Raw genomic sequence first — 57,671 nt, 5'->3', positions numbered from 1 at the left:
CAAGACCGCAGGAGCACAGGTCTATGCCGGCACACTGAACGGCTCGGGCACCCTCACCTACCGCGCGAGCGAAGTCGGGCGAGCTACCGTACTAGCTCGTATCATCCGCCTCGTGCAGGAAGCGCAGTCCAGCCGAGCTCCGATACAGAGACTCGTGGATCGTATCGCCCGCATCTTCGTCCCCGTGATCGTCCTCATCGCGCTCCTTACCTGGGCTCTGTGGGCTATCCTCCTACCCGAGGGTGGAGCGACGCAGGGACTCGTAGCCGCCGTCACCGTACTGATCATCGCCTGCCCCTGTGCTCTAGGCCTCGCCACCCCGACAGCTCTCATGGTGGGTATCGGACGGGGAGCTAGTCAGGGGATCCTCATCCGCAATGCTGAGAGCCTAGAGGCCGCACAGCACATAGACACCATCGTACTAGACAAGACGGGGACGATCACCGAGGGGCACCCCACCGTACGAGCTATCCACTGGCTCTCGGGGAGCAGTCGGGTAGATCACCTGAGGCTCTCTAGGCTGGAGCAGCTCTCCGCCCATCCCCTCGCCTCGGCCATCGTGCAGGAGCTCGGGGTCACGCTCAATCCACTACAGGTCTCTGCCTTCGCCGAGGTCGCTGGCAGGGGGCTGCAGGGGACGATCGGGGGCGTCGTCTATCGGGTCGGTAGCCGAGCCTTCATCGAGAGTGCAGGGATCAGCCTAAGCTCCGAGGCTCAGAGTGCCCTCGAGCAGAGTGAGCAGGCTGGAGCTACCTGTAGCCTCTATGCCAGCGAGACCGAGGTGCTGGCCGTACTGGCTATCAGTGACACCCTCCGCCCTACCTCGGCAGGGGCGATCGCCCGTCTGAGATCCAGAGGGATCGAGGTAGTGATGCTCACGGGGGACGGAGCACGAGCCGCCGAGGCCGTCGCAGACCAAGTCGGGGGGATTAGCTACATCGCAGGAGTCCTGCCCGAGGGCAAGGCGGAGCACATCCGTCGTCTACAGTCCGAGGGCAAGCGGGTAGCGATGGTGGGAGATGGGATTAACGACGCTGCCGCCCTCGCCCTCGCTGACCTCAGTATCGCTATGGGTCAGGGGAGTGATCTAGCGATGGAGACGGCTATGGTGACCATACGCTCCTCTAGCCTAGAGGCCGTAGGGGAGCTCCTCGACCTAGCCCATAGGACACTAGGGACGATACGTCAGAACCTCTTCTGGGCCTGTATCTACAACCTCGCCGCTATCCCCATCGCAGCAGGTGTGCTCTACCCCTTCACGGGCTATCTGATGAACCCTATGCTCGCAGGCGGACTGATGATGCTCAGTAGCCTAAGCGTGGTGGGCAACAGCATCCTGAGCTTCCAGCGAGGACAGCACTAAGGATACCAAGATACTCCCCGACGATACCCCACCCCACGGCACGCATGAGCCCTAGGGTGGGGTATCTCGTCCTCAGGCCGTACGCACCCCTCCCCTAGGGGGTATCGACCTCCTATATTATATACGTATCTTTGTGCCAAAGATTCATCAGTAGTAAAACATGTGTACAGTGAACAAAGTCGCACTCATCACGGGGATCACGGGTCAGGATGGCTCGTTCCTCGCTGAATTCCTACTAGAGAAGGGCTATGAGGTGCATGGGATCATTCGCCGCTCTTCGTCCTTCAATACCGGTCGTATCGAGCACCTCTACTTCGACGAGTGGGTACGCGATATGAAGCAGCAGCGCTCCATCAACCTTCACTATGGGGATATGACGGACTCTAGTTCGCTGATCCGCATCATCCAGATGACACAGCCCGATGAGATCTACAACCTAGCAGCACAGAGCCACGTCAAGGTCTCCTTCGATGTACCCGAGTACACCGCCGAGTCAGATGCTACGGGGACACTTAGGCTCCTAGAGGCAGTACGTATCCTAGGTCTGGAGCGCAAGACGAGGATCTATCAGGCCTCCACCTCCGAGCTCTTCGGGCTCGTACAAGAGACCCCCCAGCGGGAGACGACCCCCTTCTATCCTCGCTCACCGTATGGTGTAGCGAAGCTCTACGGCTACTGGATCACGAAGAACTACCGAGAGAGCTACGGGATGTTCGCTGTCAATGGCATCCTCTTCAACCACGAGAGTGAGCGCCGAGGCGAAACCTTCGTCACGAGGAAGATCACCCTCGCTGCTGCCCGTATCGCAGCAGGACAGCAGGACAAGCTCTACCTAGGGAACCTCGATGCCCTACGTGACTGGGGCTACGCACGTGACTACGTAGAGTGTATGTGGCTGATGCTCCAGCATGAGCAGCCCGAGGACTTTGTGATCGCCACCGGGGAGCAGCACTCTGTCCGTGAGTTCACCGAGCGTGCCTTCGCACATGTGGGCATAGAGCTTCGCTGGCAGGGTGAGGGCGTCCAGGAGCAGGGGATAGACCAGGCTACGGGCCGTGTGCTGGTAGAGGTCGATCCCAAGTACTTCCGCCCCGCAGAGGTCGAGACCCTGCTAGGTGACCCCACGAAGGCCAAGACCCTGCTGGGATGGAATCCGCAGAAGACGAGCTTCGAGGAGCTCGTACGTCTCATGGTCGAGCACGACGTGCAGTATGTAGCCACTCATAGGGAGGGACGACTCTAATGGCTAAGATCACACCAGAGACTAAGATCTATGTCGCAGGACATAGGGGACTCGTAGGGTCGGCGATCTGGGCTAACCTCCAGAAGCGTGGCTTTACGAATCTCGTTGGACGTAGCCACAGTGAGCTAGACCTAACGGATGCCGTAGCCGTCCGTCAGTTCTTCGATGAGGAGCGTCCCGAGGCCGTGATCCTAGCCGCAGCACATGTGGGCGGGATACTTGCCAACAATACCTATCGGGCAGACTTCATCTACGACAACCTCCAGATCCAGCAGAATGTCATTGGCGAGGCCTTCAGACACGATGTGCGTGATCTCCTTTTCCTCGGCAGTACGTGTATCTACCCTCGTGAGGCGCACCAACCCATACGTGAGGAGGAGCTCCTCACCGCACCACTGGAGTACACGAACGAGCCCTATGCCATAGCGAAGATCGCAGGACTCAAGCTCTGTGAGAGCCTCAACCTCCAGTACGGCACGAACTATCTGGCCGTGATGCCCACCAACCTCTACGGCTACAACGACAACTTCCACCTAGAGAATAGCCACGTCCTACCAGCTATGATCCGCAAGATCTACCTAGCAGGACGCCTCGGCGAGCACGATACAGAGGCCGTCCTCCGCGACCTCACGAAGCGCCCCGTCACGGGCTACCGTGAGGGGATGAGCGAGAGGGAGCTAGCAGAGCTCCTTGCGCCCTTCGGCATATACGCCGGACGAGTGAAGCTATGGGGCTCGGGCAGTCCCCTCAGAGAGTTCCTCTGGAGTGAGGATATGGCAGATGCCTCGGTGCATATCCTGCTGAATGTAGACTTCCTAGACCTCTGTCCCGAGGGCAAGGAGATACGCAACTGCCACGTCAATATCGGCACGGGCAAGGAGCTGACGATCCGTGCCCTAGCTGAGCTCATAGCGGAGGTGACCGACTACCAGGGAGTGATCGAGTGGGACAGCACCAAGCCCGATGGCACCATGCGCAAGCTCACCTGTGTAGAGAAGCTCCACAGCCTAGGCTGGCACCACACTGTAGAGATCGAGGACGGCATACAGCGCCTCTACTCTTGGTATCTACAGCACTAGGAGCGGGACACCCACATATATAAAGAAGACAACGAAGACGGCATGTCGCCCCGAGCGAAGACCATCAAGCGCATCCTACTAGGGATACTCATCGCCCCCTTTGCGCTCCTGCTACTGCTCTCTATCCTCCTCTACGTCCCCCCTGTGCAGCGCTTCGTCGTCGCACAAGTGACGAAGATCCTATCGGAGCGGACGGGGATGACAGTGCACGTCGGGCGCCTACACCTAGGCTTCCCCCTAGACCTACACGTCGGGGATGTGGAGGTGATCAAGGCTCCTGGGGATACGCTCCTGACCCTAGGGTCGCTGTCCCTATCACCCAGCCTACGCCCGCTCTTCGACAAGCACCTCGAGGTACCCCGCATTCACCTGCAGAATGCCACCATTAACTATACCGACAGCACCGGTCTTAGTCGCCTCAGGGCTCGCCTACCCGAGGCGGCAGTAGAGCAGCTCTTCGTAGACCTCGATCGGGAACATGTGGAGCTACGACGTCTCATGGCTCGAGGGGGCTATGTCCACTACTACAGCGCTGACACGACGAAGAAGGAGAAGGACTCCGACACCATTCGCTGGCTGATACGTGCCGGGGAGATAGATCTAGCACAGACTCGGGTAGAGGTAGAGATGCCCCTAGACTCCCTCTTCGTGACAGCACAGGTCACGAGCCTCAAGGCCACACGAGGGGAGGCCGACCTAGAGCGCATGCACTTCCGTCTAGCTCATGCCCGTCTGGAGGGTCGTGAGCTCAGCTATGCCGTGGATCACGGGATCTCCGTAGAGCCCGTCTTCGACTACCAGCATATCCTAGCCTCTGATATACGCCTAGAGGCCGAGGACATCGACTCCGAGGGGATGCTCCTATCCCTTCGTCTCCGGCAGGGACAGCTCCGAGAGCAGTCGGGGCTGAAGCTCGTTCACCTCTCGGGGCTCTACCGCATGGACAGCACACGTATCGAGCTAGAGGGACTGGATCTGACGACCGATGCCTCCTTCATCCGTGGCGACATGATCCTCCCCTGGAGCATCATGCAGGGCGATAGCTTGGCACACTTCCTCCTCTCAGCTGAGGCCTCGATAGGGACAAAGGATATCCTGACCTTCACGGGCAAGGAGCTGGAGGAACTAGACCAAGGTGGTGTCTTCCGTGGCAAGCTAGCTCACAGACAGCTCATCGCCCCGATCTCACTCCGGGTCGGGTGTATGGGTAGCCTCTCGGAGCTACGGCTGAATGAGGCCAAGCTACGTTGGCCCGATGTGCTCTCCCTATCCATGCAGGGCAAGCTCTACGCACTCACCGATGCCCGTGCACGAGCAGGCAAGCTCTACCTAGATGGTAAGCTCGGCAAGAAGGCAAGTCTCCTACTAGCCCTCGTCGCTCCTGACCTAGCCAAGGAATATCGCCTACCAGCAGACCTTACCCTACGGGGCAATGTAGACCTGCGCCGAGGGAGCTACATCTCCGACCTTAGTGCCACGGAGGGCACAGGCTCCGTCTCCCTAAAGGGACGCTTCCACGAGGCCACCAAGAGCTACGAGGCGACCCTACGTGTCGCAGGGCTGGATGTCCGCCACTTCATGCCCCTAGACTCGATCGGGGTGGTGAGTACCGACATAGTGGTACGAGGGCAGGGCTTCGACCCACTTAGCCCCCATACGCGTGTGAGCCTCTCGGGACGACTTCACGAGGCTAGCTGGGGGAGTCTACAGCTACACGGCCTTACCCTCGATGGGAGCCTTGACAAGGGCTACCTAGGGGTATCTCTCAATAGTGAGAACCCAGGGGCTAACCTCTCCCTACAGCTCGATGGTATCCTCTCTCGCAAGGGGATCACGACGGCTGTCGGTATCGACCTCATTGACCTAGATCTACACCGTCTCGGGCTAAGCGAGACTCCGATGGCGGCTAAGCTGCGCCTAGAGGGAGAGCTACGCTCCGACCTACAGGACACGCACAGCTTCGTCGCCAGTGTCGATAGCATGCACTTCACCCTCGGCGAGGAGGTCATCGCCCCACCACGTGCCGACCTCGAGGTCACGACGACCCCGCAGGCGATCCTCGGTACACTCAGCTCGGGAGACATGCGCTCACGTCTCTCCATCTCCTCTGGGCTTAGCTCCCTACAACGTGTCGTGACGAAGCTCTCCAGCGAGGCTCTCAGTGAATGGACACTCATCTCCTCGGGGAAGTCGCCCAAAGGTCACCTAGGCAATCTCCTCGGCCAGCTACCAGAGGCTAAGCTTACCCTCATGATGGGCAAGAACAATCCCCTACGCTACTACCTCGCCGAGCAGAGTGTCGCCTTCGGCTCCCTAACCGCTGACCTCAACACCTCCCCTTCACAGGGTATCACGGGGCACGTCCGTGTATCAGACCTCAGAGTCGATACCCTACGAGTGAACAGCACCGAGCTAAGCCTCACCACCCTACACCACCCCACGGCACGGGGGGATAGCATGAGCCTACAGCTCTCTGCGGGAATACATAAGTCTCGCTTCCGCAACCAAGAGGGCTTCGATATCAAGGCTGACCTCAGCACCTCCCTCCACGAGGGTGCACTGGGTCTGCTATGGCAGGACGAACGAGGACAAGCCATGCACGAGCTACACATACAGGGCTCATGGGAGGGTGAGTCCTATCGCTTGCACTTCGACAGAGGGCATGCACGTATCGCCTATGCCGACTTCGCCCTCAACGAGGAGAACGAACTGCGTCTACGTAAGCGGGACAACTTCCTCCTCGGGACGCTCGCCCTGACAAGCAAGGCACATGGGGATATTACCCTGCAGGCAGCCGAGCAGGAGAGCGGTGTGCAGGCCATAGACCTCAACATCAGTAATCTCCACCTAGAGGACTACCGTAGCCTAGGCCTGCCGGACGTCGCAGGCAATATCTTCGCTGGTGTCCACTACGAGCGCAGGGGAGGCCTTAGCGCCCAGCCCACGATCTCGGGGGATCTCTCCCTCACGGGCTTCCGCTACGAGGACAAGAAGCTCGGGCACTTCTCCGCCTCGCTCTTCTATGAGCCCCGAGACAACTCCTCGCACTACATCACCGCAGACATCGGCTACAACGGGCAGTCCGCTATGACGATCGATGGGATATACCGCCCGCAGCAGCGTGTCTCCCCCCTCTCGGGGACACTGTCCCTCAATGCCTTCCCACTCGAGCTAGCCAATCCCTTCATCCTCGCCAGTGGGGCATCTCTTGAGGGGACTGCCGGTGGTACAGTGAGCCTCTCTGGACAGCTAACGGCACCTATCCTCTCGGGACGCCTAGCGCTATCCCAGGCGATACTGAACCTCGACACCTACGGGACGCATCTACGCCTAGACAGCATCCCCTTGAGGATGGAGCAGTCAAACCTCTTCTTCGACCACTATGCCATACGTCCCTCCGCAGACCCGACGAAGGCGATCTATATCGACGGAAGTATCACCCGCAGCACCACCCCACAGGCACGTGCTGAGCTACGAGTCACCTCGGACGAGCTCACCCTACTCAATGAGCCCCACCCGACACGTGAGGATCAGCTCCTCTATGGACGTATCATCGCCTCGACCAACATGCGGGTATCGGGGCTGATGACCAGCCTACGAGTCCGTGGGAGCCTCAACATCCTGAGCGGGACGAACTGCACCTATGTCCTACGAGAAGACCCCCTACAGAGTAGCGAGCGTATGGGTGAGCTCGTCGAGTTCAAGGACTTCTCGGACACCCTCTTCATCAATCGCTCCGAGGTCGCTCCCCCCTCGCTCGGAGGGCTGGATGTCGGCCTCACGATCAATGTCGATCCCTCTGTACGTATCGGTGCCGACCTCACGACCGATGGGCAGGACTACGTCCATGCGCAGGGGGGGGGACGACTCAACTTCACCTACCCTCCCTATGGCGAGATGAGCCTCGTCGGACGCTACGAGATGAGCGGTGGGGGCGAGCTTAGCTACACCCTACCTGTGGTGGGCAACAAGCAGTTCGCCATCGACCCGACGAGTACGCTAGCATGGAATGGTTCGGTGACCAACCCCTACCTCAACTTCACCGCTACGCAGAAGGTCAAGGCCTCCGTCCCCACCTCGGACGGCAAGAGTACCCAGCGAGTGAACTTCAACGTCAGCATACGCATCAAGGACTATGTCGATAAGATGAACCTCAGCTTCGCTATCTCCTCCCCCGACAACCTCTCGATGCAGAATACCATATCCACCATGTCTGCCGAGGAGCAGGGCAAGCAGGCCATCGCCCTCATGGCCACGGGTATGTACCTCTCCAACACCTCGGGTGCAGGCAACCTAAGTCTGAACTCTGCCCTCTCGAGCCTCCTACAGTCTCAGATCAACCAGACCGCTGGCAAGCTCCTACAGGGCACTGACCTCAGCATCGGTATGGACCACTACGACGGCTCCTCGGGCGAGGCGGCACACACGGACTATACCTACAGCTTCAGTCGTCGCTTCTACAACGACCGCATCCGCATCGTCGTCGGCGGTAAGGTGCAGAGTGGTGCTAACCGAGGGAACCAAGGGCAGAACTTCCTCGACAACGTCTCCATCCAGTACCAGGTGGACAAGTCCGGGGAGCAGTACTTCAGCCTCTACCACAAGCGTGTGACCGACAATATCCTCGAGGGGGAATACTCCGAGACCGGTGTGGGGTACGTACTCAGACGCAAGATGAATAGCCTGCTCGACGTCTTCAACTTCCTCAAGAAGAAGCCCAAGCTCTCCCCTCAGAAGGTCATCGCCCAGCCCTGGCGTCTCGGAGGGGGCACCAAGAGCACAGCAGGTAGTGCTACCCGTGGTGGCGCTACCCCCCTTTCCCCTAAGAAGTAGCGACGCCACGTGGTCGCAACCCTATGATAAGCCCTATGCGCTTCCTCCTCTTCCCCACAGTCCCCCCCCAGAGCCCGATGGCAAGCCTCCCTACCCCCAGCTCCCAGCGAAGGGGACGGCGGCCGACTTGGCTCCATCCTCTACTCCCCTTGGTCGTCCTACTCATCGTCCTATCAGGGTGCTCCCTGCATCGCTTCCAAGGTCCCGATGACCAGCTCTATATAGGGATCAAGGACATCAAGGTAACAGACACCATCAAGGGGAGCTATGCAGATAATGCAGTGGCCAAGGCCGAAGAGAAGCTCCAGTATGCCCCCAATAGTGCTATCTTCGGCAGTAGCTCGCTACGCTGGCCCTTCCCCCTAGTGCGCCCCTACCTATACAGTAGCCTAGCGGACAAGAAGACCCTACTAGCCAATATCCTACGTCGCTTCACCTCCAAGCCTGTCTGGATGCGTGAGGTCAGCCCCAGCCTACGAGCCAAAGTTGCCCAGCAGACCCTACGGGAGCAGGGCTATATGAGTGCGAGTGTCCGCTCCACCATCCACCCCCTACCCTCGGACTCCCTACAGGCTCGGGTCAGCTATCAGATGACCCTAGGGCCGCTCTACCTGCTGGATACCGTGAGCTACTTCCCCCGGGTGTACATGAGCAAGGGGCGCTACTTCGACCACGGTGCCGAGAGCGAGCTCCAGCCGGGTACACCCTTCTCCCTAGAGATCCTAGAGCGGGATCGTGAGGCCATCAGTAGATACCTCCGCCAGTTCGGCTACTACTACCTCAAGCCCGACTACATCCGTTACCAAGCCGACACCCTACAGACCCCACAGCGGGTAGCTCTACGTACGGTCATCTCCGAGAGTGCTCCTATGGATGCTCTGAGGCAGTGGAAGATCGGGCGTATCCAGCTACGCCTCCTGAGGAGCTCAGACGAAGGGGCGACGACCCTAGCTAACGATAGCCTCCCCCTAAGTGATAGCATTATGCTCTACTATAGGGACAAGACCCTCGTACGCCCTGCGGTCCTCAGGACACGTATTCGGATGAAGGAAGGGGAGATCTACCGCCACAAGGACGAGGAGCGGACGCTCAGTGCCTTGACCAACCTCGGTGCCTTCTCCTCGGTGGAGTTCTACTTCGCCAAGCGAGAGACGGACGACAGCACCCGCACCGATAGCCTCATCACAGTACTCCCGAGTGACAGCCTAGGCGATACCCCGCATCCCGAGTTCACGATGCAGGCAGCCGATACCCTCGGGACGCTAGACCTCACGATCCTCCTTCGCCCCGACAAGCCGTGGAATGCTTACCTCGGGGCTGCCTTCATGAAGAAGTCCAATAACTACATCGGCCCTGGGCTCTCCGCCTCTATCGAGCGAAGCAACCTATTCGGCGGAGGGGAGCGTCTCTCGGCGAATGTCTACGGCTCCTATGAGTGGCAGACGGGGCGTAGTCCTCTGGAGGGGAACTCCATATCTATCAATAGTTACCAGTTCGGGGGGGACCTCGGGATTACCTTCCCCTTCATCCTCGCTCCTGGCTGGACGAATAGCTACTACAAGTACCCGACCTCCACGAGCTTCAAGGTCGGGATGCAGGCTATCAATCACGCCCGCTTCTATACCCTACGCTCGCTCTCCTTCACGATGGACTATAGCTTCCAGCCCTCCTCGAGATGGACGCACCGTATCACCCCGCTTAGTCTGAACTACACCCAGCTGACCCGCACCACCGCAGCCTTCGACAAGCTCCTCGTGGACAATCCAGCGCTTGGGCTCAGCCTTCGTAACCAGTTCATCCCCAAGGTCGGCTACTACTTCACCTACACACGACAGCGAGAGGAGAGCCCACACTTCTTCCAGCTCTTCGGCGAGGTCAGTGAGGCAGGCAACCTATCGAATGGGCTCATGACGGCCTTCGGGCGACGCTACACCGAGACGAAGACGATGCTTGGGGTGCCCTTCGCCCAGTTCGTCAAGGCAGCCTTTGACCTACGTTACTCCTGGCGGATCGACCGCAACCAGACCCTCGCCACACGCTTCGCCACTGGGGCGATCTATTCCTTCGGTAATGTCACTACTGCTCCCTATATCGAGCAGTTCTTCGTCGGCGGTGCGAATAGCATACGAGCCTTCACGGTGCGCAGTATCGGACCTGGGCGTTTCAAGACGCAGCAGGAGAGCGCCTACTCCTTCATGGATCGTGTCGGCGAGATGAAGCTAGAGGCCAACGTAGAGTATCGTGGTCGCCTCTTCGGGGACTGCTATGGAGCGGTCTTCCTCGATGCGGGCAACGTCTGGCTCCTACGTCGGGATAGCTCCCGTGTCGGAGCCTCGCTCCCCGAGCTCTCCTCCATAGCTGACTTCGCTCGGCAGATAGCTGTAGGGACGGGAGTAGGTATGCGCTATGACCTCTCCTTCCTGGTGGTACGCTTCGACGTCGGTGTGGGGCTACACCTCCCCTACGAGACCTCTCGCAAGGGGTGGTATAATATCCCCCGCTTCCGAGATGCCCTAGGCTTCCACCTCGCCATCGGCTACCCCTTCTAAGCCCCTCGATGAGGAGAGTGGACAGCACTCCTCTGATATAAAAGAAGCTACCCCATGAGACGGCCTAGGCTGTCTCATGGGGTAGCTTCTTAGGGTTAGTTTGTATCCTAAGGGGGCTATTGCTCGAGGGGGCTATTGTTTGCGCTGGAGCTCAAGGATCCAGGTAGGCTTGTCGGGCACGGGGCGGTACTCAAACTTCATGTAGTCCTTTCTCTGCTCCACGAGGATCCAAGTGGAGGCATACAGAGGCCAAGGGCGATGCCTTGGCCAAGGCTCTTTTTCTGAAACCTCAAGGCTCATCTGCCGGCGGTCTACTTTGTAGATGCTTTTCTGAGCATGTGTCAGTTTCCATTGCGCATTATTGAAGCCGACATCTAACAGACTATCTGTGTAGAAGTTGAGGCGTACCCGCAAGAGATCCTCCTTATCACCACCCTGGGGATAACACGTCCCCTCCCACTGAGTCTGCTGTAGGCTTTCTGTCGAAAGGTTTAGACGAGGTTCCTCCGACTTGCTACACGAGAGGACGAAGATCACAGACAGTATCCCTAGGAGGATACGGGTAATCAGAGCTTTCATATGCTTTTACTGTTAGTTATAGATGGATATGCGACGGTTGAAAAGCTAGAGCAGTCAGGTCACGTCCCCGTCTCATACGTCCCCGATCCACCCCTCCGTATCTATGGAAGGAGAGCCCACTGGGAGGAGGCTGATGACGTCCGGAGCCAAGGGGATCTTGACCGCTACATCACAAAGGTAGAGATTATTTTCTGTCTACCCAATGCCCTATTTACCTAGCTCTAGCCCCCTCCTAGACATCAATTACTATCCACCTAGAGATGAGGCAGGAGCGACAGAGGCGAGACACGTGCTGTACGTGTCTCGCCTCTGTCGTATGCTAGGGGGGGTGAGAGCCTTTTCCCTAGTTGTGGTAGGGATCTGTCCTTTGCCCCGACCTATCGCCGTCCTCTCTAGTGGCTAGGGGTGAGGGATAAGGTCAAAGCCCGTGTAGGGACGTAGCGCCTCGGGGATGCGGATCCCCTCGGGTGTCTGGTTATTCTCCAACAGAGCCGCCACGATGCGGGGTAGAGCTAGTGCACTACCGTTGAGGGTGTGGGCTAGCTGTACGCCCTCCTGATCGCGGTAGCGTAGGCGCAGGCGGTTGGCCTGATAGCTCTCGAAGTTGGACACGGAGCTGACCTCGAGCCAACGCTGCTGGGCAGCAGAGAAGACCTCGAAGTCGTAGGTCAGTGCGCTGGTGAAGCTCATGTCACCACCGCTGAGGCGAAGGATGCGCCAGGGGAGCTCAAGCTTCGTCACGAGGGTCTCTACATAGGCGACCATCTCGTCCAGACGCTGATAGCTACGCTCGGGCTTGTCGATGCAGACGATCTCGACCTTGTCGAACTGGTGTAGGCGGTTGAGTCCACGTACGTCCTTGCCATAGGAGCCAGCCTCACGACGGAAGCAAGCCGAGTAAGCGGTATTGCGCACGGGAAGGTCCTTCTCATCGAGGATCACATCCCGATAGAGGTTGGTCACGGGCACCTCTGCCGTAGGGATGAGGTAAAGGTTGTCCAGACCGACGTGGTACATCTGCCCCTCCTTGTCGGGGAGCTGTCCTGTGCCGTAGCCCGAGTCCTCATTGACCACATAGGGGGGCTGTACCTCTAGGTAACCCGCCGCACGGGCGTTGTCGAGGAAGAAGTTGATGAGGGCACGCTGGAGTCGTGCGCCGTAGCCCTTGTAGACGGGGAAGCCCGCACCGGTGATCTTCACTCCGAGCTCGAAGTCGATGAGGTCATAGCTCTTGGCGAGCTCCCAGTGTGGGGCAGCATCCGCAGGGAGGTCGGGCATAGCTCCCCCCGTCTTGACGCAGACGTTGTCCTCGGCTGTCGAGCCCTCGGGGACGATCTCGTTGGGGAGGTTAGGGATGAGGAGGAGGATCTCACGGATCTTGGCCTCAGCCTCGGCCTTACGCTCCTCGAGGCTCTTGCTTCGGCTCTTGAGCTCGGCGACCTCGGCACGGATGGCCTCTGCCTGCTCCTTGAGGCCCTGCTTCATCAGGGCACCGATCTCCTTAGCGATAGCGTTCTGCTTCGCTAGGGCTGCATCCAGCTCCTGCTGTGCACGGCGGCGTACTTCATCTAGGTTCAGTACCTCGGTGATGTACTCACGTGCCTCGAAGTGCTTCTTCTGTAGCCGACGTAGGACGTCCTCGGTCTGTTCTTTGATTTGCTTTAGGGTAAGCATATGAGATGATATGTATGGAGTAACATAAATAGGGAGAGAGGTCGCTCCAAGGAATAAATCCCTAGAAGCAACCTCTCTGAGATGTGTCCGCCCCGACTGTATGCCCCTCTTTGGTAGGGGGCTAGGTCAGGATGGGGACGGGTATCGTTGTGGTCGTTCTCCGAGCTTCCCTTGTCTCGCTTAGGCCTCAGCCTGAATCGAGACGTAGGAGCGGTCGTTGCGCTTGCGCGTGAAGACGACCGTACCATCGATCAGGGCATAGAGGGTATGATCCTTGCCGATACCGACCCCTACACCTGGGTGATGCTGCGTACCACGCTGGCGGACGATGATATTCCCAGCCTTAGCGTGCTGACCACCGAAGAGCTTTACCCCAAGTCGCTTGCTTTCTGATTCGCGTCCGTTCTTGGAGCTACCTACACCTTTTTTATGTGCCATTGTCTTTGTCTAAACTAATGCGGTGATACAATTCTAGTTATGCGATGACCTCCTTCACGAGGACTTCGCTGAACTGCTGGCGGTGGCCATTGAGCTTGCGGTAGCCCTTACGACGCTTCTTGTGGAAGACGAGCACCTTGTCGCCCTTGACCAGAGGAGAGAGGATCTCACACACGACCTTGGCACCAGCTACAGTAGGGGTACCTACAGTCACGGCACCATCCTTATCGACGAGGAGTACCTTGTCAAACTCTACTGCTGCGCCACTCTCAGCGCCCTTGACGTGATGGATAAACAGGCGACGACCTTGCTCTACATTGAACTGCTGTCCCTGAATGTCTACGATGACGTACATTACGTATCTATAACTATTAAAAAGTTAGCCCCGTAGGGTGTCGTTGCCTTAGGCTACGCACTTGATCCACAGACCCTACATAGGAAAATCGCACAAAGGTACAAAAAATATCCGTACTCTCCCTCCACGTGTCTGCCCGCTCGGGGAGAGCCCTGTCGGGGCTATTCCTTCTTTCTCAATATCAGATTGATCACGAACAAGATGACGACAGCCCCGATCGCCCCGGTGAGGATAGAGCCGACCCATCCTCCCCCAAGGGAGACCCCCAGCACTCGTTCCAAGAGCCAAGAGCCAACACCACCACCGAGGATCCCCACGATGATATTCCCGATCAGACCTAGTCCACTACCCTTGTAGATAGTCCCACCTAGCCATCCAGCGATGGCTCCAACGATAAGCGTTGCGATGATACCCATAGATTTCAACATTAAGTTAGTGTCCAAAGGTAAGCATTATTCACAAAAGGCACAGACGGGCATTCCCCTCTCCCTCGGGGCTCATCCCCCCAGGGGCGATGATCGGGAGACGCTCGGCGGGGAACCAAGTCGAGGCCACCCTCAGGGCGACTCTATGCCCTGGCGCTTTGGGGGTGCTTGCTTATACCTATGGGTATGTCCTAGCCTCCCCGAGCGTCAAGACGTCCTCCCCTAGGAAGCCCTCCTACGAGAGGCGCTATCGGGGATATACTTAGAGCGATGTTGTGTACACGCGTGTACACACTTGTGTACCCACGTGTACACTAATGTATACACGCGTGTATACTCCTCCCTCCTAGATAGCGGGGGTATCGGCGACGTACCTAGAGCTCGTCACAGAGTACACAGACGGCTCGTAGCCCCCCCCACGAGCACTCTATCTGGGGTGATAAAGTACCTGAGTGGAGGGCGCTACGAGCCGTCTCTCTAAGCCCTAGGGGCAAGGGGGGAGGCTAACGCCAAGGAAGGGCGACGGTGCTCTTCGGCGGGATCAGTAGAGCGATGTCGGGCCGAAGGCGGTGCACCTCCTCCCAGTAGGCTGTGAGGGCAGCTGCTCCGCCTGCCTTTAGCCGCTCGGATAGGTTCGCAAAGAGTTGGTCGGGCTTGATCCCAAGATGCTCCAGAAGCCGATCTCCTGCTAGTCGGTCTTTCTTTGCACCCCCATCCTGAACGACGAAGACTCTACGGGGCTCATCAGACGTATTCTCTACCAGGAAGAGACCATCCGCCCGACGAGGCCAATCCTTTTTCTCAAACCTAATCGTTACTTCTGTCGTCTTATTAGGTCTTATCTCACCTCGCTTACCAATAGTCCCGTACTCATTGGGGGTAGTGAACGACATCGTAGGGGAGCCAAAGCGCAGAGAAGAGGAAACTGCGACTCCAGAATGATTGACCACACAGATCTTGAGGCTGTACGTCCCAAAGCCTGTAGACTCTGTCCAGAAGGGCCAGATCTGAATACACCCGCTAAGTAAGACGATTCCCAGGAGGGTCAAAACAGCCGATATGCCCCACCACGAACCCAGGATGTGTCTACTTCCTGACGAATTCACCCATCTTGACATACTTATTCTTGAAATTAAAGAAGTGAGAGTTACGATAGTAAGGCATATAGCCATGGTCACTAGTGGTGGCACCATTGTGGAGGAGACGGAGCGGGCTCCGTGGACGGGGGCTGGCTTAGTTCACTCGGGGTAGCTAGAACTGGAAGCGAGGAAGGCTAAGGCCAACAAGGAGCGAAGGGCATCGGTACAGAGCATTGGACTGCTGTACGCTAGGGCGTTTCCCTTGGAGCAAATATAGACATTGTTAGATAAAGTAACCCAACCAATGGCATAGGCGCATTCCTAGGGAGGGAGACCATAGGAGGTGAGGGAAGGGGGTACAGCTCAGCGTCTCTCCTCCCCACCCCAAAAAGGAGAGGGGGTACACCCTAGACGAAGCTAGGATGTACCCCCTCTAATTCAGTGGGGACTCTGGCGACCGAGGCGACGGGACTAGTGGCTAAGGCTGAGTGGAGGCCAGTCGCTAGGAAGGGTGACACTGCGCTCGGGCAAGGCAAGTGGACGGCGCTGGATCCGACCCGTGGTAGGATGGATCGTGATCTGCTCCTGCGATACCGAGTACTGCCCCTGCCCCTTGTCCGAGGGCTGATAGAGGGTAGCCTCTAGGAGATAGGGGGCGAGTGTCCCCAGTAGGAGCGTATGCCCCTCGTCACTATGCATTAGGAAGGTCGTGTAGTCGATGAGCTTGCCTGCGGGGGTGAAGGTCGCTAGCACAGCCTTGTTGTAGGGGAGCTTCCCCCGGCTAGGTACATCGCACGAGAGGTAGAAGTGTAGGACAACGTATCGCTCCGTCACCACCCGCCTACCATAGGAGAAGCGAAGGGACTCACCACAGGGGAGACTCTTCAGGATAGGCTTGAGCTGAGCGAGATTAGGGACATAGACGAAGGAGGCTTCTTGATCAGAGCTGTGGAAGAAAGTCTTGTCATCTATGCGTAGAGCCTCCTGCACGGGGAAGGCTTCCGAGAACTTCTTGAAGTCCACGCCCTGTGCCTTTACACCTACTTGTGCTAGGAAGATGAGGGCCAGGAGAGATAGGATAAGCTTGCGGTTCATCGTAGAGCGGTATTAAAGTGATTGTATCACCCCTGCCTGATCGCCCGTTAGCGATACTTCCTTAGGCTCTAGGTCATGGAGCTTCTCTCGCTGTATCTTCCCCTCCTTGGTGATACGGAGGCGTTCGTGCCGTACAGCGTACCGGCCGACATTGGCCTCCAGAGGGTGGTAAGCCGTTAGGTGTAGGCTATAGGGGAAGAGTGTCCCCTGGATGATCGTCTGCGAAGGGATCTCCGCATGATCCACGAGCATCCCTCGCTGATCATAGACGGCGATCACCGACACCCGCCTGATGGGCGATGTACACATCGGAGGTAACTCACACGAGAGGGAGAAGTGCAAGACACGATAGGCCCCATAGTTCCACTGCCGTCCGTAGGCCATCCTAGGCTCATCATCACTCTGTAGGAGTCGTGCCATCTTCCGAACGGAGGGGATCTGAGGCAGGGCAGCGAAGAGCGAGTCTCGGCTCTGACTGTAGGCGAAGTCTTCGTTCGTAATGGTATTCTTGGTTAGGGAGGGGAAGCCTCGGAAGAAGGCCTCCGGGTCTGCTGTCTGTCCCCAGCTAAGAGTAGCGGATAGGGACAGCAGGAGTGGAAAAAGTATTCGCTTCATTGCTAAAAAGATTAGGAATATTCGGTCTGATTTGGCTTGTGTTCCCTAGTGGCTAGCTACAGAGCTAGGTTTGCCCACGGGGCGTCTCTGGCTAGGACGGCCTAGAATAAAGGGAAGTCCTACGGGAGTGTGGTAGAGGCAAGGGGATGCCTACTGCTACTAGGGGATGGGATAGTGATCATTCTACACTTGTCTCTAGGTCGGAGGGGGGGGAGAGGGGGCAGAGCCTCGGCGCCGTCATGTAGTACCCTAGGGCTCCACTGTAGGCTACATCACTTCACCCCTACGGGAGCAAATGTAGATTATTTCTATACATAAACAAAGGGGGTACACCCTAGCCGAAGCTAGGATGTACCCCCTTACCTGGATGGGATACTAGCGAGGGAGGCTGAGACCTCCGCTCGGACTAGAGGTTAGGATTGACGCTCTTCCAGTCTGCTACGGCAGGGATGACGCCCATCGAGATGACCTCGTCACGCATCTTCACTAGGTGCTCGTAGCTCTTCTTCAGAGCAGCCTTCTCGGCTTCACTGCCCTTGATCTCGTGGCTGTAGTGTACACCGTCCTTGTCGATCACGGTCTCCATCCCCATGACGACATGGTCAAGCCCTGGGATAGCGACATAGCAACCAGCTGGCCAACGGAAGGGAGCACCGCCCATAGCAGCACGGATCATCTCGATAGAGACATAGGCAGGGCTCTGGAAGGAGGAGCGACCACGGAGCTTGATGATGTTAGCACCACCCTTGGTGACACGCTCCTTGATCTCTGCCCACTTGTCTTCGGGGAGCTTATCGGTACCGATCAGCGAGGTCAGCGGAGTCCCAGCTACCGTAGCACCGCTGGAGAAGACAGCCATAGCCTCGCCATGACCGCCGTAGGTACGAGCACCTACGACCTCGCTCTGAGCGACACCGAAGTGCTTGGCTAGCTCGCTCTGCAGACGAGTAGAGTCGAGAGCCGCGAGCGTAGTGACCTGCTCTGGGCGAAGACCCGAGTGGATGAGGGTCACAAGCCCCGTGATGTCTGCGGGGTTGAAGATGATGACCACGTGACGTACGTCTGGGCAGTAGGCCTTGATGTCCTTGCCTAGCTGGGCAGCGATCTCGGCGTTGCCCTTGAGGAGGTCTTCGCGTGTCATCCCCTCCTTGCGTGGAGCACCACCCGAGGAGACTACATACTTAGCACCCGTGAGGGCCTCCTTGATGCAGGAGGTGAAGGTGAGGTTGAGACCCTCGAAGCCACAGTGACGGATTTCCTCAGCGACTCCCTCTAGGCCAGAGGCGAAGGGGTCGTAGAGACAGATGTTGGGGGTAAGGCTCATCATGGCAGCCGTCTGCACCATGTTGGATCCGATCATGCCGGCAGCACCGACGATCGTTAGCTTGTCTTGTGTGAGGAAGCTCATAATTGATTGAAGTGTATAATGAATTAGGGTTGAGTTCTCTTCTCTTCAACAAATGTACGCTTTTTTCTCTTGTTCCGTCCCGGGGCAAAGAGCTCGGTGAAGGAGTTGAAGCGACGCTGGAACATAAAGCCTAGTCCCTGTGTCGTGAGCGACTGGCGCAGGTACTGGTACATATTGTTGTAGTGGTTGTATCCCTTCAGGCGGAGTGTCCCAGCGGCATTGAGCTTATACTCTAGGTCAAACTCCCCGATGTACTTCCCCTGTAGGAAGGGGTTGTCATGGTAGCCGACATTACCGTTGATGATGAGGCGGTCACCGAGCCAGCTCCCAGAGAAGAGGAGCTCAATATCCGTATCTTCGAAGGCGGTCGTGCTCGTACGTATATTCGTCCCCAGCTGGATGTCCTTGGAGAAGTTGCCTAGGACGTGGGTCAGCTGCTCGGAGAGCGTGGAGGCAGCCAGCGAAGCCCAGCCGTCGGAGACCCCTCGGGTATTCCGTCTATTCTCGGGTGTGTAGAACTTGCCGATGGTCATCAGATAGAGCACCTGCCTATTGCGCTCATCCTCGGTATTGAGGAGCGACTGCACCCGCCGGTCCACCTCGGGCTCAGCCCCAGGGAGCTCTAGCCCGAGACGTATATCGGGCTTGGTGATCACGCCCCCGAGGTGTAGGGTACAGTTCACGGGCATATGGGTGCGCTTGGCCTCGGAGGAGAGCCCAGCATCGAGGTCAGCGATATTAGCCGTCAGGCCATAGGTAGCCTTGAGATCAATGGTGGCCTGCATGGGGTCACCACGGAAGTCCAGTCGCCCACCCTCCACGAGGGTAAAGCGTCGGCGGGTGAGCTGCTCGAAGTTGAAGACATAAGACCCCTCCCTTAGGGTAAGTCCCCCATAGGTCGTGACAGGGCCGGTGTGAGGTACTTCGATGGTGAGGTCGCCTTCGCAGCGAGCCTTCACCTCGTTGGGGATATTACTGGAGCCGAGGCGAAGGGCTATCCGTGCCTCAGGTGTCACGCGGAAGGCCATACGCATCGTCAGCTCCGTCTCCCCCTCCTCGGTCGCAGGAGCGGAGGGGGCGGTACGTAGTGTATCTTGTAGCGCCGAGGGGCGGAGGGGCTTGAAGACGACGAGACGATCCTCCTTGCGCACATCGGTCTTGTTGAAGTCTAGGTTCAGGTCTGTCCCCTCTGCACTGCGCATATTCACCTCCAGCAGGAGCCGAGGTAGGCGTCCACGGAGCTTCGCCCAGCCCGTGCCGTAGGCTGTCCCATAGAAGGGGAGCTGCTGCTTGCTCTTGGTCTGTAGGACCTTCATCTGCACCATATCCCGAGCCTCGAGGTCGAGGTCAAAGTGATCGAAGAAGCGGTGACGGATCACTCCACGAGCCACTCCCGTGTGCCCCTCGTCATCCCGTACGGGGATATCATCCAGCTGGATCGAGGTCGGGGTAAAGGTCAGACGATGGTCGAAGTAGTAGCTCGTACCCAAGAGGCGTACCCCGAGGCACCCCTCCTCCACATCCGCAGTCCCCTCCACGGTCACCCCATCCTCGAAGACCCCGAAGAGGCGCATATGCCCCGTAGCCCTCCCCTGCACTCGGTCAAAGAGGGTATCCATGAAGCGCCCCACGAAGTCGGCTCGCAGGCGAGTAGCGTCAAAGCTCAGATCCAGCCCCGCTCCACCCGCAGGACGGATATAGCCCCCGACATCAGCCATCCCGCCCTCAGGCTGGGTGACGTGTCCACGGAGCATAATGCGTCCATCCCGACTATCGAAGGTCAGACCAGCACGGAGCATCCCGACATCGACCCCCTTGACGAAGAAGGCTGGCGAGGAGACATCCGCCGTAGCGACGATGGCTCCACTACGCAGGCTTGCCTTGGCACGCCCCGTGAGCTCCGTGTCGAGCATATCGAAGCCTACCCCTGCGGACCTAAGGATATAGAGGAGATTGATCTTCTTGAGTGCGACATCGAGGTGCTCGTTGGGCTGGCTACTCAGTGCCCCGTCGATGCTGATGCGACGCTCGGCGCTAGAGAGGTCCAGCCCTCGCACCTGTACCTCCCCCTGCTGCAGACGTACCTGCGCTGGGGCGATCGTCCAGTCCTCGCCACTGATACGTACGAGCGAGGGCGAGAGGTCGAGGGTCGTCCGTAGTGCCCCCCTTGTCCCCATCACGGGGACACGCTCTAGGCGGGTGCCGATGCCGATGAAGCCGTTGGCCACACCATGCTGGTCACGGCCTAGGCTGATCCGGGTATAGATACTATCGGTCTGTAGGTCACTATAGACCCCGAAGCCCTTTACCTCCGTCCCCTTCGCTAGGCGAATATCGGAGGTGAGCTGTAGCCTACGGTCAGCAAAGGTCACATGCAGTCCCGAGAGCTGATGATCCCCGAAGCGTAGCTCTGGAGCCTCGGCATAGAGCGTCAACTCATGGTTGCCCCCGGTATAGAGGGCACGCAGGGAGCCACCCTGCTCGAGCCGCACGGGTAGATGTAGGTACTCAGCCCATTCCTCGGGGACCTCCTTGACCTTCACCTCTAGCTCATAGGTGGAGCGTGCGGGAGCTAGGAGGGGACGCTTCAGGCTCTCCTCCCTCTGGAGTGCGGGGAGGTAGTGGCGGAGCGTCTGCTTCAGGTCGGGCAGGATCTGGCTGATGGTGTAGTGCCCACTGAGCTGAGCCGTGAGGTAGGGCGAGGCGATATGTATGAGTCGCCCAGACTCGGGGGTGCCGATGATCTGGAGCTGGAGGTCATGTAGGCTCAGCGTCTGGCGTGGGGTCTCTAGGCTCAGCGTCTGTAGGACGAGCATCCCATGCCCACGGTCTACATTGAGCTCATCGAAGTTGGCCGAGCCCGTCGCTCGGATGGGGTACTTCCCGAGCAGACGACTAAGCCCGAGATCCGCTGGGCGTAGGTCGGCCGATAGGGAGAGGTCCATATCCCGTACTGCCCGCCCGTCGAAGGAGGCAGCACCATGGACGCTCAGGCTGGCATTGGGATCACCGAGGGTGAGCTGGAGCTCATGTCTATGGGGCGATACGGGATGAAGGGCTAGACTAAGGTCTCGGTAGGTGTAGCCCTGATAGGTCAGCTGGGGGCTAGTGATGGCGGCCTCGACCTGCCAGTCCTCTAGTCGATCCGTCGGACGCTGAGCCTCTAGTCGGATCGTCGCCCCGAGACGCTCTAGGGGGATCCTACCCCCAAGTAGCGGGCTGAGGAGGAAGTTCTCTGTGCTGAGGTCGGCACGTACCCGTCGGAGGCTCCCGTCCATGAGCTGGGCCTCTAGGTCATGCTGCCACTTCCCCTGATCTGAGCTGAGTGTACCCCGGGCCTTGATCATCCCAGAGACGCTGTAGTCCAGATGCCCACTGTAGGAGAGCGACCCTAGGCGCTTCACAGAGTCGAGTGCAGGCTGGAGGGAGGGGGAGAGATAGGGTTTGGCTAGCTCTAGGAGTCCCTGACGGAGCTCGAACTCCTCGGTATCGATCTGGACAGAGCGTAGCGCACCCTGCTGATCCCAGCCTAGGCTAAGCTGCTGGTCCAGACTCAGTAGTCCTGGCAGGCGGGCTACGAGGGAGCCCTGCCCCGTCCCTACGGTACGGGCACTATAGAGGCCTCGTAGGTAGAGTCGTTCCCTTCGCCCCTCGAGGTGTGGGTAGAAGGGTGCTAGGTCCGACAGTGCTAGATGGGTATCAGCCAGCTCGGCCTCCCGCAGGAGGTGCAGTCCCCGCCCAGATAGATCCAGGCGGAGTAGAGGTAGGGAGAGCTCACTACTCGGGAGCGAGGCCTGCACGTTGCGCAGTACGAGATGACGGCCATCGTGTAGCTCGCCTTGGGCGGTCAGCGAGGAGAGGGTAAAGCCATTGGAGAGTCCAAAGCTCAGCTCATCCACTGCCCCAGCGATGTAGCCGGGGGCGAAGCGGAGACGTCGGATACGTGTGGAGAGCTTCTGTAGCTCCAGGAGTCTAGTGTCCCCCTGCTGGAGGGTGAGCCCGAGGTCTCGGATGATGATACTATTGATGTCGACGGGGATTGAGGACTTGTCCTGCTTGGGCTTGCTGAGGTGGTCGATGACGTGCTGTATGTTGAGCCGTCCCGTCACAGAGTCCCGATATAGGGAGAGCTGTGCCGAGAAGAGTCGGGCAGAGGTGATCCGCACCTCCCCCTCGGTGATGAGGTCGGAGAGGGTGATACTCCCCACGAGCCGATCGGCACGGAGCATCTCCCGTCCTGCGGTATCGAGCACCGATACTCCCTGCACCTCCACATCCGTCCACCCGACGAGCTGTACCCGCCTCAGGGAGACGGGACTATCGAAGAGCTCAGTGAGGAACCGCCCTACCCGAGTGGCTGCCTCACGCTGTACGGCGGGGATACGAAAGAGTCCAAGGGGTAGGAGGTAGAGCAAAAGGAATAGGGCAGCAGCGATCCACGCCACCACCCGAAGCACCTTCAGGAAATGCTTATTTACCTGCCAATAGCGCATCTATACTACCTTTTCTCGTCTAAGCTCCCAGGTCACTCCTGACCCCTATCCTCCCTCCTCGTAAACGTCCCCCGAGGGTCAAAAAGTGTGGACAAAGATACGACAATTGTGCCTAGGCTATCCTCAGACTCCGTATATAATGTATACCCCTCTATAAAAGTTGCGCGCCAGCTCTCTCCCGAGACCTGGCGCTCCGATTGTCATTCTTATGAAAAAACTTTCTTCTATAAAGTCATGAAATGATTACACATAGAGAGCCGAAAGCCGGACTCGAACCGGCGACCTATTCATTACGAATGAATTGCTCTACCAACTGAGCTATTTCGGCGGCGACCTCTAGGGGATGCTTACTCTGTGGTAAAGACCACACACTTCCCCTAAAGGCGGTGCAAAGATAGGTATTTATTTTAGACCTGCCAAACGGGGGTTACTTCTCCTCCCCCAGCAGGCTGTCCATGAAGGCACCCAGCTCCTCATCCAGATCGCCCATCAGGGGCTTAGAGAGATTGAATAGATCTTCGTCGAGGAAGAGGAGGACCTCCAGCAGGGAGAAGTCTGGTCGCACGAGCTCGATAGAGAAGGGACGGGCAAAGACTTCCTTGCTCCAGAAGCCCTTTTGCTCCAGGCGTGTCACGAGCTCCCGAAGCGTCTCGATCGCCACATGGGTTGGCTCCTCGCTCGAGCCCGTCTCGGCCCAGGAGAAGACCTCCTGGTGGGCGATCAGCTCGTCTTGGTCATCATAGACACGGAGCTCCCCTACCTCGCAGTCGATCTGCAGGAAGAGGTCATTGATGGGCCGTGTGATGAGGGCGCCTCCCTCGCTCACTAGGGATAGGAAGAACTTACGTAGGAGCTGTAAGTCTCGCTCGTTGCTGTGGGACATAATATTCATTTGTAGATGCGGTATAGATTGTAGGCATAGCAGATTTTTGGGGGTAAGGGGTGGACATCACCCATACGACACCCACTCCCCCACTGACGGAGCAGCGGGGGAGTAAGTGTAGTGGATATAGTGTGGGATGGGTGGACTAGTCCTTCTTGTACTTCTTCCAGTCCACGTTGCGCATATCACCAGAGGCAGCGACCTCCTGGTGGAAGGCAAAGGCGCAAGCCAGATCCTGAGGAGTCTGTCCCTTCACCCCGAGCTCGAGGTACTCACGTAGCAGGGGCTTGTAGTCGGGGTGGACGCACTTCTCGATAATCTCCTCGGCTCGCTGACGGGGACTCTTGCCTCGGAGGTCAGCGATACCGTACTCTGTGATGATGATCTTCACCGAGTGCTCGCTGTGGTCGAGGTGGGAGACCATGGGCACGAAGGCCGAGATCTTGCCCTCCTTGGCTGTCGAGGGGGTGGTGAAGATGGAGAGGTAGCCGTTGCGAGCGAAGTCCCCCGAGCCACCGATACCGTTCATCATACGGGTACCATTGACGTGGGTGGAGTTGATGTTCCCGAAGATATCGGCCTCTAGGGCTGTATTGATCGTGATGATCCCCAGACGGCGGACGACCTCAGGGTTATTCGAGTACTCCTGAGGACGGAGGAGGAGCTTGTCCTTGAAGAAGTCCAGATTAGCATAGATATCCTGGATCACAGGGCGAGTGACAGAGAGGGAGCACCCACTGGCGAACTTCACACGGCCCTTCTTCATCAGGGCGATCACGGCGTCCTGGATGACTTCGGTGTAGACGTTGAAGGCTGGGATCTTCTCATTGTCGCCGAGGGCGCCGAGTACAGCATTGGCGACGTTCCCCACACCGCTCTGTAGGGGGAGGAACTCCTTGGGCAGGCGACCAGCCTCCATCTCGGAGACGAGGAACTGGGCGACGTTGTTCCCGATCGCCTGGGTTACCTCATCGAGGGGGGCGAAGCCACCTTCATCATTGGGCTCGCTCGTGCGTACGACCCCGACGATCTTGGCGGGATCGACCTTGATGCACGTTGCTCCGACACGGTCACTGGGGCTGTAGATAGCTATCTCCCTGCGGTGAGGTGGGTCGAGGGGCTCTGCTAGGTCGTGCATACCACGGATTTCCTTGGGGTGCTTGTCGTTCAGCTCGACGATGATCTTATCAGCTAGTCGGCAGATCGTCGGTAGGATGCCCACACCGCAGGTCGGGACGATCTCTCCGTCCTCGGTCACATCGGCAGCCTCGACGATAGCGACATCGACCTTGCCGAGGAAGCCATAGCGTAGCTCCTGAGCGACCATCGAGAGATGCATGTCGAAGTAGGGGTTCGCACCAGCGTTGATCCCCGTGCGCATATCCTTGTTGGACTGATAGGGAGTACGGAACTTCACTGCCTCGGCACGCGCCAGGGCACCATCGAGACGATCGCCCGTGCTAGCACCCGTGAACATCCCGATCTTGAAGGGGCGACCAGCGGCATGCTCCGCTTCTGCTCGGCGGGCGATAGCTCCTGGGACGACCTTCGGGCAGCCTGCGGGCGTAAAGCCACTGAAGCCGACATTGTCATCATGCTGCACCAGGGCAGCTGCTTCATCTGCTGTGATAAACTTCAAAGCCATGATATTTATTTATGTGGATATTTTATGTTCGTCAGTTTGTTCCTAGCCCTGCTGAGTGACAGGCTTCTCCGTGGCAAAAGTAAGAAATACTTAGCTATCTCTGCTTATGCCGCTCCATCAGATCAGGGCGCAGACGCTTCGTACGCTCCAGGGCCTCCGCCATCTTCCACTCCTCGATCCGAGCAGCGTGACCGCTCAGGAGCACCTCCGGCACACGCCACCCCCGATACTCTGCGGGACGTGTATAGATAGGAGGAGCAAGGAGATCGTCCTGGAAGGTATCCGAGAGAGCACTCTCGGCATCCCCGATCACCCCAGGGAGCAGGCGCACGATAGCGTCCGTCATGATCGCTGCGGGGAGCTCCCCCCCGGTCAAGACATAGTCCCCGACGGAGACCTCCCGGGTGATGAGGTGCTCTCGGATGCGGTGGTCGATGCCCTTGTAGTGACCACAGAGGATGATGAGGTTCTCCCGGAGGCTTAGCTCATTGGCCATCCCTTGGTCGAAGGTCTCGCCATCGGGCGAAGTATAGATCACCTCGTCGTAGTCACGCTGTGCCCTCAGGTCGCTGATCGCTCGGTCTATAGGCTCGATCTGAAGCACCATCCCAGCCTCGCCACCAAAGGGGTAATCATCGACACGACGCCACTTATTGGTGGAGTAGTCACGGATATTGTGGACATAGAGCTCTAGGAAGCCCTCGCGCTGGGCTCGCCCGATGATGGAGTGCTTCAGCGGGCTCTCTAGGAGCTCGGGCACGACAGTGAGGATATCTATACGCACGTGATGTTCGTTTCGCTTATCGTTGTTCCTTGGGGTGAATAAATCGTTCTCTGGACAAAGGTAGTGCTTTCGCATGGCTCATCCATACGCCCCTCGACGAGCCGAGGAGCCTTTCTCCCTCTCTGCCGAGCAGCCTCCATGCTCCCCTCAGGAGGGGGATCATCCGATTTGCCCGATCCCACTAGGGGAAGGGAGGGGTAGCTCGGGGGGCTCAGATCGTCTCGGTCGTAGCGGGTATTCCGCCCCCCTCGAGACGATCCTACTAAGACCCCTTCTGCGCTCCTATAATGATCGCTTCCATCACCTATGTAAGGTGACGAGGACGCTCTTACCGAGAGCGCAAGTGCGCTCTCGGTAAGAGCGTTTTCCCTCTCTCGGCACTATTGATACAGAGGCTCTTAGCAGGGGTGCGGATCAGCGCCTCCACCTCCTCCCATAGAGGGGGACAATAGCCCCGCTCTTCGCCCCTCTCTCTCCCCCACGACACACACGTATGAGCGCTATGACGGGGGCAACTGATCCTCCCCACCCCCATCGCAGATCCTCCCATCTATATATAATTATAGTACGCGCGAGGCAGAGGCTACCCCCGAGGCTGGGGTATAGGTAGGTATACAGATAGGGAAAACCGAGGGAAAATACTCCCTATTAGGTATTTGTTTGCATGCAAAAAGATGAGAACTTTGCACCCGGATTGGCTAGTGTGCCCTCAGAGCTTCGCTATCGAATACGCACCCCTCCTCCTCATCCCCTCTGCCCGATAGATCTCAGATCGACCCACAGGGGGGAAACCGACAAAGAACAGCAAAGTAAACCTATGGGAATATGTTAATACTACGTACGCGACCGTGCGACCGACAGAGACCTCGGCGCCTCATGTCGCTCCTACATCTACTTCTCCTCGGGGTGATCCTCACCTCAGCAGTTCCTCTATTCGCTACACCTCCCCCCACCTCTGAGTCTGACCCAGCAGAGCCCGCCGACCCCAGACGGGTCTCCCTCATCGTGCTCGACGGGACGAACCGTGATCCCATCGTCGGCGCCGTCGTGCGCTGTACGGCGGCTCTCAGCCCAGACGTCACCGACCAGAGGGGACAGTGCACCCTGCGCTTCAAGCAACCCGTCCGGGAGATACAGGTACACATCACCTGCATCGGCTACAAACCCATCCGCCGAAGCCTAGCCGTCACCCCAGGCAAACCCATTACGCTGAGGATGCAGGAGGACATCCGACAGTTCAGCGAGGTACTCGTCTCGGGGCAACAGCGACGTACCAACAAGCTCCAGCAGACAGCCCGTATCACCTCCGAAGCCCTCGAGAAGGGGGGTGCCACCTCGCTAGCCAAGATGCTCGAGACCATCCCCGGGGTCAGCTCCATCAGCTCGGGGAGCACTGTGGCCAAGCCCGTGATCCAGGGCATGCACAGCAGTCGTATCCTGCTGATGAATAACGGTGTCCGCCTAGAGAGCCAGAGCTGGGGCGCAGACCATGCCCCCGAGATCGACTACACGGGGGCAAGCATGGTCGAGGTCGTCAAGGGAGCCGAGTGCGTGCGCTACGGCTTCGGAGCTATGGGGGGTGTCGTCCTGCTCAACGAAGCTCCCCTACCCTACGGCAACGATAAGCTCCAAGTGCATGGCAAGGCCAACCTCGGCTACGACACCAATGCCCGAGGAGGTAGTGGCTCGGGGAGCCTAGAGCTCGGCTACCGCAATGTTGGCCTGCGTCTACACGGCATGTATACCAAGGGTGGTGACTACCGCACCGCAGAGTATATCCTCAACAACACGGGCTACAACACCATCAGCCTCTCTGGTGTCCTCGGCTACAAGAGCCGACGGATAGAGGTAGACCTCTCCTCCAGCCTCTACTACCAGCGCAGTGGTATCTACTACGCTAGCAAGATCTCTGACCTCGATCAGCTCATCAAGCGATTTGAGTACGGACGGCCAGACCCCAGTACCCTACATCCCTTCTCCTACGACATCAAGCCCCCCTTCCAGCAGTCCCAGCACTTCACCCTCAAGGGGGAGTTCAAGTGGAACATCAACGATCACCACAAGCTCACCCTCACGGCTTCCTTCCAGGAGAACCTCCGACAGGAGTTCGAGAACCGCAAGAAGGTAGAGTGGAGCTGGGTGCCTATGCAGGACCTTATCCTCAAGACCTACAAGGTAGACGTCCAGTGGAATGCCAAGTGGAAGCTATGGAACATGTCCACCGACGTAGGTACGGCCAATACCTACCAGACCAACTACAACTACCCGGGCACGAAGCAGCCTGCCTTCGTCCCCAACTTCGCAGCCCTGACGATGGGGGGCTATGTCCTACACCGGGCACAGTTTGACCGTCTGCAGTGCGCCCTAGGGATGCGCTATGACTTCCGCGTGATGTCAGTCAATGGCTATACGAGCCTCAGCAACTACACCTACTACGACGACTTCAAGCTCTATAGCAACTTCACCTCTAGCCTAGCGGCACACTACACCCTCAATGACCACTGGGATGTCCGTGCCAATATCGGCTGGTCGTGGCGTCCACCCGACATCAATGAGCTCTATGCCATCGGGCTACAGGATGGCTCCTACTGGGTCGTGGGCAATAGCAAGCTAGAGAGTGAGCGGGGCTACAAGTCCGTCCTCGGGGGGCGCTACCGAGACACTTGGTTCTCCATCGAGCCCAGCCTCTTCTATCAGCGCATCAATAGCTATATCTATGACCACATAGGTACGGGCAAGGATCGCTTCCACAACCACCCCAGCGGGAAGTACCCCAAGTTCATCTACGACCAGGATGATGTACAGCTCTACGGGGGTGACCTAGAGGCGACGATGACTCCCCTGAAGGGGCTCACCGTGGTAGGTAAGGCCGAGTGGATGTTTGCCCGCAATATCACTCGTGGGGACTGGCTTCCCTTCATGCCCTCCGATCGCTACGGACTCACGGGTACCTACGAGCGGAGCTTGGGAGCGAAGGAGAAGTATCATGCCTCCCTCTCCCTATCGGGACTCTACGTGACGAAGCAGCGCCGCTTCGACCCCGACAAAGACCTCGTCTCTGACTCGCCCGACCCGTACTTCCTGCTCGGTGGTACGGCGGAGTTCGCCATCCGTCTCCCCCAGCGCAGGGAGGTGCGCTTCATGATCGTAGGGGAGAATATCCTCAACAACCTCTACAAGGAGTACACCGACCGCTTCAGGTACTACGCCCACGAGCGTGGGGTGAATGTATCCCTACGCACCCTCATCAAATTCTAGCTACGCACTATGAACCGCTTATATACCCGCCTCTGCCTCTCCGCCATGATGCTGGGCGGTCTACTCAGTAGCTGCTCCGCAGACCGAGTAGATGAGTTCTTCAAGAAGCTCATCCAGGCTCCCCCCTCCTCCATCGAACGTGACGTCAAGGGGCATGAGCAGATCTACGCTGTGCACATCATCCTACGCATGGGGCACAAGGGTGGGACGATCGGGGTCGGCCCCGAAGGTAATGAGCAGGTAGAGTCCTACCTAACCTACCACACCGTAGGCGACCCCAAGATGATCCCCATCACTCAGGAGATCGATATCGCCAAGGACGATGAGGGGCAGATGACCATCACCACCGAGCGTGATCACTTCGACGTCATCGCCTCAGAGGACATCTACTACGGACTAGAGCTCAAGTATTACGACCAGAATGGGATGCTCATCAATCACCAGTTCTCGGGCTACCCCTACAAGAAGAATAGCGAGGGCGTCAGCATCCCCGACGAGGCCAACTCCACGCTCCTAGTGCACCAGCACTTCTTCGGCATCGGCAATACCTCCCTCAACCAAGAGGTCAAGGACGGCAAGGGCATCCATCAGCGTGGCGTACAGCTTGCCTACCCCCGCTCGCTAGCCTCTCCCGCCACGTTCTACGATCGGTACACCTTCCGCCTCAAGGATGGTGCCGCCGAGCCTGCCTCTAAGTACTCACTCTCCAATATCTTCGCCCCCGATGGCTTCACCTTTGGCTCCAACCAAGTAGCCTACGACACCGAGCTAGCATGGAAGGCGATCGAACGCTCTGGCAAACCCGAGGCTACCGAGCTCCTACAGTGGAAGGACGGCCGTAGCTATCGCCTCTACAAGGTCATCGACATGATGCACCTCAATAAGATCACCCCCGAGATCTTCACCTACGAGTACCGAGATACAGACCCCGTAGAGGAGGAGCTAGGGAAGCTCTTCACCGACTCGTACAACGACGACTTCATCGACCCCGATACCGATGCCCCCCGCCAGCGCTACGGCGAGACTGTCGGCTTCCTACGGCAGAATAGAAGTCTCGATAGTGGTACACCTAGGGATAGGTTGGGCTTCAAGGGTATCCTACAGTTCAAGAAGGCGAACCTCGCCTTTCAGCTTCAGGTGAAGATCTGCCATATCCTCAACAAGGTACAGCAGCACGTGGGCGAGACCGAGAAACCCGCCAAGTATGGTAATGCCAACAACGAAGCTAACGGCTACCTCTGGGACTTCAATCAGATCCAGCCCGGCTGGGATAGCTTCGACATCGACTACCCGATCCCCGTACGTGTCCTCACTAGTCCCAAGGAAGGCATAGAGAAGTGCTACGAGGACGTCAAGCGGTTCTACCCGGAGGTGGACAAGGCACAGCTCTGGCAGCTCCTCTCGAACCCTAAGGGCTACCTACAGCAGCACCACCGACGCAGTGCCGTGGTGATGTAATCCCCTCCCTCCATCAATCAGCGACTCAACATGAATAAGATACTCAGACTCGTACCCCTACTAGCCGCCTTCGTCGCCCTTGCCACCTCGTGTGAGAAGTTCGTCTTCGGAGACGTACACGTAGACTATAACGAGAACCCACTCCTAGCCAAGCCCGTCCCCCGAAGTGGGGCAGACCACTACGTCGATAGCCTCAAGAAGGTCAAGGTAACAGACAGTGGCCTCGCTAATCCCGATGCCGGGGGAGCCTTCAGCGACTGGGCGACCTGCCTCGTGATGTTCAAGGAAGGGCACTCCCACGGAGACGGGATGATGCACGGGAACTTCGTCTACCAGAATGCCCCCTGGAGACAGGAGCAGTTCGCCATCATCCACAACACCTCGGGTCCCTGGCCTCGGGTAGAGATCCAGCGGGGGAGCACCGTCACTCACCTCGAGCAGGGCGAGGGCAAGCAAGGCCCCAACTACATCCGTATCATCGGTGGACGACTGAAGCGCTGGGGGCTCTGCCTCTACTTCTTCGACAAGGCAGGTAACCTCATCAACGACCGCATCCTCAACCAGTCCGACCAGTATCAGATCTTCTTCACCGTAAGCGACGTGGACGACAAGGGTGCCCCCTACGAGGTCATGGATTGCCGTGGTACCTGGCGTGCCAAGCACGATAGGTACGGACAATGGATGAAGGGGGGGACGATCGACCCCACACCTATCCCCTCACCTTTCTTTGCCGACAAGACCACGTGGAAGGCACGTGCTGATGTCTCCGACAAGGTCTTCAAGTACACCTACCGCGATACCTGGATCCATGACGCTATGGGTGATGGTGCACGTGAGCTCTTCAACCAGCGCCTCCTCCCTCCTCTTACTCGCCACGATGCGGACTGGGCTGTCGCGCCCTATGACCAGGATCGTGTCGGCCTGAAGGGACACTTCAACTTCGACATCGAGGCGGACGAGAGCGACGACCGGCGGGAGTGGCCACTAGAGATCACCCAGCGTGTAGACCCCACGACGGGCAAGAGCGGGAAGTACACACGCCCGACCTACCTGCTCCCGAAGTTCTACCTATCGGTGCGGATCATGAAGTGTCCTAAGGGCAAGAAGGCCCTTATCCCCCGTGACGAGTACCTCAGCAGACACTCTACCTACCAATTCATCAGTAAGTTCATCTGCGCTGAGGCACACCTACCCGACGAGGCGAAGGAGTACGGACGAGACTCCGAGTGGAAGGAAGTCTTCCGCTTCAACCTCCCCATCAAGGTCTACTGCAGTAGCTTCGACACCGATCCTACCGCCATCGACCCTAACGACCCCTACTATTACTTCCTAGGTCAGGAGATCGGACTCCCCTCTGCCGAAGCCCTCGAGGCCTCGCAGAACCTCCAGACCCACGGTGTAGGTGGTGGCTCGGGACTAGGCAACTGGTTCCTCTAGCCCTCTTCCCCTCCCCCTTCATTCATGACTTAGCATAGATCCAGCAATGAACCGCTATAGATCACCTTGGCTACTCATAGCCCTCTGCCTCATAGCCCTCTCGGCTAGCTGTACACGCAACGGCATGCCCAAGAAGCAGTCTACCTCCAAGAGCAAAGTCGATCACCTCATCATCAAGGAGGTCTTCTACTCGGGCCACTACTGGCGACGAGAGTTCAAGGGCTACAACTTCCCTGCTCGCAACCAAATGGTCAGCGACGACCAGTACATCATCATCTACAATCCCACCAATGAGGTGAAGTACCTCGATGGGCTCGCCCTCTGTATCCACGCTATAGACCCAACGATCTCGATCACCTTCGCCCCGGGCGACAACTTCGTCAATCGCTACTACGGCATCAGCTCTATCTCTTACTTCCCCGGCTCGGGACACGACCACCCGATACAGCCCAAGCAGTCTATCACCATCGCTCAGTATGCGATCGACTACAAGGAGGACTTCATCCGTAGTATCCGAGAGGCCGCCAAGGAGGAGGGCGAAGCCGAGCCAGACCTCACCGAGTACAAGGGGCTAGATGCCCTGCTCGACCTCACCAAGGCAGACTTCGAGTGGAGCAACATCAAGTACGGCGGAGCAACTAAGAACAACCCCAACGTGCCTGACCTAGAGCCTATCCTCGTCGAGCCGGATGCCAAGGGGCGCATGACGCCCTACTTCGAGCTGAAGTACCTCCAGCAGGCCAACGGCATCGCCCTCGTTCGTCTCCCTTGGTCACTTGAGGACTTCAAGAACAACTATCAGGAGACCAAGCAAAAGAAGGGCTACCGCCACTACATCAATGTCACAAGCAGTGCCTTCGCAGACTTCTATGCTATCGAGATCCCCTTCGCCAATGTGATCGACTGTATGACGGTCTGCCCCAAGCGTCGCTTCCAGATGCGCCCCAGTAAGCTTGACAAGGGCTACAATGCCGTGACCGATGTCCCCTTCTCTGAGCTTAGGCACAGCGACTACCCCAAGTTCTCTGGCCTAGCCCTGACCCGTAAGTGGGACGGGCGGAAGTTCGTCGATGACGACAACTCCACCACGGACTTTGAGGTCAAGGCTGCCTCTCTCTCCCGCAAGGACGCCAACGGCAACACCATCAAGTAGTCCCCCCGCTCCCACCCATTAGCGAGATAAAGCAGCAGCCCCCAGCGAGTACCACGACTCGCTGGGGGCTGCTTATATACGGGGCCGAGGGAGCTCTAGGGATCTATTGCTTCCAGTAGACGTCCCCCTCTCGTTGCATAGTCCCCTCATTATAGTTGATGAAGAGGCTATTTACCCGAGAACCCCTATTGGTGTAGAAGACGATTAGCCTGCGACCATTAGACATCTCTAGTCTATAGACACCAATAGGCTCACTCTCCACAAGGATAGCATTCTTATCAAGAGTCTGCCTTTGATAAGTCTCCCCTGATATGAATTTGTAGACGTCGTAACCCCTATTCCCAGATAGACGATTAATCCAGGTTGTCCCTGCTAGAGGGTAGGGCTTTCCGCCCTCTATATCCTCATCCTTCTTGCAGGAGGAAAAAAGAGAGACGACTCCGATGATAAGCACAAATAATCGAATGAACTTACTCATAATATTCTGATACTAATAACGACTCGTCTTCAAGGGAGTAAAGGCCGCTGTAACCGTTCCATTGCTGATATTAAACAGCTCATACTTACCTCTCTCCGCAGAGACGATGATAGTTCTTTTCATTCTTATTCTTTTACTATGATTACTCCAATAAACCCAACTTGAGTTGCTTGGGTTCGTGATTGGAGGTGCAAAGGTACGGCTAAATCGAGGGTAGAATGTGCTAGAATTGTTGCATTTTGTGTACCTTTATAATGTTGGTTTTGTGGTGTTATCAGATAACTACTCAAATGACAAGGAAGAAATTACGGATCGAGGAGCTACTCCCTCCCAGACTAGAGCAGCTCAGTTTGCCTAGTGATGAGGTAGACTGGGTGATGGGGCATGGGCGGGCGATCCACCTTAGGCGAGGCGACTTCTTCCTCAGAGCTGGCTCTCGGTGTAGTGAAGTGGGTATCCTCTGCAAGGGGATACTTACGAGCTACTACGTGGATAGGAGGGGAGAGCGGCGTACGAGTTTCTTCTTCAGCGACCGCCTCTCTAGCATTGTACTCGATGCTATCAGTCTACGCACGGGCGATCGGAGCGAGCTATATATCGAAGCCACTAGGGAAAGCCTGCTCTGGAGCATTAGTAGAGACCTCTTACGCGAGCACAGGAGACAGTCACCGTCTTTTAACGAGTGGTTCACCGACCGACTAGAAGCCTTCTTCATCGAAGCATTACGACTCGTCCGAGCCTTCCAGCAACCCAACTTGACCGATCGTGTCATCTACCTCTACGAGCGACGACCAGAGCTCTTCGACGCTATCCCCAAGAGCCACCTAGCCACCCTGCTCGGGATGCACCGCAATACCCTACAGCAGCTCATCGACACACTGAGTCCTCCCCCCTGCCCGACTGATACCACCCCACACTCCTAGGCCAGCCCTCGGGGCTGGGTAGAGATCCCCATTAGACTCATTAGGAGACATATTTTAGGCGCATAATTATAGGCTCATCCCGACTATATCGGAAGCGGAGAAGTATACACGTGTGTACACAAGAGTATACCCACGTGTACACAACTGTATACACGCGTGTACACAACATCGCTCTAAGTATATCCTCCGTAGGGCTCTCTCGGGCACTGCACTCGGGGCTAACACCCAGTCACTCTAAGCCATACAGCTGGGACACCATCGGGGTGGAAGTAATATTCCCGAAAGAGGCAGAGCGTGGAGCATCCGGAAGGAGCGCATGAGCCCGCCCTAGCTCCTAGGGTATCTCCCCTATGTATGAGGGGCTTTTCGTACATTTGTATCCTAAATATTGTGCATGTAAGCCCTATACACCATTATATAAAGAGGACAAAAGATGAATATATCCTACGACCTACTGCGTAGCTATGTACCTACAGACCTCACCCCCGAGGAGGTGGCAGAGGCCCTTACCTCCATCGGACTAGAGACAGGGAGTGTCGAGGAGGTCGAGTCGATCCCTGGAGGCCTGCGTGGCCTAGTCATCGGTCGGGTACTCACCTGCGAGGAGCACACCAACTCCGACCACCTACACGTCACCACCGTAGACATCGGTCAGGGTGAACCCCTACAGATCGTCTGTGGCGCCCCCAATGTACAGGCGGGCAAGGCTGTCGTCGTAGCGACCATAGGTACCGTACTCCACTCCGGCGGGGAGAGCTTCACCATCAAGAAGGGTAAGATACGTGGCGTAGAGAGCTACGGGATGCTCTGTAGCGAGGTGGAGATAGGCGTAGGGAACGACAATAGTGGGATCATCCTGCTGGATGCCGACGAGGTCATCATCGGGCAGCCTGCCGCCGAGCACTTCGGCGTCACCTCGGACTACGTCCTCGAGGTGGATATTACCCCCAATCGCGTAGATGCTACCTCTCACTACGGTGTAGCCCGTGACCTAGCTGCTTGCCTCGCCCAGCGCACAGGGGAGCGCGTCCACACCCACCTCCCCCAGGTACTCAGTCGTCCCGAGGGCACCTGCCCCGTACCCGTCTCCGTCGACGTAGCCCCCGAGCTCTGTCCTCGCTTCCAGGGGCTAGTGATCCGTGGACTCAAGGTCACGGAGAGCCCCGAGTGGCTCCGTCGCCGACTCGAGACCCTCGGGCTCAAGCCGATCAACAATGTCGTGGACGTCACGAACTTCGTCCTCCACGAGATAGGGCAACCCCTACATGCCTACGACCTAGCCAAGGTCGGGACACAAGGCCTACGCATACGTGTCGGTCAAGGAGAGGAAATGACCCTCCTCGACCAGAGCAAGGTGAAGCTCACCGAGCAAGACCTCCTCATCGCCTCGGGCGACGGTACGCCTCTCTGCATCGCAGGTGTCATGGGGGGCTTAGACTCAGGGACGACAGAGCAGACGACGGAGATCTTCCTAGAGGCTGCGAACTTCAATGCCTCCAGCGTGCGCCGCACGGCACGTCGCATAGGGGTGAGCTCTGACTCCTCCTTCCGCTTCGAGCGTGGGCTCGACCCCAACGCCACCGAGTGGGCTCTCCTACGTGCTAGCACCTTGATCCTAGAGCTTTGCCCCGATAGCTATATCGACGGCGGGATGGTCGACTACTACCCCGAGCCTGCGCAGCCCTACTCCGTCACACTGAGCCTCGGACGCATGCACCAGCTCCTCGGCCTAGAGATCCCCGAGGAGGACATCGAGCGTATCCTCAGCCAGCTGGAGATACGGATCACCGACCGACAGGGTGACCAGTGGCACCTACTAGTACCTCGCTACCGTGTGGACGTGACTCGTGACGTAGACGTCATCGAGGACATCCTACGTATCTACGGATACAACCGCGTAGAGCTCAGTGGCTATATCCACGCTAACCTCAGCCCTATGGGGGCAGCAGACCGCTCCTACAGCCGTCGCCTCCTCCTCTCTGAGCAGCTCACGGGGGCAGGCTTCAACGAGATCCTATGCAATAGCCTCTCCTCCGAGAGCTATTACGAAGGGCTTAGCTCCCTGCCTCAGGATCGTCTCGTACAGCTACAGAACCCACTGAGTGGAGAGCTGAACATCCTCCGTCAGTCCCTACTCTTCGGTGGACTCGCTACCATCAGCCGTAACCTTCGCCGCCAGCAGAAGAGCCACTACTACTACGAGTGGGGCAACTGCTATGAGCTTGATCCCAAGATGCCCAATACCGCTACCACCCTAGCAGGCTACCGAGAGACGGCGACCCTAGGACTATGGATAGCAGGGGAGCGGATACAGAATAGCTGGGTGCATAGCGATGAGACGGTCTCCCCCTTCGAGCTCAAGGCACATGTACAGCACCTCTTCGACCGCCTAGGCATCAACCTCGGTAGTCTAGCCACGACGACGTGCGAGCGAGACATCTTCGCCTCGCCAGCCCTGCAGTGGACGACTCACGATGGGCGTGAGGTCGCTTGCCTCGGGCAGGTATCGCCCCAGCTGCTAGACCGCTGGGAGATCGACCTACCCGTGTACTTCGCCTCGGTGAACTGGACGCTACTCAATACACTCGCCGAGCGCACAAAGACCACCATCAAGGAGCTCCCCAAGTATCCCGTCGTCAAGCGTGACCTCTCCCTCCTACTAGACAGCAGGACGACCTTCGCCGAGGTCGTAGAGATCGCACGGCGCACGGAGAAGAAGCTCCTGAGAGATGTCACCCTCTTCGACGTCTACGAGGGCAAGAACCTCCCCCGAGGTAAGAAGAGCTACGCCATCACGCTCTACCTACAGGACACCGAGCGCACGATGAGCGAGGGACAGATCGAGACCATCATGACCAAGATCCAAAAGAACCTCCTAGAGAGCCTAGGAGCGGAACTACGATAACGACCCAACACAACGATCATAAGCAAAGAATAGACATGGGAAGAGCATTTGAATATCGGAAAGCTCGTAAGATGAAGCGCTGGGGAAATATGGCCCGCGTCTTCACCAAGCTAGGGAAGGAGATCACGATCGCCGTCAAGGCTGGCGGTGGAGACCCCGAGACCAACCCTCGCCTACGTGTGCTCATGCAGACGGCTAAGAAGGAGAACATGCCTAAGGAGAACGTGGAGCGTGCGATCAAGAAGGCTACCTCCAAGGACTTCTCCGACTACAAGGAGATGAACTACGAGGGCTACGGCCCCTTCGGCATCGCTATCTTCGTCGAGACCGCTACCGACAACACGACGCGTACGGTAGCCAACGTCCGCAGCTACTTCAACAAGTTCGGCGGTAGCCTCGGCACCACAGGGAGCCTAGAGTTCCTCTTCGACCACAAGTGCATCTTCCATATCGTCAAGCGGGAGGGGATGGACCTCGAGGAGCTCGAGCTAGAGCTCATCGACTACGGCGTAGAGGAGCTGGAGGAAGACGAGAACGAGATCATCCTCTATGGAGCCTTCTCTGCCAACGCTCAGATCCAGGCCTACCTAGAGAGCGCAGGCTACGAGATCACCTCCGCCGAATTCGTACGTCTACCCAACGATACCAAGCCCGTTACCCCCGAGCAACGTGAGACCATCGCCAAGCTAATCGACAAGCTCGAGGAGGACGAAGATGTCCAGAACGTCTTCACCAACATGCAGGAGGAAGAGGAAGAAGAATAACCCTCCTAGGGTGACCCCTCACCCTAGACCATGGATCAGATAAGCAGAAAGCACCGCCCCCCAAGGATATGGGAGGCGGTACTTTCTGCTTATCGCTATCTAGGGCGCAGGCCAGTAAAAGGCCGCTCTAGCTATTTGCGCTCACGATAGCTCTTGATAATCGGGTAGAAGACGATTACCCCAGAGGCAGCAAGAGTCAGTAGGGTGAGCCCATTAAGCCGAGGTGAGCCTACGAGGATCCACACCACGAGGGCAAGCCAGAGCAGAGCGAGCACGATCATCTGCGAATGGGTCAGGGGACGACGATAAGCCATAGTGAGGAGATAAGAGGAGGTGAGAGAGTGACATGGTGGAGAGGCCAGCCCTGGGGTGCGTATCCTATGCCCCGCGCCCCGTACTATCAGCCCCTGCAGGAGCATCTACGAAGTATGGGCTTAGGCGGATGCTGTCATCACGGGTAAACGTACCCTCGTGACGAAGAATCTGCCACGTCAGGCGCCGGCCATGCCGTAGCACCATGCGATGTAGGGCTCGCTGTGTCGCTCGGCTTAGGTAGGGATGCCAGGGGATAGAGTCAGCTCGTAGCGTCGAGAGCGGATGAGTATGTGGTGGGGTCTTGATGACAAACCACGGGCGTAGCTCTAGGAACTTATCCTCATCCACCCCATATACCTCCTGTAGCTGCAGGACGGTATAGTAGCCCCCGAGGACTTGGCGGAAGGAAAGGATACGATGTGCAAAAGCTGGGCCTACCCCCGGGATACGCAGTAGGGTAAGGGAATCTACACGATTGAGATCCAGCTGGACGTAACGTCTAAACTTCTCCACACGATCCCCCCTACGAGTAGGGCCTCCGACATAGTGTTCGTCGGTGATGAGACTATCGGAGTGAGCCCCTCCACTGTGCTTAGGAGCCGGCGAGGGGCTAGGGGTCTGCTCCGCCTGCGGTACCCCCTCGGGCGCCGAGCCGGTATGGGAGCGGTGAGCCGTAAGGGCATAGACCGCCACCGCCGAGGAGATGAGCACCAGGAGGATAATCACGACCTTGCGCTCCGCTCGCCCTAGGATCCGATCCGTCTGTCTCATGGGGGAGAGGGGCGATTACCAGACCTGCTCGATAGCGTCTGCTAGAGCCTGCTTACGTGCCTCCTCGGGATCCTCGGGGGTCTCCTCCTGGCTGGGAGTAGGCCGTGGCGACGAGGACATGGTGAGGGTCGGAGGCTCGGAGGAGATCACGATGGTCTCGGGGATAGGAGCCTCCTCTGGCTCTAGGAGTGCATGCGAAGGGGCGGTAAGTGGAGAGACCGAGGAGTGCGAGGGGACGGTAGAGCCCTTGGCGGACGGAGGTGTCAGGGGTGCTGTAGCCTGTGGTGAGAGAGGTGCCGAGCCTTGGTATCCCTCCTCAGCCGCACCTCTCAGGGAGGAAGTGGAGCGAGGGGACTTGGGCTGAGGCCTCGAGGTGGGTATTGATGTCGGGGTCTTGGACTGGGTCTCGGGGGTACTCGGTGTAGATAGAGCCTCCTCAGAGGACACCTCCACCGCCGTCGTGGGCGGAGCGTAGGGCGAAGTGATCGGGGGGGCATAGGGCGAGTGAGAGGTAGCCTCCACGCTCGGGGCATCACCACTGGGGTTGTCCTCGATGGACTCTATACGACCATCCTTGAGGACGATCATACGGTCTGCACGACGAGCGAACTCAGGGTCATGCGTGACGATCACAAAGGTCTGCCCGAGCTCCCGACGTAGGTCGAAGATGAGCTGATGTAGGCTCTCCTTGTTGGCCGTATCTAGGCTTCCCGAGGGTTCGTCGGCGAAGATCACCGCAGGCTCGTTGATCAGCGCACGTGCGACCGCTACCCGCTGACTCTCGCCCCCGGAGAGCTGAGAAGGCTTGTGGCTGGCACGCTCCCTGAGTCCCAGACGATCGAGGAGCTGGAGAGCCTTCTCCCGTACCGCCTCCTTCGGCTCCCCGAGGATCATCGCTGGGATCATGATGTTCTCCAGAGCGGTAAACTCCGGCAGGAGCTGGTGAGCCTGGAAGATGAAGCCCATAGTACGATTGCGTAGCTCTGCGGTACGTCGTGCCCCGAGTCCCGTCACCTCCTCGCCCAACACCTGGATAGAGGCACCTGGGTCGGCCTGTTCTAGCGTCCCGAGGATCTGTAGGAGCGTCGTCTTGCCCGCTCCACTTGCGCCTACGATGGAGATGATCTCACCCTGCTGTACGGTGAGGTCTATACCCTTGAGCACCTCTAGGGAACCGAAGCTCTTGTGTATGTTCGTTGCTTGTATGATCATGATTGGGGTATTGCGTGTGATCGGGCTGTGATATGACGGAGTACATAGGCTGCTAGCTGGCAGCCGAAGAGGGCAGGCATATAGGATATAGTACCTGCGGTAGAGCGCTTGCAGGGCTCGCCCTGGATCTCCAGTACCGCCTCCTCGTCGGGGAGCTCCGAGGAGAAGACGACGGGGACGCCACGGGTGACGCCGAGCTTGCGTAGTCGCTTACGCAGGGCTCTTGCTAGGGCGCAGTTGTAGCTACGAGAGAGGTCAGCCTGATGGATTAGGCTCGGGTCACTCTTAGCTCCTGCGCCCATCGAACTGACGATAGGCAGATCCTGTTGTCTAGCCAAGGAGATCAAGTGCACCTTGGGGCTAAGAGAGTCGATCGCATCGACGACGAAGTCATAGGGATGACGGGCAAGGAGCTCCACCATACTATCGTCACGTAGGAATTCCTGTATGACCTCCAGCTCTAGCTCGGGATTGATGTCGCGCAGTCGCTCAGCCAGGACAAAGGCCTTTGCCTCTCCTAGATGACTCTGTGTGGCTACGATCTGACGATTGATATTGGAGGGTTGGATGATGTCAGCGTCGACGATGGTCATCCGACCGATCCCTCCGCGTACGAGCATCTCTGCTGCCATTCCCCCGACCCCACCGAGACCGACTAGGAGCACATGACAGGCTCGTAGCTCCTCCACTCGTTCGTCTCCCAGCAGGAGACGTGTGCGTTCTGTCCAAACCTTGTGTTCAATCATCGTCTTGGGTTAGTTGATCCCACGCCTATTGAGCTCCTGCTGATAACGCCGAGCGTTGGCTAGGTGGGTGGCATAGTCGGAGGCAAAGCTATGGTAGCCCGAGAAGTCCTCACGTGCACACATATAGATATAGTCGTGCTGCTCGGCAGAGAGCACACTATCGATCGTAGAGGTGCGAGGGAGGACGATGGGTGCGGGAGGGAGGCCTACGACCTGATAGGTGTTATAGGGAGAGGAGACAGTGAGGTGCTCACCACGGATACGACGCAGCGAGAAGTCCCCGAGGGCAAACTTCACCGTCGGGTCGGACTGCAGGCGGATACCTTGGCGAAGGCGATTGAGGTACAGCCCTGCTATACGCCGATACTCATCGGATTTGGCGGACTCACTCTCCACGATCGAGGCCAGCGTCGTCACCTGCAGTGGACTAAGACCAAGCGATGCTGCTTGTGTGCTGCGTGCTCCACTCCAGAAAGATAAGTACCCGCTATGGATACTATCCAGCAAGGCCTCAGCTGAGGTATCCCAGTAGACCGTAAGGGGCTGACGAAGGATCTCGGCGCGGAAGGCCTCGGCATCGACACCATACCGCTGCTGCATCCTCGGGCTATGCATCAGCGCACGAAGGCTATCTGCCCGTAGCCAAAGGTGGGAGGAGAGGAAGTCGATGATCTCAGCCTCCGTCCTCAGTGCCGTAGGGGTGATGATGAGTGGTGCCTGCTTCCCTTGCTGGAGGATGTCCACAAGCTCGGGCATAGTAGCACCACGGGGGATAGCATAGCGCCCCGAGCGCAGGGGCGCCGTCGTCAATCCTCTCCACTGGGCGTAGTAGCGGAAGAGGGCTGGGAAGCGAAGCCAGATCTTGCTCTGGATCTGCTTCTCCAGCTGGCTGTATCCCGAGCCTGGGGCTATGAGTAGGTAGGTCGTCTCCTCTGATCCTCGGCCTGCAGGGGTATTGTAGAGGTACACTCCGCCTGCGGTGAGGGCAAGGAGGAGAATGAGGAGGAGTACGAGGGCGACACGCCCTATTCCCCATCCTCGTCGATGTCCCCTCCGCCTAGAGGATGCTGAGGTGCGGTAGCTACTGGTCGGCCTGTGGGAGGAGCCTAAGCGTCTAGTCATAGGATGGTCATTACTTGATCATCTCCTGGGGGGAAGACAAGCGCTTGAGCTCACTTCCTCGTATGGAGAAGAAGGTGGGGAGCTGCTGGACATTGTAGGTCGAGAGGCTTCTCCCCGAGGGGTCATGCACACTGATCCAGGGTAGGGTGCGTGTAGCATTCTTCCAGAAGTAGGCGTCACGATCGAGGGACACCTCATAGATCGTGATCTCAGGATGGCTCTCGTGCAGGGCTCGTAGCTGGGTAACGAGCTCGGGAGACCACTCCTGAGCGTAGGAGGTGAAGCTCAGGAGGACAGGTCCTCGGGATGCCACCTCGGTGAGGGAGACCTCCTGACCAGCCTTGTCCCGTAGCTTGAGCTCTGGATAGTCTAAGACATTAGGCTTAGCTCTCTGCGTAGTGTCGGGGTGCAGAGCTCGGTAGTGAGCTCTTTGGTTGGCTAGAGCCGTGAGTGCGGCTTCCTTAAGCAGAGCCGTGTAGGGAGCTGTGGGGTAGAAGGTGTCGTAGGCTGTAGCCACAGCGGCATAGGCCTTGGCATCAGCAGGTGTCTCTACGGAGAAGTAGGCACCCCCACGATAGGTCTGCAGGAGGGCAAAGTAGGCAGCTGGGCTCTTGGGGTCTGCGTAGATATAGCGACTCTTCAGCACCTCCTTGAGTCCTCCACTCAGCGAATCGATATGCTGCTCTATCCCCTCCTGCGTAATCTTAAGTGTGGGGAGCGAAGCGATGAAGGCCTCGATCGCACGATCCGTCTGCCAGCGTAGGTGACTGATCTCTCGTATCTGTTCGTTGTAGGCCTCTGCCTTGGTCAGGCGGTAAGAGGCAAAGAGGCTATCGCCCGAAGCCGTCAAGCTAAGCTGTGTCAGCGAATCAGCGGCGAAGGGGATGGACTCCTCACCCAGCCTTAGGCGGTAGAACATCGGGTAGGCATGTCCCTCTCCCTCGAAGGAGAAGCGCCCATCCTGTCCTAGGATGACTGAGTCTAGGGGCTGTGCCTCATCGGAACTCGTGGTCTCTAGGTAGAGTACCTTGCCCGAGGCGTCTGTGATCGTCCCCGAGACGGAGAAGTGCTGCTGCCCCGAACGACTGCACCCGCAGAAGAGGGCTAGCGAGAGTAGGAGAGGCGTTAGATAGAGATTCGTCTTCATGTACTATGAATAGTATCTATATAAGATGTCTGTATATGCGATGTGTTAGCTCCAGTGTGTCCCCGTGTTGAGGAGTAGCTCCTCGGCTCGTGCGATCTCGTGGAAGAGGGTCTCTCGTGTCGTCGCCTGGAGCATAGCGATGCGCACGGGGCGGAAGTTGTCGATGCCCTTGAAGATCGGGCTCGCTGCTATATGACGGCGACTATGGAGGATACCCCGACGCTCATCGAGCTTGTGGATATTGTTATCCACGAGCTGACGCAGGATGTCCACATAGAACGCTTTGGTTCTCAGGGGGAGCTCCTGACCAGCCTGAAGGAAGTACTTCATCTGCTCGAAGATCCAGGGCTGGCCGATCGTGGCACGTCCGACCATCACGGCATCAACGCCATAAGTGTCGAAGGCTCGGCGAGCCTCCTCGCCCGTGGTGATATCTCCATTACCGATAATAGGGATATGCATCCGAGGGTTAGCCTTCACAGCTCCGATGAGGCTCCAGTCAGCCTGACCGGTGTACATCTGGGCACGTGTCCGTCCATGGATCGTGAGGGCCTGGATTCCACAGTCCTGCAGTGCCTCAGCGAGCTCGACGATGATCTTGCTCTCGTTATCCCAGCCTAGGCGGGTCTTGACAGTCACGGGGATGTTCACAGCCCGGACGACCTCCTTGACGATACGTAGCATCTGATCGGGACAGCGAAGCATTCCACTGCCTGCCCCCTTACCTGCGACCCGCTTGACGGGACAGCCGAAGTTCAGGTCCAGCAGTTCGGGTCCAGCAGCCTCTGCGATACGTGCAGCCTCTACCATCGGCTCTACCTCACGCCCGTAGATCTGGATCGCTACAGGACGCTCCTCTGGGTCGATAGCTAGCTTACGTGTCGTCCCCGCTACCTGACGGATCAGAGCATCGGCACTTAGGAACTCCGTATAGACAAGATCGGCTCCGAACTGCTTGCAGAGGAGGCGAAAGGCGACGTCCGTCACATCCTCCATCGGGGCTAAGAGTAGGGGCTCATGCCCTAGATCGATCTTACCTATCTTCATTCTCTTTGTCTTCGCTAATATATGACTGTGCGGCCCCTAGTGCCTGGTGAATATCAGAGCAAATATAACGCTCTCCGATGAGATCTGCGATCTCGGTGGCCTCGAGTGTGGCACGTACCCGAGGATTGACCCCCGAGAGGACGAGCTGTACCCCCTGCGTGCGGGAGGTCTCCACGAGGATATGTAGGTTGCGCACGGCTGTCGAGTCCATAAAGGGCACGAAGCGCATACGCAGGATACGTACCTTCGGGCGATCTCGGGTGGCAATAACTAGTTCCTCGAAGCGGTTCGCAATACCGAAGAAGAAAGGCCCATCGATCTCATAGACCTCGACCCCATCGGGTAGGGTGAGTACCTCCTGCGTCCCATGGTGCCCGTCATCGCCGTGGGCATGTAGGGCGAGCTCCTTGCGGGAGACGAGGATCTTCGTAGACTCCACCATACGGCGCATGAAGAGGAACATAGAGAGCAGTAGCCCTAGTTCTATAGCGATCGTCAGGTCAAAGAGCACCGTCAGCAGGAAGGTCGTCGCCAGCACCGCCACATCACTGCGCGGGCCACGTAGCGAGGCGCGTACCGACCGCCATCCACTCATGTTGTAGGAGATCACCACCAGCACACCCGCCAGACAAGCCATCGGGATATAGGCCGTCAGGGGCATGAGGAAGAGGAAGATCAGTAGCAGGACGATAGCATGTACCATACCGGCGACGGGGGTGCGCCCCCCATTGTTGATATTGGTCATGGTACGAGCTATCGCACCCGTCACGGGGATACCGCCCACGAAGGGGACGATGATATTGGCGACCCCCTGAGCGATTAGCTCGGTATTGGAGCGGTGTCGCTCCCCGATCACCCCATCGGCCACACTCGCCGAGAGGAGGGACTCAATAGCCCCTAGGAGGGCTATCGTGAAGGCCGGTGAGATCAGTGCCCCGATAGCCTGCCAGCTCAGCTCGGGGGCTACGGGGGTAGGTAGAGCGGTCGAGATCTGATAGCGGTCTCCGATGGTGACGAGGTCGGTGACCCCACCCCAAGTCTTCAGAGCATAGCCTACGAGGGTCATCACCACGATCGCTACCAGTGACCCTGGGATCACCTTCGTCACACGAGGGGTGAGCTGGATGATCACGATGCTCCCGATCCCCACGGCTAGAGTCAACCAATGGGTCTCTCCGAGCGAGGAGAGGAGCACGCCCCACTTGGGCACAAACTCCTTGGGGAGCGAGGTCATCCCCAGCCCAAAGAGGTCATTGACCTGCGTGGTGAAGATCGTCACGGCGATCCCTGCCGTGAAGCCCAAGATAATAGGATAGGGAATAAACTTGATCAGAGAGCCTAAGCCCAAGGCACCCATCAGCACCAGAAGGATCCCCGCCATAAGCGTCGCCAGTAGCAAGCCACTCATCCCATACTCCCCGATGATCCCGAGGACAATGATGATGAAGGCTCCCGTCGGCCCACCTATCTGTACCGAGCTCCCCCCGAGGGCAGCGACGATGAAGCCCCCGATGACAGCTGTGACCAGCCCGACCTCGGGCGACACTCCGCTAGCGATAGCGAAGGCAATAGCCATAGGCAGGGCGACAATACCCACGATCAGCCCAGCCATTAGGTCTCGGGTGAGCATCTGCGTCGTGTAGCCCTTGAGCCTATCCAGGAGCATAGGGCGGAAGTTCATGTTCAGCTTCATGTATTTATTCCTCAAATAAGTCCTCCTTACATTATATATAATACGGACAAAGATAAGCATAAGCACCCCAACCCTGCGCATCGCCCCGCAGGTGTCCTCCGCTATCCATTCGCCACCTAGTCGCCATCCCCCCAGAGCACACAGTGTAAGCACCCCAGAGCACACAGTGTAAGTACTCTGGGGTGAGACCACCACGGGATCGGCACATACCCCTCAGAAAAGAAGGGGAGAAGACGACAAAGGACGGGGGTAGAGTATACACGCGTGTACACCATTGTATACACGCGTGTATATCTTAGTGTACACGTGTGTACGCTCCCCTCCTCTCGGTATGACCTCAGGCGGGTCTGTATCGCCCCTCCACCCTAGGGTCTCCCAGTGTGTTGTGTATCTTGCTTTAGCTGGGGGTACATCAGGCTCTTCTCGCTACCACCTATGACCTCTCTACTCATACGTACCCCATAGCATATCCTTTCATAGTCTCTTTGGCTGGCTATACGTCAGCGCCCGATCCTCCAAGAGCCTCAGCGTATCCCTGGCTATTGGGCACCCATCATTGCACAGTGGGACAAGGTAAGCACCCTCGTACTGGAGGCAGGCTCTGTGAGTAAATACCATTCATAAACTCTCCTACTTCAATGAGCCCTCTATCGAGAAGCTACGCGAAGTGTTGGGGAGAGAACTACCCGAGCTGAGCCTACCAGAGAGAAGCTCATCGGCTAGAAATCCTAAGTAATAGGTAGTAGGAGGATCTACAGCATTCCTCCCTACATGCGGGTCAGCACCCCTAGTCCTGATCTTCGGGGGTGGTGTGCTGTGCGCGGGGGTGTGCCTGGTAGACCTGCTTGAGTTGCTCAAAGGAGGTATGGGTATAGCGTACCGTCGTGGAGACAGAGCTATGCCCGAGGAGTTCACGCAGGAGCATGAGGTCTCCCCCAGAATTGAGCATATCCGTGGCGAAGGAGTGACGTAGAGCATGCGCCCCCCGACGGGAGAGGTGTGGCACAGAGGCGAGTGCCTGATGGACGACCCCATAGACCGCCTCGGGGCTCATCGCCCTCCCCCGGGTGGAGACTAGAAGGGTCTCCGTCGAGCCGAACTTGTCCGCTCGCACTTCCCGCCAGCGGTCTATCGCCTGTGCCAGGCCTGCCCCAAAGGGGATAATACGCTCCTTGCGACCCTTACCCAGCACCTTGAGCTGGCGAAGGCGAGTATCCACATCCCTATCTAGGAGGCCTGCGAGCTCGGAGCGTCTCAGCCCACATTCATAGAGGAGGGTCAGCAGCAGCTGATCACGTATCCCCAGCCAGTCCTGTGCCTGCTCGGGGGTGTCGATGAGCCTATTGAGTTCCTCGGTAGGGACGTATACGGGTAGGGGTTTGTCTGCCTTGGGGGGACGCAAGGACTGGATGGGATTGACTCGGAGGACACCGGCACGCAGTAGGTAGCGATAGTAGCTCTTGAGCGAGGAGAGGTACTTGCCTACCGAGGAGGCCTTGGAGCCCGTATCCAGCCTATGGGACAGCCAGTGGCGTACGAGGTCGAGATCGTGCTCCGTGGGGGTAAAGGGCTCCCCTAGCCGCTCCTCGGTATAGGCGACGAAGGCCCGTAGATCCACCGAATAGGCATGGATGGTCATCGGCGAGGCATTGACCTCGGCCCTCAGGTAGTCCACGAAGGCCTCGATATAGTTAGGTGGGGGAGGCATACACTATATACTCGTCTGCAGGACGCATGTAGTACTCATTGGGATCAGGCGTGGTGGGGGAGGTGTACACTATGTATTCGTCTGCTGGGACTAGGGAGCGAGCCGATGGATCTGCCAGCTACCATCCCCCTGACGCTCGTAGAGGAAGCGATCGTGCAGACGGCTATCACGCCCCTGCCAGAACTCTATGCGCCGAGGGACGACGGCGAAGCCCCCCCAGTACTCGGGACGAGGTACCTCCCGCCCCACGAAGCGGAGACTCTCCGAGGCGAAGCGCATCATGATATATTCCCGTGAGGGTATCGGCTGGCTCTGTGGGGAGATCCTTGCCCCTACCCTACTCTTGTAGGGGCGCATGGCGAAGTACGCATCACTCTCCTCGGGGCTGAGACGATGGATATCCCCCTCCACATGTATCTGGCGCTCTAGCTCGTGCCACAGGAAGGTGAGGGCAACATGAGGATTAGAGGCTATCTGCTGCCCCTTGCGACTCTCATAGTTGCTGTAGAAGACGAACTGCTCGTCCAGCACCTCCTTGAGCAGGACGGTGCGGACGCTGGGATAGCCGTCCGGGGTCGAGGTAGCGACGATCATGGCCGTAGGCTCATTGACCTGGGTCTCTATGGCTTGCTGGAGCCAGCGCTCTACCAGCACAAAGGGGTCGTCGGGCAGATCCTTACGCCCGAGGCTCAGGGAGGAATACTCCCGACGTATATTCTCTAAATGTAGATCCTTGACCATACTCTTGTTAAGACATGTTAGGGTAGGGAGCGTCACTCCCTCCAGCAGACAGGGGGAATACCTACACCCCTCAGGGTCTGCTATTACAAAAATACAAGATACCCCCTTGGCAAGCAACTGAGACAAGAGGTTTAACACCTATACACACTTCCCGCTCCACTCATCATCACTCTCCCTAGAGCCTCTCATCTCCCCAGCAATCGGTGGGGGGACGGAAGGTGCTCATAGGGGATACCTGGGCTCATACACCCACCCCTTCCTCTCCCTCGAGGGTAGGGTGAAGAGGGGGCTTATCCCCCCGAAAACAAGGGCGAGAGAGAGGGATAAGAGACTACATAACAAGGTCTTCACTTCCTAACAAATTTAATAATCCTTCATTAGTATTTTTATTATCCTCGAGCCTTGCTTTTCGGGGGGAAAGTCTCTACATTTGCCTTGAGGAACAAGTAAAAAACTCGCTTATACCGAGGATGGCAGACTCTGTGTATCCACCGTGGCTCCTATAGCATGCCACGGACACAGCATCCCTCGGGGCGTAGGAACGGGGAGAGGAACACTAAAACAACGGCAATGGGAATATAAGGACAACAAGACCAGTATATAGAAACACTAACAACTAGAACACATGAGAAAAAGCGTACTATCTCTGCTACTCCTCTTCCTTACCCTCGGAGTAGCCTGGGCGCAGAAGAGGCAGATCACCGTCTCGGGGACTGTCCTCTCCTCCATCGACAAGGAGCCTGTCGTCGCAGCAAGTGTCGTCTGTACGGACTTCCCCGGCACTGGGGCAGTGACGGACACCAACGGACACTTCTCCTTCAAGGTCCCCGCCGACGCACGCACCCTGACGATTAGCTGTATCGGCTACACGACCCAGAAGGTCGCCATCTCAGCGACCCCAATGAACATCATCCTCAAGAGCGAAGAGCGTATGACGGAGGCCGTCGTCGTCACCGGCTACGGCGCTACCCGCAAGTCAGCCTTCACGGGCTCGGCCACGACCGTCTCCACCAAGAGCCTCAAGGACGTCCCTAGTATCTCCCTCGAGGACAAGCTCACGGGCGCCATCGCTGGGGTCAACGTGGGCTCCGTCTCGGGGCAGCCAGGGAGCTTCGCCCAGGTACGTATCCGTGGGCTCGGCTCTATCAACGCTAGCAATAGCCCCCTATACGTCATCGACGGGGTCCCCGTCAATATGGACGACGCCACCTCCTTTGGCTATGGAGGCGCAGGGGGGGTGAACCCGCTCTCCACGCTGAACACGAGTGACATCGAGAACATCACCGTCATCAAGGACGCTGGGGCTGCAGCCCTCTACGGCTCTCGTGCCGCTAACGGTGTGATCGTCATCACGACGAAGTCCGGACGCTCGGGATCGACCCACTACAACTTTAAGTCCGACTGGGGCTTCTCCGACATCGCCATTGACTACCGTCCCACCCTCAGCGGGGAGGCTCGTAGAGCCGTCATCGAGTCGGGCTACCGCAACTACTACTCCACGCTGACCAACACCAATACGGGTCAGCTCCTCTACCCCACTCCCGACCTCGTCGAGGAGCAGGTACGACTAGCCACCGAGAACGCGACCAAGGTGCCCTGGACGGGACACTACACCGACTGGCGTAAGCTCCTCCTACGCAGAGGGGGCGCACAGAACTATGAGTTCAGCGCTATGGGCGGGGGCGAGCAGACCCGCTTCTACACCTCCCTCTCCTACTCCGACCAGAAGGGGGTCGCTCTATCCTCTGCCTTCAACCGCCTCACCGGCGCCTTCAACGTCGCCCATACCGACCGCCGGCTCGAGCTCAAGGCGCGTATGCTCTTCGCCAAGACGAGCCAGGATAAGAATAGTGAGGGTAGTGCCTTCGCTAACCCCTTATATGGTGTCTCGACGACCCTCTCGCCCTCCGCCGTCCCCTACAAGCCCGACGGCTCCTACAGCGATTACTTCCCTGGGAATAACGGGCTAAACCCTCTCTTCGCTAACCGAGTGAACTTCACGAGGACGAAGATGACCCGTGCCAACCCCACCCTCGAGGCTACCCTCACCATCCTCCCCTGGCTCAAGGCCAAGCAGATCGTCAGCTACGACTACCTCAATACCGAAGAGTCCGTCTGGTGGGACCCTCGCCAAGGAGACGGTAAGGCAGCCAATGGGGTCTACCAGCGCCTCAACGGCGAGAAGGGTACCCTGACCACCCAGTCGCAGCTCTTTGCCCAGAAGCTCCTAGAGAAGCACAACCTCTCGGGCGTCGCCAGCTTCGAGTCCGAACGCTACGACTACACCGAGGTCTACACCTATGGGATCGACTATCCCTCCCACCTCAAGTACGAGGTCGAGAACTCCGGGGTACAGAGCGGGAGCTCCTCGGTGAAGTCCGCTCGGATGCTCTCCTTCCTCCTCAAGGGTGACTACGACTACGACGGACGCTACATCCTCGGAGCCTCTGCACGCTGGGACGGCTCCTCCCGTCTAGCACCCGCCAAGCGCTGGGGGCTCTTCTGGTCTCTCTCTGGCTCATGGAACATCGGCAAGGAGGACTTCATGAAGCCCCTAGAGCCAACCCTCTCCGACGCACGTCTACGCCTCTCCTATGGGGCTAACGGGACCCTCCCCACGGGGCTCTATGACCATCTCTCCACCTACGGCTTCGGGTACAACTATAACGGCGGCACGGGGCTCAAGGAGACTAGCCTAGGCTCCCCTAACCTCTCCTGGGAGAAGAACAAGTCGCTGAATATCGGGCTGGACTTCCGTCTGCTACATCGTCTGAGCTTCACGATCGACTTCTACACTCGTAAGACGACTGACCTCCTCCTGCCTAAGTCCATCTCGGGCACCACGGGTTTCACAAGCGAGCTACAGAACCTAGGGAGTATGCGCAATACGGGCTTCGAGATCGAGATCCGCTCCAACAACCTCTCCCTCGAGAACTTCTCCTGGAACACCACCCTCTCCATCGGTCACAACAAGAATGAGCTCCTACGCTACGATGGTGTGCAGACCCGTGAGGTCTCTGACAACTGGGTACGTGAAGTAGGGCACCCCTACAACACCTACTACCTCGCTGAGTACGCAGGGGTAGACCCACAGACCGGGAAGGCAAGCTACTACAAGAACAAGCTCAACAACAAGGGCGAGCTCGACCGCACCATCACGACCAACACCAATGAGGTAGAGATGAGACGTATCGACAACAAGCCCTTTGACCCCGTCGTCTCTGGGGGGATCATGAACACGATCAACTGGGGGATCATCGACCTGAGCTTCAACTTCAGCTACTCCCTCGGTGGGCACCTCTACGACAATGCCTTAGCGCTACACAAGGACGGGAACAAGGAGGTACTGAACCTCGCCGTCCCCAAGATGTACGACCTCAACAAGATGTGGAAGAAGCCAGGAGATCGCTCCGAGATCCCAGCCTTCAACCCCACCAACGAGTACATCGCCTCTACCCGCTTCCTCCTCCCCTCCGACCACCTACGTCTGAAGAATCTCACCCTCGGGATCACCGTACCGAAGAAGTGGACCAGCAAGCTCGGGGTCAGCACCCTGCGTGCCTACGCCTCCGGTACCAACCTCCTCACCTGGAAGGATAAGCGCGTCGTCGTAGACCCCGAGAGCATAGGCTTCGTCGCCTACCAGACTCCGGCTCTACGGACCATCACCTTCGGGGTACAGATCGGGCTCTAGTCCTCTCATGTCGAACTTCATCTATGATTATGCATTATGAACAAGAAGATATATAGCCTACTGCTCGGCGCTGGGATCATCATCACGCTACCAGCGTGCAACGGCTTCCTAGACACTGAGCCCTCCAACTCCTTCCCCTCCGACAAGGTATCCAACGAGTACAGCCTCCTAGGGCCTGCCCTACGTGGGGTATACGATGAGCTACAGGGGAACAACTATAGTGGGGAAAATGTCTACTATGCTGGACGCTTCATCACCGCAGGCGATGTCATGGGCGACGACATGCAGGCTCTCTCCTCAGGCTCCCGTGTGCAGGCCTACTACAATATGAAGTACACCAAGGACGATGCCCCGGGTATATGGTTCAAGGCCTATAGTGTCATCCGTACGGCCAATCGCCTGCTGGAGATGTGTACCAAGCTCAGTAGCCAAGGGCTATCGGCAGACCAGATGGCCAAGATCCGCAGCGCACAGGCACAGGCGCTGGCTATTAGGGCTCTCGCCCACTTCGACCTCTGCCGCCAGTACGCTACCCCCTACAAGTTCTCCAACGATGGCTCTGCCCTCGGTGTCCCCCTGATTACCACGGTGCCAGAGAATAAGTACCTCCCTAGCCGAGCCTCCCTCAAGGTGGTCTACCAGCAGATCATCGCCGACCTCAAGGCGGCCATCGCTACCACCGAGCTCCCTGAGACCAGCTACGGGTACATCAGCAAGAATGCCGCAAAGGCACTCCTCGGACGTGTCTACCTCTACATGGATGGTACGGAGGGGAATACCCAGGCACTCGCCCTGAGCAAGGAGGTCATCGAGAGTGGCAAGTACTCCCTACCCACCACCGTCGAGGCCTACAAGACCATCTGGAGCGAATCCACCTCCACCGAGATGATCTTCTCTGTCGTGAACTTTGACTCCAAGGACTGGGCCGACCGTGAGGGGCTTGCCTACATCTACAATGTCAATGGCTACTACAACGCCCATATCACCAAGAAGTTCTACGACGAGATGCTTCAGGACCCCGATGATATCCGCTGGAACGTCCTCGTCGCCAGCAAGGGCACCAATGCGGAGGCCTCTGCGAGCAACACCCCTGGACTGAAGCCCGAGTTCAAGGTCTTCATCGGGAAGTACCCCGGTAAGGCAGCCTACAAGGATATGCGTACCAACGACGTCCCCGTGATCCGTCTGGCAGAGGTCTACCTCAACGCTGCCGAGGCGGCCTTCAAGCTCGGGGATCGCACCACGGCACTGAAGTACCTCAATGCGATCGTCAAGCGTGCTAACCCCGCCAAGAGCGTCGTGGATGCAGACCTCACGCTAGAGCGTATCCTCGATGAGCGTGCCAAGGAGCTCGTCGGTGAGGGGCACCGCTTCTTTGACCTGATGCGCAACGGTCTACGCTGTGAGCGCTTCTACGGAGGGGTCGCAGGCTGGCATGGCCCACTGGTGCAGGAGAGTCGCTCCTTTGACCACACCTACTTCCGTACCCTACTCCCTATCCCTCTCTATGAGATTGACCTAGGCTCTGACCTAGCGAAGCAGCAGAACCCTGGCTACTAATCGTACCGTTGATTAGCGTTTGTTTCCAGATGATGATCCCCTGTGCTGTAGTCCTCTACAGTGCAGGGGATCGGTCTTTATGGAGAACCCAATAGCCACAGCCTAGATAGGTCCGTAGGACAAAGGGGGAGGGAGGCCACGAGCTCGTGGCCTCCCCCCCTTTGTCCTATGCCCTCACAACGAGAGCCTCTATCTACTCCCTAGAGGGCGGGGGCTGTCCACCTCCATTACTCACGCCAGTAGCGGCGCTGTACCCGGGAGGAGATCCCCGTGAGGATCTCGTAGGGGATGGTGTCACAGACCTCGGCCATGTGCTCGAGCGGGAGCGCTGCACAGCCGAAGAGGATCGCTTCATCCCCCACCAGCACCCCGGGGACGTCCGTCACATCGACCATACAGGCATCCATACACACGTTGCCGACTGTCGGGCAGAGGTGTCCACGGATCATCACCGCATACGCTCCTCGGCTCAGCCGTCGGCTGAAGCCATCGGCATACCCCACAGGCAGCACTGCGATACGAGAGTCTCGAGAGAGGTGTCCCCGACAGCCATAGCCGATATATTCGCCTGCCCTCAGCTCCTTCACCTGCAGGATCACCGTGGAGAAGCGGGCGATAGGCTCGACCCCTCCCCGCCCCGTGGGGCTGAAGCCGTAGAGTCCGATCCCGAGACGAGCCATGTCCAGAGCATACTGAGGGTAGCGCTCGATCCCTGCCGTATTGAGCAGATGCCGACGAGGGCGATAGCCGAGGGTGCGCTCGAGGGCTTCGCAGCACTGGGCGAAGAGCTCATACTGGTGGTGGACATAGTCCGCCCCAGACTCTTCGTCCGCTGTCGCTAGATGACTAAAGACCGTGCTCACCCGTAGCTCACTGCACGCAGAGAGCTCCCTACCGAGACGCTCCATATCCGCATAGTCAAAGCCCAAGCGATGCATCCCGCTATCCACCTTGATGTGGATCGGGAAGTCCCGTACCCCCAGAGCCCGAGCCTTCGCCCGAAGCCCCTCTAGGAGCTGGAAGCTGTAGACCTCGGGCTCTAGTCTATGGGAGAAGAGCGTCTCTGCACTGCGTAGCTCGGGGTTCATGATCACGAGGTGGGTACGGATCCCCTTGTCCCGTAGCTCCTTCCCCTCGTCCGCCACCGCCACTGCGAGGTACTCCACCCGATGCTCCTGTAGCGTACGAGCTAGCTCAAAGGCGCCCGTGCCGTACCCATCGGCCTTGATCATACAGATGATCGGGTGCTCGGGGGGCAGGAGGGAGCGGTAATGGTTGAGGTTGTGCACGACGGCCTGCAGGTCGATGTCTAGTACCGTCTGGTGCTCCTGGATGGAGAGTCGGCGGTAGACCTCTTCGAAGGCAAAGCGCCGAGCCCCCTTGATCAGCAGACAGCTCCCCTGGATCTGAGACAGCACTCGGGAGCTCAGCAGAGCCTCGGTCGTGGGGAAGGTCATCACCCGTACCCCCTCGAGCACCCCGAGCTGGGACGAGATGTGCTCCCCTACGGCTAGGAGCTCTGCTACCCCATAGCTACGGATCAGGCTCGCCACCTCGCTATAGAGAGCTCGGTCGTCGAGGCCACTCCCCTCGATGTCGGAGAGTAGGAGGACGGGACGCTCTCCAGTAGCCGTCGCCCGCCGACGGAGGAAGTCCAGTGCGATGGAGAGGGAGCGTAGGTCACAGCTGTAGGAGTCGTTGATGAGGGTGTTCCCCGCTAGGCCATCCTTGACCTCCAGGCGCATGGCCACGGGGTGTAGGTGCGCCCACGGCTCGGGCTGGCCGAGGAGCTCAGGGGCTAGCCGACTGAGGAGTGTGAGGGCGACCAAGCAGTCCTCCACATAGCCTGCATCGGCGAAGGGGAGGGTCAGCTGATAGTCCTTCCCTAGGGCTCGCAGCTGGAGGTTCGTCTCGTCTCCCCGTGTCTCCTCCTGCACGACATAGAGTGTCGCAGCAGGGTCTCTTCGGCTCCAGGTGAGGTGCTCTCCTCGAGGACAAGTCTCCCGCATGAGCCGTGCCACCAGAGGATCATCCGCCCCGTAGACGATGGTATGACAGTCGGTGAAGAGGAGGAGCTTCTCCCGGAGCTTCGCCTCGAGCGAGGGGAAGTTCTCCTGATGTGCTCCCCCGAGGCAGGTGAATAGGCCTATACTCGGCTGGATGACCTCCCGCAGTGCCGCCATCTCATGGGGCTGGGAGATACCCGCCTCTAGGATCGCCAGCTCGTCCGTGGCCTCGATGCCTAGGACGGAGAGGGGGACACCGATCTGCGAATTGTAGCTACGGGGGGAGCGCATGACCGCCCGGGTCGGCTCGAGGAGCTGATAGAGGAGTTCCTTGACGATCGTCTTCCCATTGCTCCCCGTGATACCGATGCTCACCAGCTGGGGGAAGCGGGCTCGATGTGCCGAGGCGATGCGCTGCAGCGCACCTACCGAGGAGGGGACGACATACCAGTTGCCCGGCCACTCCCCTCGGGTCACCTGCTCGGGCAGATGCTCCACGACGAAGCTACGTACCCCCCGGGCATAGAGTTGCTGGAGGTAGCGATGCCCGTCCCCCGAGTCGGTGGGGATGGCTATGAAGAGGGTATCATGGGGGCTAAGGAGCGAACGGCTATCGGTCAGGATGTGTCGTATCGGGGTGCTCCCCTCCTGGACGGGGAGGGGGGTCTGCAGGAGCTCTCGGAGCTCCTCGGTAGCAAAGGCTGGGGTGACTAATCTATCCATACGTATCTATGGGGTATCTATATAACAGCCCACAAAGGTACGAATAGCCTAGCCTCCACGGTACGCCTCTCCCCCTCTCTGGCCGTCCTAGAGAGACTCCTCCCCGTCCAAACCTCTCTCAGCCCCCTCGCCATCCCCACCGTCAGCCGCCCTCGCCTACACCGCAAGTTCCCCCTCTTCTCTCCCGCAGGTCTTCCTCCATCTCCGACGTCAATCCCCCTCGCCTACACCACGAGTCCCCCTCTTCTCTCCCGCAGGCCTTCCTCTATC

At 58.1% G+C, this 57,671-nt stretch carries 38 protein-coding genes, 1 tRNA gene and 1 pseudogene (1 of these 40 running past the window's edge); 14 read left to right on the top strand and 26 right to left on the bottom strand.

Annotated features, from left to right (window positions below; all coding sequences use genetic code 11):
• The 5 genes from QZ170_RS03300 to QZ170_RS03280 form a co-directional block, all read left to right on the top strand.
• Positions 1-1,363, top strand: the 3' portion of a protein-coding gene (locus QZ170_RS03300; protein ID WP_297177032.1) for a heavy metal translocating P-type ATPase. The gene continues 839 nt to the left of window position 1, outside the view; only the last 1,363 of its 2,202 coding nucleotides appear in the window; its start codon lies beyond the left edge, outside the window; it ends in the stop codon at positions 1,361-1,363.
• A 160-nt stretch (positions 1,364-1,523) separates the two neighbouring features.
• On the top strand, positions 1,524-2,606 hold the full coding sequence (gene gmd, locus QZ170_RS03295; RefSeq protein WP_297177029.1) for a GDP-mannose 4,6-dehydratase: 1,083 nt from the start codon (positions 1,524-1,526) through the stop codon (positions 2,604-2,606).
• The gene (locus tag QZ170_RS03290) at positions 2,606-3,685 is read left to right on the top strand and encodes a GDP-L-fucose synthase (protein ID WP_297177026.1); all 1,080 of its coding nucleotides are present in this window, start codon (positions 2,606-2,608) and stop codon (positions 3,683-3,685) included. Before gmd ends, QZ170_RS03290 begins: the two co-directional genes overlap by 1 nt.
• Positions 3,686-3,727: 42 nt before the next feature.
• Entirely contained in the window at positions 3,728-8,518 is a 4,791-nt protein-coding gene (locus QZ170_RS03285) for a translocation/assembly module TamB domain-containing protein (protein ID WP_297177023.1), read from the top strand.
• A gap of 23 nt (positions 8,519-8,541) precedes the next feature.
• The gene (locus QZ170_RS03280; RefSeq protein ID WP_297177020.1) at positions 8,542-11,067 is read left to right on the top strand and encodes a BamA/TamA family outer membrane protein; all 2,526 of its coding nucleotides are present in this window, start codon (positions 8,542-8,544) and stop codon (positions 11,065-11,067) included.
• Positions 11,068-11,199: 132 nt separating this feature from the next.
• Here the strand turns inward: QZ170_RS03280 and QZ170_RS03275 are convergent, their stop codons facing one another.
• The 14 genes from QZ170_RS03275 to trmD form a co-directional block, all read right to left on the bottom strand.
• The gene (locus tag QZ170_RS03275; protein ID WP_297177017.1) at positions 11,200-11,646 is read right to left on the bottom strand and encodes a hypothetical protein; all 447 of its coding nucleotides are present in this window, start codon (positions 11,644-11,646) and stop codon (positions 11,200-11,202) included.
• Between the two features lie 399 nt (positions 11,647-12,045).
• Positions 12,046-13,320 (bottom strand): serine--tRNA ligase, encoded by a 1,275-nt coding sequence (gene serS, locus QZ170_RS03270; RefSeq protein WP_297177014.1) that lies wholly within the window; start codon positions 13,318-13,320, stop codon positions 12,046-12,048.
• 180 nt (positions 13,321-13,500) lie between these two features.
• Positions 13,501-13,758, bottom strand: a complete 258-nt coding sequence (gene rpmA, locus QZ170_RS03265) for a 50S ribosomal protein L27 (RefSeq protein ID WP_297177011.1) — start codon at positions 13,756-13,758, stop codon at positions 13,501-13,503.
• Positions 13,759-13,795: 37 nt separating this feature from the next.
• Complete coding sequence (gene rplU / locus QZ170_RS03260) at positions 13,796-14,113, bottom strand: 50S ribosomal protein L21 (protein WP_297177008.1); 318 nt, start codon at positions 14,111-14,113, stop codon at positions 13,796-13,798.
• 161 nt (positions 14,114-14,274) lie between these two features.
• Positions 14,275-14,529, bottom strand: coding sequence for a GlsB/YeaQ/YmgE family stress response membrane protein (locus QZ170_RS03255; protein WP_297177006.1), 255 nt, complete (start codon positions 14,527-14,529; stop codon positions 14,275-14,277).
• A 512-nt stretch (positions 14,530-15,041) separates the two neighbouring features.
• Complete coding sequence (locus QZ170_RS03250; RefSeq protein ID WP_297177004.1) at positions 15,042-15,431, bottom strand: hypothetical protein; 390 nt, start codon at positions 15,429-15,431, stop codon at positions 15,042-15,044.
• 657 nt (positions 15,432-16,088) lie between these two features.
• Positions 16,089-16,712 (bottom strand): hypothetical protein, encoded by a 624-nt coding sequence (locus QZ170_RS03245; RefSeq protein WP_297177001.1) that lies wholly within the window; start codon positions 16,710-16,712, stop codon positions 16,089-16,091.
• Positions 16,713-16,724: 12 nt separating this feature from the next.
• Positions 16,725-17,327 (bottom strand): hypothetical protein, encoded by a 603-nt coding sequence (locus tag QZ170_RS03240; RefSeq protein WP_297176998.1) that lies wholly within the window; start codon positions 17,325-17,327, stop codon positions 16,725-16,727.
• Between the two features lie 406 nt (positions 17,328-17,733).
• Positions 17,734-18,735, bottom strand: a complete 1,002-nt coding sequence (locus QZ170_RS03235; protein WP_297176995.1) for a malate dehydrogenase — start codon at positions 18,733-18,735, stop codon at positions 17,734-17,736.
• A 23-nt stretch (positions 18,736-18,758) separates the two neighbouring features.
• Entirely contained in the window at positions 18,759-23,228 is a 4,470-nt protein-coding gene (locus QZ170_RS03230; RefSeq protein ID WP_297176992.1) for a translocation/assembly module TamB domain-containing protein, read from the bottom strand.
• 255 nt (positions 23,229-23,483) lie between these two features.
• A tRNA-Thr gene (locus QZ170_RS03225) sits at positions 23,484-23,556 on the bottom strand.
• A 99-nt stretch (positions 23,557-23,655) separates the two neighbouring features.
• Positions 23,656-24,111: a hypothetical protein gene (locus QZ170_RS03220; protein WP_297176989.1), complete on the bottom strand. Its 456-nt coding sequence runs from the start codon at positions 24,109-24,111 to the stop codon at positions 23,656-23,658.
• Positions 24,112-24,256: 145 nt separating this feature from the next.
• On the bottom strand, positions 24,257-25,756 hold the full coding sequence (locus tag QZ170_RS03215; protein WP_297176986.1) for an acetyl-CoA hydrolase/transferase family protein: 1,500 nt from the start codon (positions 25,754-25,756) through the stop codon (positions 24,257-24,259).
• Positions 25,757-25,850: 94 nt separating this feature from the next.
• The gene (gene trmD / locus QZ170_RS03210) at positions 25,851-26,540 is read right to left on the bottom strand and encodes a tRNA (guanosine(37)-N1)-methyltransferase TrmD (protein WP_297176983.1); all 690 of its coding nucleotides are present in this window, start codon (positions 26,538-26,540) and stop codon (positions 25,851-25,853) included.
• An 825-nt stretch (positions 26,541-27,365) separates the two neighbouring features.
• Between trmD and QZ170_RS03205 the strand changes: the two genes are divergently transcribed.
• From QZ170_RS03205 to QZ170_RS03190, 4 genes are read left to right on the top strand one after another with little or no spacing between them, the layout of a single operon-like run.
• The gene (locus QZ170_RS03205) at positions 27,366-29,798 is read left to right on the top strand and encodes a TonB-dependent receptor (RefSeq protein ID WP_297176981.1); all 2,433 of its coding nucleotides are present in this window, start codon (positions 27,366-27,368) and stop codon (positions 29,796-29,798) included.
• A 9-nt stretch (positions 29,799-29,807) separates the two neighbouring features.
• The gene (locus QZ170_RS03200) at positions 29,808-31,256 is read left to right on the top strand and encodes a hypothetical protein (protein ID WP_297176978.1); all 1,449 of its coding nucleotides are present in this window, start codon (positions 29,808-29,810) and stop codon (positions 31,254-31,256) included.
• Positions 31,257-31,286: 30 nt separating this feature from the next.
• Positions 31,287-32,693: a hypothetical protein gene (locus QZ170_RS03195; RefSeq protein WP_297176975.1), complete on the top strand. Its 1,407-nt coding sequence runs from the start codon at positions 31,287-31,289 to the stop codon at positions 32,691-32,693.
• Between the two features lie 46 nt (positions 32,694-32,739).
• Positions 32,740-33,846 carry a DUF4876 domain-containing protein gene (locus QZ170_RS03190; protein WP_297176972.1) on the top strand — a complete coding sequence of 369 codons (1,107 nt, stop codon included), beginning with the start codon at positions 32,740-32,742 and terminating at the stop codon, positions 33,844-33,846.
• Positions 33,847-33,949: 103 nt separating this feature from the next.
• Here QZ170_RS03190 and QZ170_RS03185 read toward each other — a convergent pair whose 3' ends face one another.
• Positions 33,950-34,324 carry a hypothetical protein gene (locus QZ170_RS03185; RefSeq protein WP_297176968.1) on the bottom strand — a complete coding sequence of 125 codons (375 nt, stop codon included), beginning with the start codon at positions 34,322-34,324 and terminating at the stop codon, positions 33,950-33,952.
• Positions 34,325-34,614: 290 nt separating this feature from the next.
• Here QZ170_RS03185 and QZ170_RS03180 point away from each other — a divergent pair, with 290 nt between their 5' ends.
• The 3 genes from QZ170_RS03180 (at position 34,615) to QZ170_RS03170 (ending at position 38,916) form a co-directional block, all read left to right on the top strand.
• Positions 34,615-35,247 (top strand): cyclic nucleotide-binding domain-containing protein, encoded by a 633-nt coding sequence (locus QZ170_RS03180; RefSeq protein ID WP_297176966.1) that lies wholly within the window; start codon positions 34,615-34,617, stop codon positions 35,245-35,247.
• A 433-nt stretch (positions 35,248-35,680) separates the two neighbouring features.
• A complete protein-coding gene (pheT, locus tag QZ170_RS03175; protein WP_297176963.1) occupies positions 35,681-38,152 on the top strand; it encodes a phenylalanine--tRNA ligase subunit beta in 2,472 nt (823 codons plus the stop codon).
• A gap of 35 nt (positions 38,153-38,187) precedes the next feature.
• Positions 38,188-38,916: a YebC/PmpR family DNA-binding transcriptional regulator gene (locus QZ170_RS03170; protein WP_297176961.1), complete on the top strand. Its 729-nt coding sequence runs from the start codon at positions 38,188-38,190 to the stop codon at positions 38,914-38,916.
• Between the two features lie 131 nt (positions 38,917-39,047).
• Here QZ170_RS03170 and QZ170_RS03165 read toward each other — a convergent pair whose 3' ends face one another.
• The 10 genes and pseudogenes from QZ170_RS03165 to pdxH all read right to left on the bottom strand — a co-directional run bounded on the left by QZ170_RS03165 (position 39,048) and on the right by pdxH (position 49,418).
• On the bottom strand, positions 39,048-39,230 hold the full coding sequence (locus QZ170_RS03165; RefSeq protein ID WP_297176958.1) for a hypothetical protein: 183 nt from the start codon (positions 39,228-39,230) through the stop codon (positions 39,048-39,050).
• A gap of 64 nt (positions 39,231-39,294) precedes the next feature.
• Positions 39,295-40,002 (bottom strand): helix-hairpin-helix domain-containing protein, encoded by a 708-nt coding sequence (locus QZ170_RS03160; protein WP_297176955.1) that lies wholly within the window; start codon positions 40,000-40,002, stop codon positions 39,295-39,297.
• Positions 40,003-40,557: 555 nt separating this feature from the next.
• Positions 40,558-41,214, bottom strand: a pseudogene (locus QZ170_RS03155) (ABC transporter ATP-binding protein); the annotation flags it as partial.
• On the bottom strand, positions 41,211-41,960 hold the full coding sequence (locus QZ170_RS03150; protein ID WP_297176952.1) for a tRNA threonylcarbamoyladenosine dehydratase: 750 nt from the start codon (positions 41,958-41,960) through the stop codon (positions 41,211-41,213). The gene QZ170_RS03150 and the pseudogene QZ170_RS03155, both read right to left, overlap by 4 nt.
• A gap of 9 nt (positions 41,961-41,969) precedes the next feature.
• Positions 41,970-43,082 (bottom strand): endolytic transglycosylase MltG, encoded by a 1,113-nt coding sequence (mltG, locus tag QZ170_RS03145; RefSeq protein WP_297176950.1) that lies wholly within the window; start codon positions 43,080-43,082, stop codon positions 41,970-41,972.
• Positions 43,083-43,092: 10 nt separating this feature from the next.
• Positions 43,093-44,229, bottom strand: a complete 1,137-nt coding sequence (locus tag QZ170_RS03140; RefSeq protein ID WP_297176947.1) for a DUF4369 domain-containing protein — start codon at positions 44,227-44,229, stop codon at positions 43,093-43,095.
• 45 nt (positions 44,230-44,274) lie between these two features.
• Positions 44,275-45,276: a tRNA dihydrouridine synthase DusB gene (dusB, locus tag QZ170_RS03135; RefSeq protein ID WP_297176944.1), complete on the bottom strand. Its 1,002-nt coding sequence runs from the start codon at positions 45,274-45,276 to the stop codon at positions 44,275-44,277.
• Complete coding sequence (locus QZ170_RS03130) at positions 45,263-46,969, bottom strand: SulP family inorganic anion transporter (protein WP_297176941.1); 1,707 nt, start codon at positions 46,967-46,969, stop codon at positions 45,263-45,265. Before QZ170_RS03130 ends, dusB begins: the two co-directional genes overlap by 14 nt.
• A gap of 787 nt (positions 46,970-47,756) precedes the next feature.
• Complete coding sequence (locus QZ170_RS03125) at positions 47,757-48,677, bottom strand: tyrosine-type recombinase/integrase (protein ID WP_297176939.1); 921 nt, start codon at positions 48,675-48,677, stop codon at positions 47,757-47,759.
• Between the two features lie 90 nt (positions 48,678-48,767).
• The gene (gene pdxH / locus QZ170_RS03120) at positions 48,768-49,418 is read right to left on the bottom strand and encodes a pyridoxamine 5'-phosphate oxidase (protein ID WP_297176936.1); all 651 of its coding nucleotides are present in this window, start codon (positions 49,416-49,418) and stop codon (positions 48,768-48,770) included.
• 625 nt (positions 49,419-50,043) lie between these two features.
• Here pdxH and QZ170_RS03115 point away from each other — a divergent pair.
• Together QZ170_RS03115 and QZ170_RS03110 are read left to right on the top strand one after the other, a co-directional pair.
• Positions 50,044-53,112 (top strand): SusC/RagA family TonB-linked outer membrane protein, encoded by a 3,069-nt coding sequence (locus QZ170_RS03115; protein WP_297176934.1) that lies wholly within the window; start codon positions 50,044-50,046, stop codon positions 53,110-53,112.
• A 36-nt stretch (positions 53,113-53,148) separates the two neighbouring features.
• Positions 53,149-54,672 (top strand): RagB/SusD family nutrient uptake outer membrane protein, encoded by a 1,524-nt coding sequence (locus QZ170_RS03110; RefSeq protein ID WP_297176931.1) that lies wholly within the window; start codon positions 53,149-53,151, stop codon positions 54,670-54,672.
• Between the two features lie 227 nt (positions 54,673-54,899).
• Here QZ170_RS03110 and QZ170_RS03105 read toward each other — a convergent pair whose 3' ends face one another.
• Entirely contained in the window at positions 54,900-57,401 is a 2,502-nt protein-coding gene (locus QZ170_RS03105) for a bifunctional UDP-N-acetylmuramoyl-tripeptide:D-alanyl-D-alanine ligase/alanine racemase (protein WP_297176928.1), read from the bottom strand.
• Positions 57,402-57,671: the final 270 nt, after the last annotated feature.

It is taken from the genome of uncultured Porphyromonas sp. (assembly GCF_905372525.1).
In the GTDB taxonomy this organism is placed as follows: Bacteria; Bacteroidota; Bacteroidia; order Bacteroidales; family Porphyromonadaceae; genus Porphyromonas.
Note: the sequence above shows the minus strand (reverse complement) of the source record. Positions and strands in the feature narration are given on the sequence as shown.

Bases quoted from the DNA above. Each gene is read 5' to 3' on its own strand.
- gmd (WP_297177029.1), top strand. From the start codon at position 1,524: ATGTGTACAGTGAACAAAGTCGCACTCATCACGGGGATCACGGGTCAG.
- QZ170_RS03290 (WP_297177026.1), top strand. From the start codon at position 2,606: ATGGCTAAGATCACACCAGAGACTAAGATCTATGTCGCAGGACATAGG.
- QZ170_RS03285 (WP_297177023.1), top strand. From the start codon at position 3,728: ATGTCGCCCCGAGCGAAGACCATCAAGCGCATCCTACTAGGGATACTC.
- QZ170_RS03280 (WP_297177020.1), top strand. From the start codon at position 8,542: ATGATAAGCCCTATGCGCTTCCTCCTCTTCCCCACAGTCCCCCCCCAG.
- QZ170_RS03275 (WP_297177017.1), bottom strand. From the start codon at position 11,646: ATGAAAGCTCTGATTACCCGTATCCTCCTAGGGATACTGTCTGTGATC.
- serS (WP_297177014.1), bottom strand. From the start codon at position 13,320: ATGCTTACCCTAAAGCAAATCAAAGAACAGACCGAGGACGTCCTACGT.
- rpmA (WP_297177011.1), bottom strand. From the start codon at position 13,758: ATGGCACATAAAAAAGGTGTAGGTAGCTCCAAGAACGGACGCGAATCA.
- rplU (WP_297177008.1), bottom strand. From the start codon at position 14,113: ATGTACGTCATCGTAGACATTCAGGGACAGCAGTTCAATGTAGAGCAA.
- QZ170_RS03255 (WP_297177006.1), bottom strand. From the start codon at position 14,529: ATGGGTATCATCGCAACGCTTATCGTTGGAGCCATCGCTGGATGGCTA.
- QZ170_RS03250 (WP_297177004.1), bottom strand. From the start codon at position 15,431: ATGTCGTTCACTACCCCCAATGAGTACGGGACTATTGGTAAGCGAGGT.
- QZ170_RS03245 (WP_297177001.1), bottom strand. From the start codon at position 16,712: ATGAACCGCAAGCTTATCCTATCTCTCCTGGCCCTCATCTTCCTAGCA.
- QZ170_RS03240 (WP_297176998.1), bottom strand. From the start codon at position 17,327: ATGAAGCGAATACTTTTTCCACTCCTGCTGTCCCTATCCGCTACTCTT.
- QZ170_RS03235 (WP_297176995.1), bottom strand. From the start codon at position 18,735: ATGAGCTTCCTCACACAAGACAAGCTAACGATCGTCGGTGCTGCCGGC.
- QZ170_RS03230 (WP_297176992.1), bottom strand. From the start codon at position 23,228: ATGCGCTATTGGCAGGTAAATAAGCATTTCCTGAAGGTGCTTCGGGTG.
- QZ170_RS03220 (WP_297176989.1), bottom strand. From the start codon at position 24,111: ATGTCCCACAGCAACGAGCGAGACTTACAGCTCCTACGTAAGTTCTTC.
- QZ170_RS03215 (WP_297176986.1), bottom strand. From the start codon at position 25,756: ATGGCTTTGAAGTTTATCACAGCAGATGAAGCAGCTGCCCTGGTGCAG.
- QZ170_RS03205 (WP_297176981.1), top strand. From the start codon at position 27,366: ATGTTAATACTACGTACGCGACCGTGCGACCGACAGAGACCTCGGCGC.
- QZ170_RS03200 (WP_297176978.1), top strand. From the start codon at position 29,808: ATGAACCGCTTATATACCCGCCTCTGCCTCTCCGCCATGATGCTGGGC.
- QZ170_RS03195 (WP_297176975.1), top strand. From the start codon at position 31,287: ATGAATAAGATACTCAGACTCGTACCCCTACTAGCCGCCTTCGTCGCC.
- QZ170_RS03190 (WP_297176972.1), top strand. From the start codon at position 32,740: ATGAACCGCTATAGATCACCTTGGCTACTCATAGCCCTCTGCCTCATA.
- QZ170_RS03185 (WP_297176968.1), bottom strand. From the start codon at position 34,324: ATGAGTAAGTTCATTCGATTATTTGTGCTTATCATCGGAGTCGTCTCT.
- QZ170_RS03180 (WP_297176966.1), top strand. From the start codon at position 34,615: ATGACAAGGAAGAAATTACGGATCGAGGAGCTACTCCCTCCCAGACTA.
- pheT (WP_297176963.1), top strand. From the start codon at position 35,681: ATGAATATATCCTACGACCTACTGCGTAGCTATGTACCTACAGACCTC.
- QZ170_RS03170 (WP_297176961.1), top strand. From the start codon at position 38,188: ATGGGAAGAGCATTTGAATATCGGAAAGCTCGTAAGATGAAGCGCTGG.
- QZ170_RS03165 (WP_297176958.1), bottom strand. From the start codon at position 39,230: ATGGCTTATCGTCGTCCCCTGACCCATTCGCAGATGATCGTGCTCGCT.
- QZ170_RS03160 (WP_297176955.1), bottom strand. From the start codon at position 40,002: ATGAGACAGACGGATCGGATCCTAGGGCGAGCGGAGCGCAAGGTCGTG.
- QZ170_RS03150 (WP_297176952.1), bottom strand. From the start codon at position 41,960: ATGATTGAACACAAGGTTTGGACAGAACGCACACGTCTCCTGCTGGGA.
- mltG (WP_297176950.1), bottom strand. From the start codon at position 43,082: ATGACTAGACGCTTAGGCTCCTCCCACAGGCCGACCAGTAGCTACCGC.
- QZ170_RS03140 (WP_297176947.1), bottom strand. From the start codon at position 44,229: ATGAAGACGAATCTCTATCTAACGCCTCTCCTACTCTCGCTAGCCCTC.
- dusB (WP_297176944.1), bottom strand. From the start codon at position 45,276: ATGAAGATAGGTAAGATCGATCTAGGGCATGAGCCCCTACTCTTAGCC.
- QZ170_RS03130 (WP_297176941.1), bottom strand. From the start codon at position 46,969: ATGAAGCTGAACATGAACTTCCGCCCTATGCTCCTGGATAGGCTCAAG.
- QZ170_RS03125 (WP_297176939.1), bottom strand. From the start codon at position 48,677: ATGCCTCCCCCACCTAACTATATCGAGGCCTTCGTGGACTACCTGAGG.
- pdxH (WP_297176936.1), bottom strand. From the start codon at position 49,418: ATGGTCAAGGATCTACATTTAGAGAATATACGTCGGGAGTATTCCTCC.
- QZ170_RS03115 (WP_297176934.1), top strand. From the start codon at position 50,044: ATGAGAAAAAGCGTACTATCTCTGCTACTCCTCTTCCTTACCCTCGGA.
- QZ170_RS03110 (WP_297176931.1), top strand. From the start codon at position 53,149: ATGAACAAGAAGATATATAGCCTACTGCTCGGCGCTGGGATCATCATC.
- QZ170_RS03105 (WP_297176928.1), bottom strand. From the start codon at position 57,401: ATGGATAGATTAGTCACCCCAGCCTTTGCTACCGAGGAGCTCCGAGAG.